This is a genomic window from Pseudomonas sp. SHLD1 (assembly GCF_028640935.1).
Classification (GTDB): Bacteria; Pseudomonadota; Gammaproteobacteria; order Pseudomonadales; family Pseudomonadaceae; genus Chryseomonas; species Chryseomonas aestiva.
In genome coordinates this window covers 1-57,671 of sequence record NZ_JAQZAD010000018.1, presented here as the reverse complement: position 1 = coordinate 57,671, position 57,671 = coordinate 1, and the positions used below count along the sequence as shown (strand labels likewise).

Annotated in this window: 52 protein-coding genes, 2 tRNA genes and 1 other RNA gene (1 of these 55 running past the window's edge); 15 read left to right on the top strand and 40 right to left on the bottom strand. The window is 64.7% G+C overall.

All coding sequences use genetic code 11. The annotated features are described in order from the left end of the window. Positions 1-567, bottom strand: the 5' portion of a protein-coding gene (gene pcaQ / locus PVZ77_RS14020) for a pca operon transcription factor PcaQ (protein ID WP_273806673.1). The gene continues 357 nt to the left of window position 1, outside the view; 567 of the gene's 924 nt are visible here — the first part of the coding sequence; it begins with the start codon at positions 565-567; its stop codon lies off the left edge, out of view. 117 nt (positions 568-684) lie between these two features. Here pcaQ and PVZ77_RS14015 point away from each other — a divergent pair, with 117 nt between their 5' ends. From PVZ77_RS14015 to PVZ77_RS13995, 5 genes are all read left to right on the top strand, one after another. Beyond that, positions 685-1,377, top strand: a complete 693-nt coding sequence (locus PVZ77_RS14015; protein ID WP_273806674.1) for a TetR family transcriptional regulator — start codon at positions 685-687, stop codon at positions 1,375-1,377. Between the two features lie 97 nt (positions 1,378-1,474). Continuing rightward, positions 1,475-1,975 carry an urease accessory protein UreE gene (gene ureE / locus PVZ77_RS14010; protein WP_273806675.1) on the top strand — a complete coding sequence of 167 codons (501 nt, stop codon included), beginning with the start codon at positions 1,475-1,477 and terminating at the stop codon, positions 1,973-1,975. Next, positions 1,972-2,643 carry an urease accessory protein UreF gene (locus tag PVZ77_RS14005; RefSeq protein ID WP_273806676.1) on the top strand — a complete coding sequence of 224 codons (672 nt, stop codon included), beginning with the start codon at positions 1,972-1,974 and terminating at the stop codon, positions 2,641-2,643. Before ureE ends, PVZ77_RS14005 begins: the two co-directional genes overlap by 4 nt. 11 nt (positions 2,644-2,654) lie before the next feature. Next, on the top strand, positions 2,655-3,269 hold the full coding sequence (ureG, locus tag PVZ77_RS14000; protein WP_273806677.1) for an urease accessory protein UreG: 615 nt from the start codon (positions 2,655-2,657) through the stop codon (positions 3,267-3,269). Positions 3,270-3,443: 174 nt separating this feature from the next. Beyond that, positions 3,444-4,016, top strand: a complete 573-nt coding sequence (locus tag PVZ77_RS13995; protein WP_273806678.1) for a HupE/UreJ family protein — start codon at positions 3,444-3,446, stop codon at positions 4,014-4,016. A gap of 4 nt (positions 4,017-4,020) precedes the next feature. Here the strand turns inward: PVZ77_RS13995 and PVZ77_RS13990 are convergent, their stop codons facing one another. Further along, the gene (locus PVZ77_RS13990; RefSeq protein ID WP_273806679.1) at positions 4,021-5,286 is read right to left on the bottom strand and encodes a metallophosphoesterase; all 1,266 of its coding nucleotides are present in this window, start codon (positions 5,284-5,286) and stop codon (positions 4,021-4,023) included. A gap of 10 nt (positions 5,287-5,296) precedes the next feature. Then, positions 5,297-6,925 carry an ArnT family glycosyltransferase gene (locus tag PVZ77_RS13985; protein ID WP_273806680.1) on the bottom strand — a complete coding sequence of 543 codons (1,629 nt, stop codon included), beginning with the start codon at positions 6,923-6,925 and terminating at the stop codon, positions 5,297-5,299. Between the two features lie 258 nt (positions 6,926-7,183). Here PVZ77_RS13985 and PVZ77_RS13980 point away from each other — a divergent pair, with 258 nt between their 5' ends. From PVZ77_RS13980 to PVZ77_RS13970, 3 genes are all read left to right on the top strand, one after another. Continuing rightward, positions 7,184-7,711 carry a DUF3455 domain-containing protein gene (locus PVZ77_RS13980; protein ID WP_273806681.1) on the top strand — a complete coding sequence of 176 codons (528 nt, stop codon included), beginning with the start codon at positions 7,184-7,186 and terminating at the stop codon, positions 7,709-7,711. A gap of 272 nt (positions 7,712-7,983) precedes the next feature. Further along, complete coding sequence (locus PVZ77_RS13975; RefSeq protein WP_273806682.1) at positions 7,984-8,511, top strand: sigma-70 family RNA polymerase sigma factor; 528 nt, start codon at positions 7,984-7,986, stop codon at positions 8,509-8,511. Next, positions 8,508-9,218 (top strand): anti-sigma factor, encoded by a 711-nt coding sequence (locus tag PVZ77_RS13970; RefSeq protein ID WP_273806683.1) that lies wholly within the window; start codon positions 8,508-8,510, stop codon positions 9,216-9,218. The genes PVZ77_RS13975 and PVZ77_RS13970 overlap by 4 nt, the downstream gene beginning before the upstream one ends. 9 nt (positions 9,219-9,227) lie before the next feature. Here the strand turns inward: PVZ77_RS13970 and PVZ77_RS13965 are convergent, their stop codons facing one another. The 9 genes from PVZ77_RS13965 to amaB form a co-directional block, all read right to left on the bottom strand. Continuing rightward, complete coding sequence (locus PVZ77_RS13965; RefSeq protein WP_273806684.1) at positions 9,228-9,986, bottom strand: SDR family oxidoreductase; 759 nt, start codon at positions 9,984-9,986, stop codon at positions 9,228-9,230. 250 nt (positions 9,987-10,236) lie between these two features. Next, complete coding sequence (gene lhpI / locus PVZ77_RS13960) at positions 10,237-11,958, bottom strand: cis-3-hydroxy-L-proline dehydratase (protein ID WP_273806685.1); 1,722 nt, start codon at positions 11,956-11,958, stop codon at positions 10,237-10,239. 2 nt (positions 11,959-11,960) lie between these two features. Continuing rightward, positions 11,961-12,677: an ABC transporter ATP-binding protein gene (locus PVZ77_RS13955; RefSeq protein ID WP_273806686.1), complete on the bottom strand. Its 717-nt coding sequence runs from the start codon at positions 12,675-12,677 to the stop codon at positions 11,961-11,963. Further along, a complete protein-coding gene (locus PVZ77_RS13950) occupies positions 12,674-13,549 on the bottom strand; it encodes an ABC transporter ATP-binding protein (RefSeq protein WP_273806687.1) in 876 nt (291 codons plus the stop codon). Before PVZ77_RS13950 ends, PVZ77_RS13955 begins: the two co-directional genes overlap by 4 nt. After that, positions 13,546-14,826, bottom strand: a complete 1,281-nt coding sequence (gene livM / locus PVZ77_RS13945) for a high-affinity branched-chain amino acid ABC transporter permease LivM (RefSeq protein WP_273806688.1) — start codon at positions 14,824-14,826, stop codon at positions 13,546-13,548. The genes PVZ77_RS13950 and livM overlap by 4 nt, the downstream gene beginning before the upstream one ends. A 4-nt stretch (positions 14,827-14,830) precedes the next feature. Continuing rightward, positions 14,831-15,745, bottom strand: a complete 915-nt coding sequence (locus tag PVZ77_RS13940; RefSeq protein ID WP_017640614.1) for an ABC transporter permease subunit — start codon at positions 15,743-15,745, stop codon at positions 14,831-14,833. Positions 15,746-15,841: 96 nt separating this feature from the next. Further along, complete coding sequence (locus PVZ77_RS13935) at positions 15,842-16,963, bottom strand: branched-chain amino acid ABC transporter substrate-binding protein (protein ID WP_273806689.1); 1,122 nt, start codon at positions 16,961-16,963, stop codon at positions 15,842-15,844. 494 nt (positions 16,964-17,457) lie between these two features. Then, positions 17,458-18,735 (bottom strand): L-pipecolate oxidase, encoded by a 1,278-nt coding sequence (gene amaA, locus PVZ77_RS13930; protein WP_273806690.1) that lies wholly within the window; start codon positions 18,733-18,735, stop codon positions 17,458-17,460. Positions 18,736-18,759: 24 nt separating this feature from the next. After that, complete coding sequence (gene amaB / locus PVZ77_RS13925) at positions 18,760-20,250, bottom strand: L-piperidine-6-carboxylate dehydrogenase (RefSeq protein WP_273806691.1); 1,491 nt, start codon at positions 20,248-20,250, stop codon at positions 18,760-18,762. A 113-nt stretch (positions 20,251-20,363) separates the two neighbouring features. On the opposite strand from amaB, the gene PVZ77_RS13920 reads away from it, so the two are divergent. Then, positions 20,364-21,248, top strand: a complete 885-nt coding sequence (locus PVZ77_RS13920) for a LysR substrate-binding domain-containing protein (RefSeq protein WP_273806692.1) — start codon at positions 20,364-20,366, stop codon at positions 21,246-21,248. Between the two features lie 183 nt (positions 21,249-21,431). Here PVZ77_RS13920 and pnp read toward each other — a convergent pair whose 3' ends face one another. From pnp to ftsH, 14 genes are all read right to left on the bottom strand, one after another. Next, positions 21,432-23,534: a polyribonucleotide nucleotidyltransferase gene (gene pnp / locus PVZ77_RS13915; protein WP_133863050.1), complete on the bottom strand. Its 2,103-nt coding sequence runs from the start codon at positions 23,532-23,534 to the stop codon at positions 21,432-21,434. Positions 23,535-23,709: 175 nt separating this feature from the next. Further along, positions 23,710-23,979, bottom strand: coding sequence for a 30S ribosomal protein S15 (rpsO, locus tag PVZ77_RS13910; RefSeq protein ID WP_133863049.1), 270 nt, complete (start codon positions 23,977-23,979; stop codon positions 23,710-23,712). 92 nt (positions 23,980-24,071) lie between these two features. Further along, a complete protein-coding gene (gene truB, locus PVZ77_RS13905; RefSeq protein ID WP_158893775.1) occupies positions 24,072-24,986 on the bottom strand; it encodes a tRNA pseudouridine(55) synthase TruB in 915 nt (304 codons plus the stop codon). 1 nt (position 24,987) lies between these two features. After that, the gene (rbfA, locus tag PVZ77_RS13900; protein ID WP_273806693.1) at positions 24,988-25,371 is read right to left on the bottom strand and encodes a 30S ribosome-binding factor RbfA; all 384 of its coding nucleotides are present in this window, start codon (positions 25,369-25,371) and stop codon (positions 24,988-24,990) included. Between the two features lie 132 nt (positions 25,372-25,503). Further along, positions 25,504-28,059 (bottom strand): translation initiation factor IF-2, encoded by a 2,556-nt coding sequence (infB, locus tag PVZ77_RS13895; RefSeq protein WP_273806694.1) that lies wholly within the window; start codon positions 28,057-28,059, stop codon positions 25,504-25,506. Positions 28,060-28,085: 26 nt separating this feature from the next. Then, positions 28,086-29,558 (bottom strand): transcription termination factor NusA, encoded by a 1,473-nt coding sequence (nusA, locus tag PVZ77_RS13890; protein ID WP_017640621.1) that lies wholly within the window; start codon positions 29,556-29,558, stop codon positions 28,086-28,088. Between the two features lie 49 nt (positions 29,559-29,607). Next, positions 29,608-30,066, bottom strand: coding sequence for a ribosome maturation factor RimP (rimP, locus tag PVZ77_RS13885; protein WP_007162650.1), 459 nt, complete (start codon positions 30,064-30,066; stop codon positions 29,608-29,610). A gap of 127 nt (positions 30,067-30,193) precedes the next feature. Further along, positions 30,194-30,270: transfer RNA gene (locus PVZ77_RS13880), tRNA-Met, on the bottom strand. Between the two features lie 85 nt (positions 30,271-30,355). Further along, positions 30,356-30,441, bottom strand: a tRNA-Leu gene (locus PVZ77_RS13875). 15 nt (positions 30,442-30,456) lie between these two features. Next, on the bottom strand, positions 30,457-30,837 hold the full coding sequence (gene secG, locus PVZ77_RS13870) for a preprotein translocase subunit SecG (RefSeq protein WP_273806695.1): 381 nt from the start codon (positions 30,835-30,837) through the stop codon (positions 30,457-30,459). Continuing rightward, the gene (gene tpiA / locus PVZ77_RS13865; protein WP_273806696.1) at positions 30,837-31,595 is read right to left on the bottom strand and encodes a triose-phosphate isomerase; all 759 of its coding nucleotides are present in this window, start codon (positions 31,593-31,595) and stop codon (positions 30,837-30,839) included. Before tpiA ends, secG begins: the two co-directional genes overlap by 1 nt. Before the next feature lie 66 nt (positions 31,596-31,661). Further along, positions 31,662-32,999, bottom strand: coding sequence for a phosphoglucosamine mutase (gene glmM, locus PVZ77_RS13860; protein WP_158893783.1), 1,338 nt, complete (start codon positions 32,997-32,999; stop codon positions 31,662-31,664). Continuing rightward, positions 32,999-33,862, bottom strand: a complete 864-nt coding sequence (gene folP / locus PVZ77_RS13855; RefSeq protein ID WP_273806697.1) for a dihydropteroate synthase — start codon at positions 33,860-33,862, stop codon at positions 32,999-33,001. Before folP ends, glmM begins: the two co-directional genes overlap by 1 nt. A gap of 7 nt (positions 33,863-33,869) precedes the next feature. Further along, positions 33,870-35,786, bottom strand: coding sequence for an ATP-dependent zinc metalloprotease FtsH (gene ftsH / locus PVZ77_RS13850; protein WP_273806698.1), 1,917 nt, complete (start codon positions 35,784-35,786; stop codon positions 33,870-33,872). 552 nt (positions 35,787-36,338) lie between these two features. Between ftsH and PVZ77_RS13845 the strand changes: the two genes are divergently transcribed. Then, a complete protein-coding gene (locus tag PVZ77_RS13845) occupies positions 36,339-36,650 on the top strand; it encodes a YhbY family RNA-binding protein (protein WP_133863039.1) in 312 nt (103 codons plus the stop codon). Here PVZ77_RS13845 and PVZ77_RS13840 read toward each other — a convergent pair. The 9 genes from PVZ77_RS13840 to grpE all read right to left on the bottom strand — a co-directional run bounded on the left by PVZ77_RS13840 (position 36,638) and on the right by grpE (position 47,466). Beyond that, a complete protein-coding gene (locus PVZ77_RS13840) occupies positions 36,638-37,090 on the bottom strand; it encodes a hypothetical protein (protein ID WP_273806699.1) in 453 nt (150 codons plus the stop codon). The genes PVZ77_RS13845 and PVZ77_RS13840 overlap by 13 nt on opposite strands. Continuing rightward, the gene (greA, locus tag PVZ77_RS13835; RefSeq protein ID WP_183634022.1) at positions 37,068-37,544 is read right to left on the bottom strand and encodes a transcription elongation factor GreA; all 477 of its coding nucleotides are present in this window, start codon (positions 37,542-37,544) and stop codon (positions 37,068-37,070) included. Before greA ends, PVZ77_RS13840 begins: the two co-directional genes overlap by 23 nt. Then, a complete protein-coding gene (gene carB, locus PVZ77_RS13830) occupies positions 37,541-40,762 on the bottom strand; it encodes a carbamoyl-phosphate synthase large subunit (RefSeq protein ID WP_133863036.1) in 3,222 nt (1,073 codons plus the stop codon). Before carB ends, greA begins: the two co-directional genes overlap by 4 nt. A 21-nt stretch (positions 40,763-40,783) precedes the next feature. Beyond that, a complete protein-coding gene (gene leuE, locus PVZ77_RS13825; protein ID WP_405046268.1) occupies positions 40,784-41,440 on the bottom strand; it encodes a leucine efflux protein LeuE in 657 nt (218 codons plus the stop codon). A gap of 20 nt (positions 41,441-41,460) precedes the next feature. Beyond that, entirely contained in the window at positions 41,461-42,597 is a 1,137-nt protein-coding gene (gene carA / locus PVZ77_RS13820) for a glutamine-hydrolyzing carbamoyl-phosphate synthase small subunit (protein WP_273806700.1), read from the bottom strand. Between the two features lie 176 nt (positions 42,598-42,773). Further along, positions 42,774-43,580 carry a 4-hydroxy-tetrahydrodipicolinate reductase gene (gene dapB / locus PVZ77_RS13815; protein WP_273806701.1) on the bottom strand — a complete coding sequence of 269 codons (807 nt, stop codon included), beginning with the start codon at positions 43,578-43,580 and terminating at the stop codon, positions 42,774-42,776. Between the two features lie 54 nt (positions 43,581-43,634). Next, on the bottom strand, positions 43,635-44,768 hold the full coding sequence (dnaJ, locus tag PVZ77_RS13810) for a molecular chaperone DnaJ (RefSeq protein WP_007162663.1): 1,134 nt from the start codon (positions 44,766-44,768) through the stop codon (positions 43,635-43,637). A gap of 112 nt (positions 44,769-44,880) precedes the next feature. After that, on the bottom strand, positions 44,881-46,809 hold the full coding sequence (dnaK, locus tag PVZ77_RS13805; RefSeq protein WP_133863033.1) for a molecular chaperone DnaK: 1,929 nt from the start codon (positions 46,807-46,809) through the stop codon (positions 44,881-44,883). A 93-nt stretch (positions 46,810-46,902) separates the two neighbouring features. Then, complete coding sequence (gene grpE, locus PVZ77_RS13800) at positions 46,903-47,466, bottom strand: nucleotide exchange factor GrpE (protein WP_183634014.1); 564 nt, start codon at positions 47,464-47,466, stop codon at positions 46,903-46,905. Between the two features lie 166 nt (positions 47,467-47,632). Here grpE and recN point away from each other — a divergent pair, with 166 nt between their 5' ends. Further along, positions 47,633-49,300: a DNA repair protein RecN gene (recN, locus tag PVZ77_RS13795; protein ID WP_273806702.1), complete on the top strand. Its 1,668-nt coding sequence runs from the start codon at positions 47,633-47,635 to the stop codon at positions 49,298-49,300. Positions 49,301-49,362: 62 nt separating this feature from the next. Here the strand turns inward: recN and fur are convergent, their stop codons facing one another. Then, positions 49,363-49,767, bottom strand: a complete 405-nt coding sequence (fur, locus tag PVZ77_RS13790; protein ID WP_007162667.1) for a ferric iron uptake transcriptional regulator — start codon at positions 49,765-49,767, stop codon at positions 49,363-49,365. A 94-nt stretch (positions 49,768-49,861) separates the two neighbouring features. Here fur and PVZ77_RS13785 point away from each other — a divergent pair, with 94 nt between their 5' ends. Beyond that, the gene (locus PVZ77_RS13785) at positions 49,862-50,401 is read left to right on the top strand and encodes an outer membrane protein assembly factor BamE (protein WP_273806703.1); all 540 of its coding nucleotides are present in this window, start codon (positions 49,862-49,864) and stop codon (positions 50,399-50,401) included. Positions 50,402-50,408: 7 nt separating this feature from the next. Here PVZ77_RS13785 and PVZ77_RS13780 read toward each other — a convergent pair whose 3' ends face one another. After that, the gene (locus PVZ77_RS13780) at positions 50,409-50,714 is read right to left on the bottom strand and encodes an RnfH family protein (RefSeq protein WP_273806705.1); all 306 of its coding nucleotides are present in this window, start codon (positions 50,712-50,714) and stop codon (positions 50,409-50,411) included. Further along, positions 50,707-51,141, bottom strand: a complete 435-nt coding sequence (locus PVZ77_RS13775) for a type II toxin-antitoxin system RatA family toxin (RefSeq protein WP_273806706.1) — start codon at positions 51,139-51,141, stop codon at positions 50,707-50,709. Before PVZ77_RS13775 ends, PVZ77_RS13780 begins: the two co-directional genes overlap by 8 nt. A 172-nt stretch (positions 51,142-51,313) precedes the next feature. Between PVZ77_RS13775 and smpB the strand changes: the two genes are divergently transcribed. Together smpB and ssrA are read left to right on the top strand one after the other, a co-directional pair. Further along, a complete protein-coding gene (smpB, locus tag PVZ77_RS13770) occupies positions 51,314-51,790 on the top strand; it encodes an SsrA-binding protein SmpB (protein ID WP_007162671.1) in 477 nt (158 codons plus the stop codon). An 81-nt stretch (positions 51,791-51,871) separates the two neighbouring features. Then, positions 51,872-52,224, top strand: a transfer-messenger RNA (tmRNA) gene (gene ssrA, locus PVZ77_RS13765). A gap of 53 nt (positions 52,225-52,277) precedes the next feature. Here the strand turns inward: ssrA and ssb are convergent. Together ssb and PVZ77_RS13755 are read right to left on the bottom strand one after the other, a co-directional pair. Beyond that, the gene (gene ssb / locus PVZ77_RS13760; protein WP_093257079.1) at positions 52,278-52,832 is read right to left on the bottom strand and encodes a single-stranded DNA-binding protein; all 555 of its coding nucleotides are present in this window, start codon (positions 52,830-52,832) and stop codon (positions 52,278-52,280) included. Positions 52,833-52,857: 25 nt separating this feature from the next. Next, entirely contained in the window at positions 52,858-54,246 is a 1,389-nt protein-coding gene (locus tag PVZ77_RS13755) for an MFS transporter (RefSeq protein WP_273806708.1), read from the bottom strand. A gap of 269 nt (positions 54,247-54,515) precedes the next feature. Here PVZ77_RS13755 and uvrA point away from each other — a divergent pair, with 269 nt between their 5' ends. Next, positions 54,516-57,350: an excinuclease ABC subunit UvrA gene (gene uvrA, locus PVZ77_RS13750; protein WP_273806709.1), complete on the top strand. Its 2,835-nt coding sequence runs from the start codon at positions 54,516-54,518 to the stop codon at positions 57,348-57,350. Positions 57,351-57,671 lie beyond the last annotated feature (321 nt).

The following is a 57,671-nucleotide window of genomic DNA, read 5'->3' as shown; positions in this document are numbered from 1 at the left end:
CAGGTCCGCCGGCAGCGCCTGGCTCAGCGGATGCCCCGGGCGCACCACCAGGGTCAGGGCCTCGGTATAGAGATGTTCGAAATCCAGGCCGTGGATGTCGGGGCTGTCGGTCATGCGGCCGACCACCAGATCCAGATCGCCGACACGCAGCTGACCCAGCAGGTAGGCGCTGGGGCCGGTGGCGACGTTGACGATCAATTGCCGGTGCCGCTCGTGCAGCCGCGCCAGGACCTCGGGCAGTACCTGGCTTTCCACCGTCGACAGCACCCCTACCCGTACCAGGCCACCGGCCTCGCCACCGCGCACCAGCTCCATCCCTTCGCGCAGGGCCTGGACGCAGGGACCGGCATGGCGCAGGAACAGCAGGCCGGCCTCGGTGAGGGTCACCTCGCCCTTGCCGCGCTCGAACAGGCGCACTTCGAGAATCTCCTCGAGTTCGCGGATGGTCTTGGAAATGGCCGGCTGGGATACAGCGATGGCATCGGCCGCCTTGGCGAAGCTGCGCTGCTGGGCGATCTCCAGAAAGCACAGCAGATGCCGGAATTTGATGCGGTTGTCGAGATTCATGACGCTCTACAGACGAGACCCAGGCGCAGAGACTACCACCCGGCGGTCATGGAAAACCCTTGGAGTCAGCAGGGGCATCCTTTGCTACAGTGCCGCCTTGTCTTTCGGAATCTCTCCATGTCGATCCGTGCCCAGCAGAAGCTGCAAACGCGCCGGGCGCTGCTGGAATCGGCGCGCCTGCTGATGAACAGCGGCCGCGGCTTCGGCAGTCTCAGCCTGCGCGAGGTGAGTCGCCAGGCCGGTATCGTGCCGGCGGGCTTCTATCGCCATTTCAGCGACATGGAAACCTTCGGCCTGGCCCTGGTGGCCGAGGTGGGCGACACCTTTCGCGACGCCCTGCGCCAGGTGCGTCATCACGAATTGCAGCAGCGCGGCATGATCGAGGCCTCGGTGGAGATCTTTCTCGGCGCCGTGAGCGACAACCGCGATCAGTTCCTCTTTCTCGCCCGCGAGCAATACGGCGGCTCCCAGGCCGTGCGCCAGGCCATCGCCGAGTTGCGTCAGCGCATCACCCAGGACCTGGCCCGCGACCTGCTCGCCCTGGGTCGGCTGCCCCATCTGAGTCCGTCGCAGATCGATGTCCTGGCCGACCTGGTGGTGAAGACGGTGTTCGCCACCCTGCCGGAGCTGATCGATCCACCGCCGCTGACCACACCGCCGCCACTCTGGCCGGCGGCGAAGATGGTGCAGCAGCTCAAGCTGATCCTGATCGGTAGCAAGCACTGGCGGCGTGGCGAACGCACCAATGCCCCAAAGGAGGGCATCGCCATGCTAGCTGATGCAATGGCGCACCAAATAAGAGCAACCTGAACGCCAGGTCAACTTATAGTGCCCCAGAACCAGGCGACTTGCGCGCTTTGGCAGGCCCCTTGCTGTAGAGCTGGGCAAAACTGCCAAGAGTCCTGCCATGCTGGTCGTCCAAAGCCGCTGCGCGCCCCGGGAAACCTGGGACGCCGAACTCCACCTCACCTACGACGCCCGCAGCAAGAGTCGCCTGAGAGCCACCACCAGCACTGGCGAAGACGTCGGCCTGTTTCTCGAACGCGGACAACCGCCGCTGGCCGATGGCGACTGCCTGGAAGCCCGCGATGGCCGCATCGTGCGGGTCGTCGCCCGACCGGAAAAACTGCTGCATGTGACCTGCGCCAGCGCCTTCGAACTGACCCGCGCCGCCTACCACCTGGGCAATCGCCACGTCGCCCTGCAGATCGGCGACGGCTGGCTGCGACTGCTGGACGACTATGTGCTCAAGGCCATGCTGGAGCAGCTCGGCGCCCGGGTCAGCGAGATAGAGGCCGGCTTCCAGCCCGAGCACGGCGCCTACGGCGGCGGTCACCATCACTCGCGCCATGGCGAGGAAGGCTTCAACTACGCGCCCAAGCTGCACCACTTCGGCGTGCGCACGTGAATTCGCCTTTCGCCCTGCTGCGCCTGGCCAGTCCCCAGCTGCCGATTGGCGGCTACAGCTATTCCCAGGGGCTGGAACTGGCCATCGACAGCGGCCTGATCCGCAGCGCTGTGGAGGCCGAGACCTGGCTGCGCGACAATCTCGAACTCAATCTGGCGCGCTTCGAGGCGCCGCTGCTGCTGGCCCATTGCGAAGCCGCCGCGGCCGGCGACTGGACGCGCCTGGGCGCACTGGCCGAGCGTCACCGTGCCAGTCGCGAGACCACGGAATTCCAGCTGGAAAGTCGCCAGACCGGTTATTCCCTGGCGCAACTGCTGCTCGGTCTGCCGGAGCTGGATGATGCCAGCCGCCGCCTGCTCGCCGAGCTGGCCCCGACCTTCGCCCTGGGCTGGGCGCTGGCCGCCCGGACCTGGGCCATCGCCCCCCGGGCCGCCCTGGACGCCTGGCTATGGGCCTGGCTGGAGAACCAGCTGGCGGTGCTGATGAAAACCCTGCCGCTGGGCCAGCAAGCCGCCCAGCGCCTCACCTCCCTTCTGCTGCCGACCCTGACCGCCGTGGCCGAGCAGGCCGCGGTCCTGCCCGAAGCGACCTGGGGCGGCGCCCCCTTCGGCCTGGCCCTCAGCAGCATGGCCCACGAGCGGCAGTACAGCCGCCTGTTCCGTTCCTAGGAGATCTCCTGATGACTACCCAACCCCTGCGCATCGGTATCGGCGGACCGGTCGGCTCCGGCAAGACCGCCCTCACCCTGGCCCTCTGCCGCGCCCTGCGCGAGCGCTACAACCTGGCGGTGGTGACCAACGACATCTACACCCGCGAGGACGCCGATTTCCTGGTGCGCAACGAGGCCCTGGCGCCCGAGCGCATCCTGGGCGTGGAAACCGGCGGCTGTCCGCACACCGCCATCCGCGAAGACGCCTCCATCAACCTGGAAGCGGTGGACCAGCTCAACCGCCGTTTTCCCGGGCTGGATCTGATCCTGGTGGAATCCGGCGGCGACAACCTGTCCGCCACCTTCAGCCCGGAGCTGTCCGACCTGACCCTCTACGTCATCGACGTCTCGGCCGGCGACAAGCTGCCGCGCAAGGGCGGCCCCGGCATCTGCAAGTCGGATCTGCTGGTGATCAACAAGATCGACCTGGCCGAGCAGGTCGGTGCCTCCCTGGAGGTGATGGATCGCGATACCCGCAAGATGCGCGGCGACAAGCCCTTCGTCTTCAGCAACCAGAAGACCGGCCTGGGCCTGGAAGAGATCATCGCCTTCATCGAGAAGCAGGGTCTGCTGACCGCCGCCTAGGAACCTGCTCACGACCTCGCGAGCTAGAGACAAACAAGGCGAAACGGCCTGAGGAAGTGGAATTTACAAGTGGTAAATGAGCATTCCGAAGGACTTTTCAACGCCGTTTGGCCGACGCGCAGCAGGTCGTGAGCAGGTTCTGAGTCCAGGATTTCATCACTCAAGGAGCCCCCCATGAAACACGCCAAGATCCTCGCCACCGCCGCCCTGCTGCTCGCCCCGGCCCTGGCTTTCGCCCATCCGGGTCATGCCGAGAATGGCCTGGCCGCTGGGGTGCTGCACCCCCTGACCGGTCTCGACCACCTGCTGGCCATGCTCGCCGTGGGCCTCTGGGCCGCCCAGCAGCAGGGCAAGGCGCGCCTGGCGCTGCCCTGCACCTTTGTCGGCACCATGCTGATCGGCGGCCTGCTGGGCTTCACCGGGCTGGAGCTGCCCTTGCTGGAGACCGGCATCGCCGCCTCGGTGCTGGCGCTGGGCCTGCTGGTGGCCCTGGCCGCCCGTCCGCCGGTGGCCGCCGCCGTCAGCCTGACCGCCGCCTTCGCGCTGTTCCACGGCGTGGCCCACGGTCTGGAATTGCCGGAGATGGGCAATCCCTGGGCCTATGCCCTGGGCTTCGTCGCCGCCACCGCCACCCTGCATGGCCTGGGCTATGCCGTGGTGCGCTACCTGCCCCAGGCGGCCACGCCGCTGGTGCGACTCGCCGGCGTCGCCACCGCGGTGGCCGGGGGCTGGCTGCTCGCCGCCTGATCCGTCAGGCGATCCCCAGCTGCTGGCGCAATCGCGCCAGCACGCCCTCTTCCGCCACCGCCGGCAACTGCGCGGTATAGCCGCCAAAGCCGGCGAAGCGTGTGGCGAAATCCACCTCGAGCACGAATCTGTTGTCGAACTGCGGCGAGGCCAGGGGTGCCAGCACCTCGGCTGAATAGGTGTCGCGCGGATCGCTGCCCAGCCGCACGGGCAGGTCGCCGCTCTGCTGCCGATAGGCGACCCAGGGCGAATAGGTGAAGGCTTCCAGCCGGCCCCGCGCCAGGTCCAGTTCCAGCAGGCGCAGCAGGCCGTTGCCGCCGGCGTATTCGGTCTGGTAGTTGATCAGCAGCAGATCCACCGGATGGCCGAGGTCGTTGGTCAGCCGCAGGTGGCCGCTGCCGTGGTTGTGGCCGTTGAGGGTCAGGAAGATCTGGTCGTTGCGGCGGATCAGCCTATTCCATAGCCGCACCCCGGTGTCGTTGCGCCGGGTGGAGAGCACGGCCTGGCCGTTCACCAGGTCGACGATGTTGTGCGAGGCCAGGATGGTCGGCAGGTGCGGATAGCGATCCAGCATCCCCTGGGCCCAGTCCAGACTCTGGTCCGAGGGGCACCAGTCCAGGGTCAGTAGCAGGAAGCCCTGTCCCAGGGCAGAGAAACGATGGGCCTCGTTGAGGCCGGTGACATCGCGTTCGATGAAGGTGGCCTGGCGCGCCGCTCGCTCGCGGCCGAAGTACTGGGTGAAGAGTTCGCGACCGTCGCGCAGGCGATCCTCGGTGTAGAGCTCGACGACGTCATGGTCGCCGGTCATGACGCTGTAGGGCACGCCAGCCTGCTCCAGGCGTGCCATGGCATGACTGGCCAGGGCCCATTCGCCACGCTGCTCGGCGTTTTCCACCAGATCGCCCAGGTGCACCACAAAGGGCAGGTTCAGCGCCGCGGCGTTGTGCGCCAGCCAATGGGTCTGGGCATGAAAGGCCAGCGCCGGCGAATAGCCCAGGTGACCATAGCGCTCCACCCGCCGGCCATTGGGCAGCATCTCGTGGTTGTTCTCGCTGTAGTACTGGGTATCGGGCAGCACGCCGAGCAGGAAGCTGCTGCGCGACGGCAGCGGCGCCAGCGGCGCCAGCGGCGCGAAGGCATGCCGTTCGAACCAGAGTGCGCGGTGTTCCGGCAGGCCGTAGCGCTGGGTTGGCTTGCAGGCGGCCAGCAGCGGCAGACCGGCCAGCGCCAGGCACAGCCGGCGACGTTTGAAATCGGGCGAATCGGTCATCACAGCGGCCTCAGGGCAGGTAGTAGGCCTGCCAGCGGTTGTCGTTGAAGCGGCCTTCCAGCACCGGTCGGCGACCGGCCAGCGGGGTGCCGGCCAGGGCCGGCTGGCTGTCGGCGTCGAGCAGCACATAGGCGGGTCGGGTGACCTGGGCGAGCTGCCCTGCCTGGCCGATATCGATGAAGGTCGGCAGGGGCACGTCGTAGTCGAGGTTCATCAGGTAGCGAAAGGCCTTGGTGTCCTGGCCCAGGCCAAGGAACACCAGTTGCCCGGGCTCCCCCTGGCGCAGGCTTTCCAGGCGGGTGACGAAGGCCCGGGTGTCGTAGCGCAGCGCCTGCATCGGATCCAGCGCCAGCACCACCAGCAGCCATTGCGCCAGGGCTGCCGCGGCCAGGGGCATGCCCAGGCGGAAGGTCCCATGCTCGCGCCAGGCGGCCACCAGGGCGAACAGCGTCAGGATGGCGAAGGCGCCCAGCAGGAAGCGCAGGTCCAGCTCGGGCCACCAGCCCGCGGCCTGCAGCTTGGGCTGCTGCAGCTTGACCAGCACCCCGAGCACCAGCGGGAAGATCACCAGCAGCGGCAGAAACAGCCGCCGTACCCAGGCCAGGGCACCCTGCCCCTGCAGCAGCACCCAGCCGCCGAGGGCGGCGCAGGCGGGCATGGCCGGCAGGATGTAATAGGGTTTCTTGAAGGTGGGTATCGACAGGGCCACCACGATCAGCAGGGCGAAGCCGGCCAGCTGGAGCAGCAGGCGGCTGTCCGCCTGGGCGTGGCGCAGCCGCCAGTGGTGCCTCAGCGTCGGCAGGGCCAGCAGCGCCAGGGGAAAGGCCGGCGCATAGCGATAGAGACCCAGTTGCAGGAAGTACCACCAGGGATAGCCGGCGCCGTCGGTGTCGTCCAGCCGCCCGGAGACCTGCATGCGCAGCACGTCTTCGACAAAGACCGGGCCGCCGGTACGCCAGGCCAGGCCGAACAGCAGGGCGCAGCACAGCGCCAGCACCACGGCGCCCACCAGTCCGTAGCCGAAGCTGCGCCGCCAGTCGCCCTGCAGCAGCCAGTAGACGCAGACCACGCCACAGGGCTCGATCAGCCCCAGCGGCCCGCGCACGGCGAAGCCGGCGGCCAGGCACAGGAACACCAGCGCGCGGCGCCGGGGCAGGCCACGCTGGTCGGCGCTCCACAGCAGATAGAAACAGCCCAGCGCCGCCAGGGTGACGAACTGATCGAGGCAGATGGAGCGGGCCTTGGCGAGGAAGCCATTGGTGAGCAGCAGCACCAGTACCGCCAGCAGGCCCCAGGCGCGGGACCGCTCGGCCAGCAGGCGATAGAGCAGACCGACGATGGCCGCGGAGGCCAGCGCGGTGGGAATCACCGTGGCCAGGCGATTGACCTCGCCGAACAGTTGGGCGAAGACGTCTATCAGCAGCGTCGAGGTGGCAGGATAGTCCGGATAGGGCTGTCCGTAGCTGGTCGGGAAGGCACTGGGCCCGTGGCGAAACATCTCCTGGGCGAACAGCGCGAAGCGGCCGTCGAAGCCGATGAAGGGCTGCTCCCACAGCCCCAGGGTGAACAGGGGCACCGCCAGCAGACACAGCGCCAGGCTTTCGAGGCGCAGGCGCGCCAGACTCGGGATGGACGACACGCGGCAGGACTCCGGCAGGCGGGGAAGGACGGGCTCGCGACCCGGCGCCACTATCGCCGAACAACCTTAGGGATCGCTGAAACCAGGCTGACGGCAGGCTGACAGGAACCCCAGGACAGAGCGGTTCGGCGGCGAGGCGGTCGCGACTATGCCGCCGAACTGAATATTTTTCATGACAGCTGCATCCAGAACGCCGGCTGCCGGGTATAGCCCCTACAGTCCAGCCGACTGTGCCCCTTCTCAATCCGGAGCAAGCGCATGAACAACACCTCTAGCCGTTGCAGCATCCTGGCCCTGACCGCCCTGCTGAGCACCCCGCTGCTGGCCCAGGGCGAGTTGCCCGAGGCCGTCCGCGTCCCCGCCGGCAACAGCCTGATGCTGGAAACCGTGGGCAAGGGCATCATCGTCTACGAGTGCCGCGACAAGAAGGACATGCCTGGCCAGACCGAGTGGTTCTTTGTCGGCCCCAAGGCCGACTTGCATGATCGCCAGGGCAAGCCGGTGGGACGCTACTACGGTCCGCCGGCCACCTGGGAAGCCGCCGATGGCTCCAAGGTGGTCGGCAAGCAACTGGCCGTCGCTCCCGCCGGCGCCGGCAACCTGCCCTATCAGCTGGTGGAAGCCGCGCCATCCGAGGGCAAGGGCGCCTTCCAGGGCACCACCTACATCCAGCGCACCGCGCTCAAGGGTGGCGTCGCGCCGACCAAGGCCTGCACCTCGGCCAACAAGGGCGAACAGCAGACCGTGAACTACCAGGCCGACTATCTGTTCTGGAAGAAGGGCTGAGTACCTGCTCATGATCTGCTGCGCGTCGGCCAAACGGCGTTGAAAAGGCCCTGGGTCGCCAGCCCGGTCGGAATGCTCATTTACCACCTGTAAACTCGCCCGCGAGTCCGATCCGCTTCCTCAGGCCTTTTCGCGGGGCCGCCCAGGCCTTGTTTGGCTCTAGCTCGCGAGATCATCAGCAGGTTCTAAGGTCCGGGGGACAGCCAGGAGCGGATCGGCTAGGCTCGGCTGATCCGGTCGCCACCCTGGCGTCCCCAGCCTGGCGCGCCCTCGTGACCGACCGCTCCCCTGATCCAGCCGCCCTGCTCGCCGCCTGTGCCCGGGGCGAGCGCGCCGCCCTGCAGCGCCTCTACCAGAGCGAGGCGCCGCTGTTGCTGGGCATCGTCCTGCGCCTGGTGCGCGATCGCGGGCTGGCCGAGGACATCCTCCACGATGCCTTTCTGCGCATCTGGCGCGGCGCCGCCGGGTTCGCCCCGGAGCGCGGTTCGGCGCGTGGCTGGATGTGCAGCGTGGCACGCAACCTCGCGCTCAACGCCTTGCGCGATCGCCAGCGCCTGGTGCCCCTGGCGGACGGCTGGGAACCCCTGGCCGAGCCTGCCGATCCGGCGCGAGAGGCCAGCGGCCGCCGCCTGGAGAGCTGCCTGCAGAACCTGGAAGCGCCACGGCGGGAGGCCATCCTGGCCGCCTACCTGGACGGCTGCTCCCATGGCGAGATCGCCCAGCGCCTGCAGGCGCCGCTGGGCACGGTGAAGAGCTGGATCACGCGGGGCCTCAAGGCGCTCAGGGAGTGCATGACATGAACAGCGAGACCACCCTGCCCCCGGACGAAGAACGCGAACGCCTGGCCGGCGAATACGTGCTGGGCACCCTGGACGCCGAGGAGCGTCGTCGGGTGGCAGGTGCGCTGGCGACGGACGCCCTGCTGGCCGCCGCCGTGGCGCGCTGGGAGGTGCGTCTGCAGCCGCTGGCCGAGCGGGTGCCACCCGTCGAGCCCGGCGCGAATCTGTGGCCTCGCATCGAGCGCAGTCTGGGAGAGGCCGACACGCGGGTCATCAGCCGGCGCGAGTCGCTGTGGCAACGGTTGGCGCTCTGGCAGGCCCTGAGTGCGGCCGGACTGGCCGCCAGTCTGGTGCTCGCGATGCTACTACTGCTGCGCCCGGTACCCACGCCAAGCTACCTGGTGGTGCTGGCGACGCCCAGCGATCGGACACCCGGCTGGGTGATCCAGACCGCCAGCGCCCATGACCTGCAGCTGATTCCGCTGGGGCGCGATGCCGTGCCGAGCGGCAAGACCCTGCAATTCTGGACCAAGGCCGATGCCTGGCAGGGCCCGGTATCTCTGGGTCTGGTCCAGCCCGGACGTACCCTGCAGGTGCCGCTGGACCGGCTGCCGCCGCTGGAAGCCAACCAGCTGTTCGAACTCACCCTGGAAGACCAGGGTGGCTCGCCCACCGGTCGACCCAGCGGGCCGATCCAGTTCATCGGCCGGGCGGTGAAGGTGCTCTAGGCGAACGTCTCAGCTCTTGCGGTGGATGTTGAAATTGCTGAACGCCTGGCAGGTCGCCATCAGCTGGATGCGATTGATGTTGACGTGCTTGGGCTGGTTCAGCGTCCAGTGGATGGATTCGGCGATGTCGTCCGGGGTCAGGGGCTCGGTGCCGGCATAGACGGCATCGGCTTTGGTCTTGTCGCCGCCGAAGCGCACCACCGAGAACTCGCTCTCGGAAAGACCCGGCTCGATGTTGGTCACCCGCACACCGGTGCCCAGCAGGTCGGATCTCAGGCTCAGGCTGAATTGCTTGAGGAAGGCCTTGGTGGCGCCATAGACGTGGCTGCCCGGATAGGGATAGTCGCCCGCCACCGAGCCCAGGTTGACGATGCCGGCACCGGCGCCATGGGCGATCAGCCGCGGCAACAGTAGACGGGTGCAATAGAGCATACCCTTGATGTTGGTATCGACCATGGTGTCCCAGTCGTCCAGGTCGCAGCTCTGCGCCGGCGTGTTGCCCAGCGCCAGACCGGCATTGTTGACCAGGGCGCGCAACTGGTTGAATTCCTCCGGCAGGCCGGCGACCGCGGCTTCCACGGCCGCGCGATCCTGGACGTCCAGCACCAGCGGCAGCACCTTGGCCTGCCCGGACAATTCCTCGGCCAGGGCGTGCAGGCGATCCTCGCGGCGGCCGGTGATGACGATCGACCAGCCGTCCTTGGCGAAGCGGCGAGCGGTGGCGGCGCCGAAACCGGAGGTGGCGCCGGTGATGAAGATCGAAGACATGAAAGATTCCTTCTGCGAGGGAGTTGGGCCGAGGCCCACGATAGCTCAGGGTCATTGGTCAGGCGAATACTCAGATCGCCGGGAATCCAGCGGATCAGTTATAACGCCTTGGTATTGCAAGGTTTTCCGCATACTGGCGAATTTTTGAACAGTTTCCGCCAGGCCAGGCGCCCTGGGCCTCACGTCCGGCTATGCCAAGCTTATCCACAGGACGATCCACGGAATTCCTGTACAGAACCCGGACCGGGCTTCAGGTGGATAAGTCTGCCGCTGTGAGCCAGGCGGGCGGCTCGGCCGGCGCCAGGCCGGTGCAGGCCGCCTCGACACAGGCGGCGAGGCCGGCAAAGCGCAACTCGCGACCGGTGAGGCCCGGGCCGTAGTGGGCGAACTTGCCGGAATTGGTCAGCAGGGTGCGGGCCGCGGGTGGCACCAGGGGCTCGCCGAGCATGCACCAGCAGGTGTCCCCTACCAGCTGGGCGCCGAAGGCTTCCAGCTCGGCCAGGCTACCGGCTCGTTCGGCCGCTGCGCGTACGTCTCGCCCCAGGGTGATCACCAGGGCCACCTCGGGATGCCGCTGCCGGCCGCGACAGAGCTCGGCCAGGCGCTGGCATTCCTCGGCGGAAAAATGTGGATTGCCCAGGGCTACCAGTTGCACCTCGCGCGCAGTGGCGCTGTCCAGTTCCGCCCAGGCCTGGTGCAGGTCGGCCAGGTCCAGGTCCTCGACCTCCAGCTCGGGCGGCGCGACCGCAGCCAGGATCGGCGCCTCGGGGGTCACCCCGACCAGATGGAACAGCGGTGCCGCCGAGGTGGTGGCGAAGGCGGCACCAAAGGCCTTGAGATCGTCGCGGCTGGGCCGACTGTTTTCCAGCCCCAGCACTGCCGGAATCCGCATGGGCGAACGCAGGCCGATCCAGTAGCCGAGCAGCGGATAGAAGGCGTCGTCATGACCCTCGGGTACGCTGACCCGGAAGACCTTGCCCGCGCGGCGACCGCTGTCCAGATGACAGCCGGCCAGGGGTGCCCGACCGGTCAGGGCGGTGCAGATGTCGAGGAAGTCGGCGTACTTCTGGGTGCGCGCCCCCAGCACGCTGTTGGCGAAGACCACGGCATTGGACTCGGCCCAAACCACCTGTTCGCCCAGGGTCGGGGCGCTGTCCAGCAGATAGGGGGCGCAGGTGAAGGTAGGGCGACAGCCCAGGGCCACATAGGCCTCGGCCAGGGCACTGGCCGGTTCGCCCAACGCTGGCGCCACGCCCTGCGCGCGCCAGCGGCGCTGATCCACCGACACCGCATTGAGGCTGGTGGGCACCCGCACCCGACCGCCCCACTCCACCAGTCGCTGGGCGAAGGCCAGGCTGGCGGGACCGGTGTAGATGCAGCCGTCGATATGGGCCTGGGTGATGTCGAGCAATTCGCGAGCGCCCTGCAGCTGCGCCATGCGCACCAGGATCTTCATCGCCGCCTGCACGGCCTGGCCCTCGGCCCCCGCCAGCTTGGCCTGGTCGGTCGCGCTGAGCTGCACGTCGGCAGGGGGCTCGGTAGCGCTGCCGGGAAAGAGCGCTCCGGGCGCGCCGACCCAGCCATCGCTTACCGCGATCTCGTCCTGCCCGGCGAGGGCCGCGAAGGCCTCGGCGCCTAGGCTGATGACCGGCAGGGAGCGACCGAAGAGTTCTTCCGCGACGATGGCGCCCAGGCTGAGGATCTCGTCCGGCTCGGCCAGCAGCAAGGCCGTCGGCCCGCGGCCCGCCAGCAACAGCTCCAGCAGCACGGCGCTGCCGGTGCAGGAACCACGACCGCTGGGAATGGCCAGGATGCGTCCGGCCAGTTCCAGGCCGTGCAGGGGATGGTGGCGATCGATCACCCGGCCGCTGGCCGGATCGACGCCACCCCAGAAACTCAGGCCCAGGGGCGCCCAGGCCAGGCGTCCCCGGGCCTGGCCAGCGACCAGGCAGCGACCGCGGACCGCCGCCACCGCTAGTGGCCGCCCAGGTAGGCTTCGCGCACCTGGGGATTGGCCAGCAACTCCTGACCGCTGCCGGTCATGCGGATCTCGCCGGTGACCATCACATAGGCGCGGTCGGACAGGCGCAGGGCATGGTTGGCGTTCTGCTCCACCAGGAAGATGGTCATGCCGCTCTTCGCCAGTTCGCGCAGGATCTGGAAGATCTGCTTCACCACGATGGGCGCCAGGCCCAGGCTGGGTTCGTCGAGCAGCAGCAGCTTGGGTCGCGCCATCAGCGCCCGGGCGATGGCCAGCATCTGCTGCTCGCCGCCGGACATGGTCATGGCGCGCTGGTTGCGACGCTCCTTGAGCCGCGGAAAGAGGTCGAACATGCGCTGCATGTCCTCGTCCACCCAGCGGGTGCCGATGGGGATGGTACCCATCAGCAGATTCTCCTCGACCGTCATGTCGGGGAACACATGGCGCCCCTCCGGCGACTGGGCGATGCCGTTGGAGGCCACGTAGTGGGCGTTCTTGCGGGTGATGTCCTCGCCCCGGTAGAGGATCTGCCCGTTGCGCGCCTGGGGTTGGCTGAAGATGGACATCAGCAGGGTGGACTTGCCGGCGCCATTGGAGCCGATCAGGCTCACCGTCTCGCCCTCGTTGATGGACAGGGAGACGCTCTTCAAGGCCTGGATCGGCCCGTAGAAGACGTCGACGTTGCGGAATTCCAGGATCGGCGTGGTCATGCCACCTCCTCTTCTTCGGCGCCGAGGTAGGCGGCGATGACCTTGGGATCGTTGCGGATGTCGGCCGGCAGGCCACGGGCGATGACCTGGCCATGATCCAGCACCACGATGTGGTCGGAGATGTTCATCACCATGCCCATGTCGTGCTCGATCAGCACCACGGTGATGCGGTGCTGGTCGCGCAACAGGCGGATCATCCCGGCCAGGGCCTCGGTCTCGGCCGGGTTGAGGCCGGCGGCGGGTTCGTCCAGGCAGACGATCTCCGGACGAGTGCACATGGCGCGGGCGATTTCCAGGCGGCGCTGCTGGCCGTAGGAGAGTTCGCCGGCCAGGCGATTGGCGTGATCCACCAGGTCCACCACTTCCAGCCAGTAGAAGGCCGTATCCAGCGCCCTTTCCTCGGCGCGGCGATAGCCGGGGGTGTTGAGGATGCCGGTGATGAGGTTGCGGTTGCACTGCATGTGCTGCGCCACCAGCAGGTTCTCCACCACCGACATCTCCTTGAACAGGCGGATGTTCTGGAAGGTGCGGGCGAGACCGGCGCGGTTCACCAGGTGGGTGCCGCCGAACATCTTGTACCAGAGCCGACTGCCGAACTGCACCGGATTGACGAAGTCGGCCGCCTGGAAGCGCTCGCCCATGATCTTGCCGACGCGGGTCGAGCGACCGTCGGCGGTGTCCAGGCGGATCTCGCCATCGGTGGCCTTGTAGAAGCCGGTCAGGCAGTTGAACACCGTGGTCTTGCCGGCCCCGTTGGGGCCGATCAGTGCGGTGATGGACTGGCGCTGGATCTCGAAGCTCACGTCCGAGAGGGCCTTGATGCCGCCGAATCTCATGCCCAGATTCTTTACGGTCAGAATGTTGTCGCTCACGGCGCCACTCCCTTGCGAATCGCGAAGCCACTGCGGGCGATACGGATCAGGCCTCGCGGCCGCCACATCATCATCACCACCATGAGCACGCCGAACACCAGCATGCGGATGTCGCCGAATTCACGCAGCAGTTCGAACAGCAGGGTCATGACGAAGGCCGAGATCACCACCCCGACGGTGGAGCCCAGACCGCCCAGCACCACGATGGCCAGCACCAGCACCGACTCGAAGAAGTTGAACGAGGCCGGGTTGATGAAACCCTGGTAGGTGGCGAAGAACACCCCGGCCAGGCCGGCGGTGGAGGCACCGATCATGAAGGCCGAGAGCTTGACCAGCACGTGGTTGAGGCCCATGGCGCGACAGGCGATCTCGTCTTCGCGCAGGGCTTCCCAGGCGCGACCGACCGGCATGCGGGTCAGGCGGTGCTTGATGTAGAGCACCAGCAGCACCACCAGGAACAGCACGGTGTAGATGAAGATCATCGTCGCGTTGGGGTTATAGCTGATGCCCAGCAGTTCATGGATGGGCACCCCGCCCTCCTTCGCCCGGCGGCCGAATTCGATGCCGAAGAAGGTCGGCGAAGGCGCGGCGATGCCGTTGGGGCCCTTGGTCACTTCCAGCCAGTTGTTGAGCACCAGGCGGATGATCTCGCCGAAGCCGAGGGTGACGATGGCCAGGTAGTCCCCGTGCATGCGCAACACCGGGAACCCCAGTATCGCCCCCGCTACCGCGGCCAGTACCGCCGCGAGTGGCAGCATGGTCCAGAAGCCCAGCCCCAGGTACTGGTAACCCAGCGCCAGGCCATAGGCGCCGATGGCATAGAAACCGACGTAGCCGAGATCGAGCAGGCCGGCCAGGCCCACCACGATGTTCAGGCCCAGACCCAGCAGCACGTAGATCAGGCAGAGGATGATCACCGTCAGCCAGTACTTGGTGGCCAGGAAGGGAAAGGCGATGGCCACCAGGATGATGATGGGCAGGATGAATCTGAGGTTGGACTTGTGTCCCGGCGGCAGCACGTGGACACCGCCGTCGTTGCGCTTGAAGGACTCGATCCAGTCGCGGCCCCTGGCGGTCTGGCCGAACAGGCTGAGCAGGAAGCGGCCGGCCATGACCACCGCGACCATGATGCCGACGCGGCCGGGCTGGACGTTGTAGCCATAGCCGTCGAGCACGATGCCGACGATGGGGCCGAACAGGATCAGCGAGACCAGGCCGACCATGAGGGTGTCGCGCAGCACGACCTTGAGATCGAAGGAGGAAGACGTCTGACTCATGGATTCACACCTTCGTGACCTGGGGTTTGCCGAGCAGCCCCTGGGGCCTAAAGATCAGGATCGCCACCAGCAGCGAGAAGCTGAAGACGTCCTTGTAGTCCGAGTTCACCAGGCTGGCGAACTGGGCTTCGGAGATGCCGAGGATGATCCCGCCGAGCATGGCGCCGGGCAGCGAACCGATGCCGCCGAGTACCGCCGCGGTAAAGGCCTTGATGCCGATGATGAAGCCGGCATAGAAGTCGAAGGTGCCGTAGTTGAGGGTGATCAGCACCCCGGCCAGCGCCGCCATGGCCGCGCCGATGATGAAGACGTAGGAGATCACCCGGTCGGTGTTGATACCGAGGATCTGCGCCATCTTGCGGTCCTGCTGGGTGGCCCGGCACATGCGACCGAGGGTGGTCTTCTGGATCACGTAGGTGAGCAGGCCCATGCCGATGATGGAGGCCACGATGATGAAGATCTTGGTGTAGGTGATGATCACGAAGCCTTCGCCGATGTGCAGGCGCAGGGCGCCGTCGAGCAGCGTCGGTACGCCCTGCTGGCGCGCGCCCTGGGCGAGCTGCACGTAGTTCTGCAGGATCAGCGACATGCCGATGGCCGAGATCAGCGGGGCCAGGCGCGTGGAGTTGCGCAGCGGCTTGTAGGCGATGCGCTCGATGGCCCAGCCGTACACGGAGGTGACCACCACGGTGAAGATCAGGGTGCCGAGGATCAGCACCGGGAAGGAATGCAGGCCGAACACGCTCAGCAGGGCGATGCCGATGGCGGCGAGATAGGCCGACACCATGTACACGTCGCCGTGGGCGAAGTTGATCATGCCGATGATGCCATAGACCATGGTGTAGCCGATGGCGATGAGTCCGTAGACCGAGCCCAGGGTCAGGCCGTTGACCAGTTGTTGCAGGAAGATACCGTCCACGTTTGCAGTCTCGCGCTGGATGGATGACGAGGGCCGCCGGCCGCCGCCTCGTCCTGGGGCGGAGACGAGGCGACGGCTGGCGGATTCACGCGAGGATCAGGGCAGCTGGTGGTACTTGCCCTTGTCGTCCCATTCGTACATCACGTAGTCGGAGACCTTGAGGTCGCCCTTGCTGTCCCAGCTCTTCTCACCCAGTACGGTGTTGACGCTGTGGGACTTCAGCCACTCGGCGGCCTTGGCGCCGTCGGTGCCCTTGATGCCGTTGAAGGCAGCGGCCACGGCCTGCAGCGAGGCGTAGGAGTAGAGGGTGTAGCCCTCGGGCTCGTAGCCGGACTTGCGCAGGGTTTCCACCACGGTCTTGCCGGCGGGGTTCTGCAGCGGGTCGGCGCCGAAGGTCATCAGCACGCCCTTGGTGTACTGGGCGCCACCAGCGGTGGTGACCAGGTCGGCGGAGACGATGCCGTCGCCGGAGACGAACTTGGCGGTCACGCCCTGCTCGCGCATCTGACGAACCAGCGGACCGGCTTCGGGGTGCAGGCCGCCGAAGTAGACCACGTCGGCGCCGGAGGCACGGATCTTGGTGACCAGGGAGTTGAAGTCCTTCTCGCCGCGGGTCAGGCCCTCGTAGAGCACCTCTTTCACGCCGCGCTTGTTGAGCTGCGCCTTGGTGGCGTCGGCCAGGCCCTGACCGTAGGTGTCCTTGTCGTGGATGATGGCGACCTTCTTGGCCTTGAGGGTATCGACGATGTAGTCGCCGGCCACGATGCCCTGCTGGTCGTCACGTCCGCACATGCGGAACACGCCGGTCAGGCCACGCTCGGTGATCTTCGGGTTGGTGGACGCCGGGGTGATGGAGATGATGCCGGCCTCGTCGTAGATCTCCGAGGCAGGCATGGTGTTGGAGGAGCAGAAATGGCCGATCACGGCCTTGACCTTCTCCGAGTCCACCAGGCGGTTGGCCACGGCCACGGCCTGCTTGGGCTCGCAGGCGTCGTCACCCTGCACCAGCTTGATCTTCTCGCCATTGATGCCACCGGCGGCGTTGATGTCCGTCGCGGCCTGGGTAGCCCCCTTCCAGAACTGCTCGCCGTAGGCGGCACTGGCCCCGGTGTAGGGACCGGCGACACCGATCACAATGTCGGCATGCGCCAGGGTGGAGAGAGTGAACGCAGAACCGATAGCGAGAGCCAGAATGCCTTTTCTGTAAATCTTCGACATGGGAGGTGTGCTCCAGAGGGTGGTTGGCCTGTTCGCCGGAGCAAAGCCTGTGCCATCAGCCAGTTGTGTACCGGGCGCAAAGGCCATTTGCCGCCACCGCGACGAGCCAAAACCTCGGATTGCCGGCGGCGAGGGCCGCTGCCAGCGGACTCGACCCTCCTTTAGACCTTTGTCTTAACTGCCTCATTAGTCTGGATAATTCGCCGAAGCGGTAGCAGCGGAACAGGCAAAACGCAGCGGTTTGTTACCAGATAGCAACCCGGTTGCACCTGTTTCGCACCAAAACGTAACACCGCCCCCACACAGTGCCACCAAAGTAACCATGACCCTGCGGCCCCGGGCCCCTGGGGGATTCGCCGTTCTCGCGGCCTGCTGGCAGTTGCGGACAGCCATGAAAAAGCGGCCGACTTGCACAGGTCGAGATGCGCAAATCGGCCGCTTCGGCGCCTTGTCGCCCGGCCCGAGGGCCGGTGACAGCGGGTATGGCGGGGTCGCTAGAGCACCACGCGCAGGCACTGCCCGGCGTGATAGAGGGTGAAGCCGGCTTCGTACATCAGACTGCGCCACTGGCCGACCGGATTGGCATCCAGCGACGCCAGGGGCAGCGGCAGGTCATGGCGATCGCCGCTGCACAGATAGCGGGCAAAGGCCTGCCCCACCACCGTGCCCGTGGTCACCCCGCGACCGTTGTAACCGGACACCGCCAGCAAGCCCGGCGCCGGCTCGAACAGTCGCATCAGATGATCGGGCGTGAAGCCGATACGGCCCGTCCAGCTGCACTCCCACTCGACCTGTCCGAGCGCCGGGAAATAGTGCCGCTGAATGCGATCGGCCCAGGCGCGGATGAAGCCGGCCGGCCGCCCCGCCATGTTGCCGAGACTGCCCAACAGCAGACGGCCATCGGCATCGCGGCGGATGCTGCTGAGCACCGTCCGGGTATCCCAGGAGCCCCGGCCCTGCGGCAAGATGAAATCCGCTTCTGGACCGAGCGGCTGCGAGGCCACCTGGTAGTAGTAGCCCGGGAAGAACTGCGTCCGCAGCGTGGTCCACTCGCCTTCGGTATAGGCGTTGGAGGCGATCACCACCTGGTCGGCGGTGACTCGCCCCTGTGCGGTTTCCACCTGCCAGCGCTCACCGATCCGCTGCAGACGCTGTACCGCGCTCCGCTCGAACAGCTCGCCGCCTTCCTGACGCAGCGCCCTGGCCAGGCCCAGGGCATAACCCATGGGCACCAGGGTGCCGGCGCGATGATCGAGCAACGCGCCACTGATGTCGCGCGTGCCACAGGCGCTGTAACAGGCTTCCCCTTCCAGCAGCTCGACCCGAGCGCCACGCCGCTGCCATTGCTCGGCGCGCTGCCCCAGATCGGCCAGGCCCTTGGCGCTGTGCGCCATGTGCAGGGTACCGGCGCGGCGCGGCTGGCAATCGATGCCATAGCGCTCGATGAGACCGAACACCTGACTCGGCGCATCTCCCATTACCCCCAGCAGGCGCTCTCCGACCTCCGGCCCCAGGGTCGCCACGGCTTCGTCCGGCGGGATCCACATGCCGGCATTGACCAGCCCGACATTGCGTCCGGAGCCGCCATGGCCGACGCCATGGGCTTCCAGCACCACCACCCGCCGCCCGGCCTGTGCCAGGTGCAGACCGGTGGACAGGCCGGTATAGCCACCGCCGATAACGCAGACTTCGGTGTCACGCTCGCCCTGCAACGGCGCCCCCGGCACCGCCGGATACAGCCGCTCCCACAGGCACTCTTCACGCAACTGCATGCTCTGCGCTCCTGGCGGACCCACTCAGTCGAAGACGATGCCCTGGGCCAGCGGCAGTTCGCGGGAATAGTTGACGGTGTTGGTCTGGCGGCGCATGTAGGCCTTCCAGGCGTCGGATCCGGATTCGCGACCGCCACCGGTTTCCTTCTCGCCACCGAAGGCACCGCCGATCTCGGCACCGCTCGGTCCGATGTTGACGTTGGCGATGCCGCAGTCGCTGCCGGTCGCCGACATGAAGGCCTCGGCCTCGCGCACATCGGTGGTGAAGATGCAGGACGACAGGCCCTGGGGCACGGCGTTGTTCAGCGCCACCGCCTCGTCGAAGTCGTCATAGGCCAGCACATAGAGGATGGGTGCGAAGGTCTCGTGGCGTACCGCCTCGCTCTGCTCAGGCATCTCGACGATGGCCGGCGCCACGTAGTAGGCCTCGGGATACCGCTCAGCCAGCTGACGCTCGCCGCCGTAGACCACGCCGCCCTCGCCACGCGCCTGCTCCAGCGCACCCTGCATGGCCTGGAAGCTGGCCGCATCGATCAGCGGACCGATCAGATTGCCTTCCAGCGGATGGCCGATGCGGACTTTGGCATAGGCGGTCTTCAGCCGGGCGACGATCTCGTCCTTCACCGATCGGTGGGCGATGAGCCGGCGCAGGGTAGTGCAGCGCTGCCCGGCGGTGCCGACGGCGCTGAACAGGATGGCGCGTACCGCCATGTCCAGATCGGCGCTCGGCGCAAGGATCATGGCATTGTTGCCACCCAGTTCGAGGATGCTGCGGCCGAAGCGCGCCGCAACCCGCGGTCCTACCTCGCGACCCATGCGGGTGCTACCCGTGGCGCTCACCAGCGCCACCCGCGGATCGTCCACCAGGGCCTCACCGGCGGCGCGATCGCCGACGATGACCTGACTCAGATCGGCCGGGGCATCGCCGAAGCGCGCCAGGGCCTTCTCGAACAGCGCCTGGCAGGCCAGGGCGGTCAGCGGGGTCTTTTCCGAGGGCTTCCAGATCACCGGATTGCCGCAGACCAGGGCCAGGGCGGCGTTCCACGACCAGACCGCCACCGGGAAGTTGAAGGCACTGATGATGCCTACCACGCCCAGTGGCTGCCAGGATTCGCGCATGTGGTGACCGGGGCGCTCGGAGGCGATGGTCAGACCATAGAGCTGGCGCGACAGGCCAACCGCGAAGTCGCAGATGTCGATCATCTCCTGGACTTCACCCAGGCCTTCCTGGGTGATCTTGCCGGCTTCCCAGGACACCAGCTCGCCGAGATCGGCCTTGTGCGCGCGCAATTCTTCACCCAGCAGCCGCACCAGTTCGCCCCGGCGCGGCGCCGGCACCGCGCGCCAGGCCTGGAAGGCGCGCTCGGCACGGGAGATCTTCTGCTCCACCTCGGCGGCGCTTTCCAGGGCGACGCTGCCCAGTTGGCTGCCATCGATGGGGGAATGCACCCGGTGCTCGCCTTGGGTGTAGTGCTGGGCAGAAACGCCGAGGCGTTCCAACAGGGCCTTGCTCATGCTGAGGTCTCCGCGGAAAGGGAATCGTCCCAGAGTATGGTCAGCCCAGCGGCGCCGGACAACCGACCTTTGCTCGGCATATCATTCCCTTTTTTCATGCCGCGAGTCCGCTCATGCAACGCCGCCACCTGCCGTCCATCACCGCCATGCAGTGCTTCGAGGCGGTCGCGCGTCATCTGAGCTTCACCCGCGCGGCCGACGAACTGGCGCTGACCCAGAGCGCCGTCAGCAAACAGGTCGCCCAGCTCGAGGACCTGCTGCAGCACAGCCTGTTTCGCCGGGTCCGCCGCCGCCTGCAGCTCACGCCCGCGGGTGCCCTCTATCTGGCCGAGGTGGACAAGATCCTCAACCAGCTGGAGATGTCGGCACGCTACCTGAGGTCCTATGGTGGCGAGACCGAGGTGCTGCGCGTGGCCACGCCGCCGACCTTTGGCGAGCGCTGGCTGGTGCCGCGGCTCAAGGGATGGCGCCTGCGCTTTCCCAACATCCACCTGGATGTCTCCAGCGCGCTGGAACCGGTAGACTTCCGCGACCCCCGCCATGACGTGGCGCTGTTCTACGGCCACGGCAGCTGGCCGGGCGCCGAGTGCGAATTGCTGCTGCACGAGCACATGGTCGCGGTCTGCGCGCCGGACCTGCTGCCCGCCGAGGGTATCGCCGGACCGGAGCAACTGGTGGACTTCGTCTTGCTGCAGAACACTACTCGCCCGGAATCCTGGCACGACTGGTACGCCAGCCTCGGGCGGGATGAAGTGCACAGCCACCACGGCCCGCGCTTCGACACCTTCACCCTCTGCGCCCGCGCGGCCCAGGAAGGCTGCGGGGTGGCCCTGCTCCCGGAATTCCTGGTCGCCGAAGAACTGGCTTCCGGTCGCCTGGTGCTGGCCTGGCCCCATCGCCTGGCCAGCACCCATGCCTACTGGCTGGCCTATCCGGAACAGATGGCCGAGGTGCCCAAGGTGCGCAGCTTTATCGAGTGGATCCGCGAGAAGGCCTAGCGCCCGCAGGTTGCGGCCGAGCACAGTTAAGCCCGACAGTCCCCGGCTCCACGCCGCCTTCAGGCCGGTGGACACCGGCGTGCGTTGTGTTGGGCTTCGCTGCGCCCAACCCAACCGGCCACCTGTGTTCACCAGCCATAAAAAAACCCGGCCGAGGCCGGGTTTTTTCTAGCAGGGGTCGTCTCAGACGCCGGAGGCTTCCGCCGCCGCCACGTCCTTGATCGACAGCTTGATGCGGCCGCGGTTGTCCACGTCCAGCACCAGCACCTTCACTTCCTGACCTTCCTTGAGGACATCGGTGACCTTCTCGATGCGCTGATCGCTCAGCTGCGAGATGTGCACCAGGCCGTCCTTGCCGGGCAGGATGCTGACGAAGGCGCCGAAGTCGACGATGCGCTCCACCTTGCCAACGTAGATCTTGCCGATCTCGGCCTCGGCAGTGATGCCCAGGACGCGTTGCTTGGCCGCTTCAGCGGCTTCGCGAGTCTCGCCGTAGATCTTGATGGTGCCGTCGTCTTCGATGTCGATCGACGCCTTGGTCTCTTCGCAGATACCACGGATGGTGGCGCCACCCTTGCCGATCACGTCGCGGATCTTGTCCTGGTCGATCTTCATCGCCAGCATGGTCGGGGCGTTTTCGGAAAGCTCGGCACGCGACTCGGAGATCACCTGGTTCATCTGACCCAGGATGTTCAGGCGCGCTTCCAGCGCCTGTTCCAGGGCGATCTCCATGATCTCTTCGGTGATGCCGTTGATCTTGATGTCCATCTGCAGGGCGGTGACGCCCTTGGCAGTACCGGCCACCTTGAAGTCCATGTCGCCCAGGTGATCTTCGTCACCCAGGATGTCGGTCAGGACCGCGAACTTCTCGCCTTCCTTGACCAGACCCATGGCGATACCGGCAACCGGGGCCTTGACCGGCACACCGGCGTCCATCAGCGCCAGAGAGGCACCGCAGACCGAGGCCATGGAGCTGGAGCCGTTGGACTCGGTGATCTCGGAGACCACGCGGATGCTGTAGGGGAAGGCGTCCTGGGTCGGCAGCATGGCCTGGATGCCACGACGGGCCAGACGACCGTGACCGATCTCGCGACGGCCCGGGCTGCCCATGCGGCCGCACTCGCCGACCGAGAAGGGCGGGAAGTTGTAGTGCAGCATGAAGCTGTCACGACGCTCGCCTTCCAAGGTGTCCAGCAGCTGCGAGTCACGGGCGGTACCCAGGGTCGCGGTGACCAGGGCCTGGGTTTCGCCACGGGTGAACAGTGCCGAACCGTGGGTCTTCTTCAGCGGACCGACTTCGATCTGCAGCGGGCGCACGGTGCGGGTGTCGCGACCGTCGATACGCGGCTTGCCGTCGACGATGTTCTGGCGCACGGTGCGGTATTCCAGCAGACCGAAGGTCTCCTTGACCTCGGCTTCGCTGTACTGGCCGTTTTCACCGGCCAGCTTGGCGATGGCCTGGTCACGCAGGGCGCCCAGGGCCGCATAGCGATCCTGCTTGATGGTGATGGTGTAGGCACGGGACACGGCATCGCCGACTTCGGCCTTGACGGCTTCGATCAGGGCGGTGTTCTCGGCAGGCGCCTGCCAGTTCCAGGTCGGCTTGCCGGCTTCGGCAGCGAACTGGCTGATGGCCTCGATGGCCACCTGGAATTCTTCGTGGGCGAACAGCACGCCGCCCAGCATCTGGTCTTCGGTCAGCTCGTCGGCTTCGGATTCCACCATCAGCACGGCGTCACGGGTACCGGCCACGACCATGTCCAGGCTGGAGCTCTGCAGCTGCTCGTAGCTGGGGTTCAGCAGGTAGCCCAGTTCGCTGTGGTAGCCCACGCGGGCGGCGGCGATCGGACCGGCGAAGGGAATGCCGGAAATGGCCAGGGCGGCGGAGGTGCCGATCATGGCGGCGATGTCCGGATCGGACTTCTTGTTGGTGCTGACCACGGTGCAGACCACCTGGACTTCGTTGAGGAAGCCTTCGGGGAACAGCGGACGGATCGGACGATCGATCAGGCGCGAGGTCAGGGTTTCCTTCTCGGAAGGACGGCCTTCACGCTTGAAGTAACCACCGGGGATGCGGCCAGCGGCGTAGGTCTTCTCCTGGTAGTGCACGGACAGCGGGAAGAAGTCCTTGCCGACGGCGGGCTGCTTGGCACCGACCACGGTGACCAGCACGCTGACGTCATCGGTGGAGACCAGCACGGCACCGGTCGCCTGGCGCGCGATGCGGCCGGTTTCCAGGGTGAAGTTCTGCTCACCGAACTTGAATTGCTTGATTACTGGATTCACAGTCTTTCCTTCTCTTTATTGCCTTGGGGGAAACAGGGGCGACCAGAGGGATTCGGACCCTCGCTGATCTCCGGGGTGACGCAGGCCGATTCTGCCGGCCTTTCAAGCAAAAAAGCCGGAGGCCGGCGCGAGCCGACCTCCAGCTTCAGACTGCTTGCAGCAGGTCTGCATCGTATTAACGACGCAGGCCCAGGCGAGCGATCAGTGCGCTGTAACGAGAGGTGTCTTTGGACTTCAGGTAGTCCAGCAGCTTACGACGCTGGTTGACCATGCGGATCAGACCACGACGGCTGTGGTGATCCTTGCCGTTGATCTTGAAGTGACCTTGCAGCTTGTCGATGTTGGCGGACAGCAGGGCAACCTGCACTTCCGGCGAACCGGTGTCGCCTTCGGCGCGCTTGAACTCGTTTACGATCTGGGCTTTGTCTTCAACGCTCAGTGCCATGATAGGGCTCCTCTGAGGAACAGGCCGGGATAGGTCCCGTGCTTAGGAAAGAGGTGTGACCGTGCCTGCTGACAGCCACCCTCGGTATCGGTCTAGGACCGAATCAGTCTACGGGGGGCAACCTGCCCCTCGTCATCAATCTCGCCGATGCCGATGAAACGACCCTGGTCGTCCTGCACCCGCATCAAGCCGAATTTCGGTGCATTGGCCGCCCGGACGGGCTGACCGTGCAACCAGTAGTAGGCGCTGTGCTGAGTCAACTGCACCAGCGGCCAGTGCTCCAGGCCACTGTCGACCGGCAGCAGGAAGCGATCCAGCGCTGCGGAACCGCCTTCGGCGTGCACGGCCTCCAGCTCTTCCAGGCTGATGGCCTGCGCCAGACCGAAGGGACCGGCCTGCGTACGGCGCAACTCGGCCACATGGGCACCGCAGCCGAGCAGGGCGCCGAGGTCTTCGACCAGGGTGCGCACATAGGTACCTTTGCTGCAGGCCACTTCCAGCGTCGCGCGATCTTCCTGCAACGCCAGCAGTTCCAGCCGGGCAATAGTAACAGAACGCGGCTCGCGCTCCACTACTTCGCCCGCACGCGCCAGCTTGTAGAGCGGCTGACCATCGCGCTTCAGCGCCGAATACATCGGCGGAATCTGCTCTATCTGGCCACGGAAGGCCGGTAGCGCCGCCTGGATGGCCGCTTCGTCGACCGCGACCGCCCGTCGCTCCAGCACCTCACCCTCGGCATCGCCGGTGGTGGTGGTGACGCCAAGTTGCGCCACGGTGCTGTAGCCCTTGTCGGCATCCAGCAGGTACTGGGAAAACTTGGTCGCCTCGCCAAAGCACAGCGGCAGTACGCCGGTGGCCAGGGGATCCAGGCTACCGGTGTGCCCGGCCTTCTCGGCATTGAGCAGCCAGCGGACCTTTTGCAGGGCGGCGTTGGAGGAGAAGCCGCGCGGCTTGTCCAGCACCAGCACGCCATGCACCTGCCGGCGAATACGCTTGACCTGGGCCACCCTACTCCTCCCCTTCCTGCCGACGGTCTTCGGCGACCGCCCGCTCGATCAGCGCCGACAGCTGGGCGCCGCGACGGATGCTCTCGTCATACTGGAAACCCAGTTGCGGAACGGTCCGCAGCTTCATCGCCCGACCCAACTGCTGCCGCAGGAAGCCGGAGGCATCCTTGAGGATAGCGATGTTCTGCTTGATCGCCTCTGGGTCATCGTCCTTGCCCAGCACGGTGATGTGCACCTTGGCATGGGACAGATCCCGGGCTACGTCCACGCCGGTGATGGTCACCATACCCAGCCGTGGATCTTTGATTTCGCGATGGATCAACAGCGCCAGTTCGCGCTGTATCTGATCACCGATACGCTGGGTACGGCTGAATTCTTTGGCCATGTCGAAACTCTCGTACAAAAGGCCGCAGACGTCAGGCCTGCCAGCCATGAACCTTGGAAACGCGAACGGCAAGTCCGGACCTGGCAGGGTTCTGCCAGGTCCGCGACCTGCCGTCCTGGTGCAGAGTCGTCGTTACAGCGAACGGGCGACCTGAACCTTCTCGAACACTTCGATCTTGTCGCCGACGCGGACGTCGTTGTAGCTCTTCACGCCGATACCGCATTCCATGCCGGCACGCACTTCGGCCACGTCATCCTTGAAGCGACGCAGGGATTCCAGCTCGCCTTCGAAGATGACCACGTCTTCGCGCAGGACGCGGATCGGACGGTTGCGGTGCACCATGCCCTCGGTGACCATGCAGCCGGCGACGGCGCCGAACTTGGGCGAACGGAAGACGTCACGCACCTCGGCGATACCCAGGATGTTCTCCCGGACGTCACTGCCCAGCATGCCGGTCAGCGCCTTCTTCACATCTTCGATGATGTCGTAGATGACGTTGTAGTAGCGCATGTCGAGGCCTTCCTGCTCGACGATCTTCCGCGCCCCGGCATCGGCCCGGACGTTGAAGCCGAACAGCACGGCATTGGAGGCCAGCGCCAGGTTGGCATCGCTCTCGGTGATACCACCGACGCCACCGCCGACCACACGCACCTGGACTTCGTCGTTGCCCAGACCGGACAGCGAACCCTGCAGCGCCTCGAGGGAGCCACGCACATCGGACTTGAGCACGATGTTGAGGGTCTTCTTCTCGTCCTGGCCCATGTTCTCGAAGATGTTCTCGAGCTTGCCGGCGTGAGCACGGGCCAGCTTGATCTCGCGGAACTTGCCCTGACGGAACAGCGCCACTTCGCGGGCCTTCTTCTCGTCGGTCAGCACGGTGAGTTCGTCACCGGCATCCGGGGTGCCGTCCAGGCCGAGAATCTCGACCGGGATGGACGGGCCGGCTTCCTTGATCGGCTTGCCGTTCTCGTCGAGCATGGCACGGATGCGGCCGAAGTTGACGCCGACCAGCGCCATGTCGCCCTGGCGCAGGGTACCGTTCTGTACCAGCACGGTAGCGACCGGACCACGACCCTTGTCCAGGCGCGATTCGATGACCACACCGCGACCGGGTGCTTCCGGCGTAGCGGTCAGCTCCAGGACTTCGGCCTGCAGCAGGATGGCTTCGAGCAGCTCGTCCACGCCGGTACCGGCCTTGGCCGAGACGTGCACGAACTGGGTATCGCCGCCCCACTCTTCCGGGATGACCTGGCGACCGGCAAGATCGTGCTTGACGCGATCCGGATCGGCATCGGGCTTGTCGATCTTGTTGACCGCCACGACGATGGGGACACCCGCCGCCTTGGCGTGCTGGATGGCTTCCTCGGTCTGCGGCATGACGCCGTCATCGGCCGCGACGACCAGGATGACGATGTCGGTGGCCTTGGCACCCCGGGCACGCATCGCGGTGAACGCGGCGTGACCAGGGGTATCCAGGAAGGTCACCATGCCACGCTCGGTTTCCACGTGGTAGGCACCGATGTGCTGGGTGATGCCACCGGCTTCGCCCGACGCGACCTTGGCGCGACGGATGTAGTCCAGCAGCGAGGTCTTGCCGTGGTCGACGTGACCCATGACGGTCACCACCGGCGCACGGTGCAGGGCCTTGCCACCCTCGAACTTGAGGGACTCGGCCAGCTGGTCTTCCAGGGCGTTCTCGTTGACCAGCTTGACCTTGTGGCCCAGCTCTTCGGCCACCAGCTGCGCCGTCTCGCGGTCGAGCACCTGGTTGATGGTGGCGGGAGACCCCATCTTGAACATGAACTTGATGACTTCGGCGGCCTTCACCGACATCTGCTGAGCAAGCTCAGAGACGGTGATGGTCTCACCTAGATTGACTTCGCGCACTACAGGTCCTGTCGGGCTCTGGAACCCGTGTTGGTTTCGCTTCTTGAGTCGCGATTTGCCACCGCGACCGCCACGCCGGCCAAAGCCCTCTTCCTCGTCGTCGCCACTGCGCACGGTACGAGGAGCTGCGACCTTGTCCTTGATCGACGGGCGATGCTGGGCATTCTTGCGCTCACGACGCTCGTCTTCTTCGCGCTTGCTGCTCGGGGCAGGATGCACGGGACGACGCGGTTCTTCGCGCTTGCGCTCACCAGCCGGATCGGCCTTCTTGACCTCGGCGGCAGGCGCGGCAGCGGGTTGCTGCTCGGCCACCACGGCCGGGGCTTCCGGCGCGGCAGGGGCTGCAGCCTCGGCGGGGACCGCCTGCTGCGCGGCCTGAGCCGCGGCTTCGGCCTGCTGCTGGGCAGCGGCCTCGGCAGCGCGCTGGGCTTCTTCCTCGGCACGTGCCTGGATAGCGGCCTCTTCGGCGGCACGCTGGGCTTCCTGCTCGCGGCGCTGTTCGGCCTCGAGTTCAGCGGTGCTGCGCTTGACGAAGGTCTTCTTCTTGCGCACTTCGACGCTGACTGTCTTGCTGCCGGCCACTTTCAGCGTGGTCTGGGTCTTGCGCTGCAGGGTGATCTTGCTTGGCTCGTCGAGCTGCGCCGTCCCCTTCAGGTGCGTCAGCAGGGCCTGCTTTTCCGCATCGCTCACCAACTGCTCAGCACTGCTGTGCGTCAGACCTGCCTCGCGCATCTGCTGTAGCAGACGTTCCACCGGCGTATTGACCGTTTGGGCCAGTTCTTTCACCGTGACTTGCGTCATGCACTTCTCTCCTCAGACTGCGCCGCTTACTCGAACCAATGGGCACGGGCAGCCATGATCAGCTTGCCGGCACGCTCTTCGGTCATGCCGTTGATGTCGAGCAGGTCGTCGATCGACTGCTCGGCGAGCTCTTCGCGATTGACCACACCACGCTGGGCCAGCGCGCTGGCGAGCTGGGGATCCATGCCGTCGAGGGTCAGCAGATCTTCGCTGGGGCTCTTCTGTTCTTCGGTCGCGATGGCCCGGGTAAGCAGGCGATCCTTGGCCCGGGTACGCAGCTCGTTGACGATGTCTTCGTCGAAGCCATCAATGTTGAGCATCTCTTCCATGGGCACATAGGCCACTTCCTCGAGGGAGGTGAAGCCTTCTTCCACCAGCACCTGAGCCAGCTCCTCGTCGACATCCAGCTCGTCGATGAAGCGCTGGATGATGTCGCCGGTCTCCGCCTGCTGCTTGGCGTTGATGTCCGCCTCGGTCATCACGTTAAGCGTCCAGCCGGTCAGCTGACTGGCCAGGCGCACGTTCTGACCGCCACGACCGATGGCCTGGGCCAGGTTGTCCTCGGCGACGGCGATATCCATGGTACGGCTGTCTTCGTCGACGATGATCGAAGCGACTTCGGCCGGGGCCATGGCGTTGATGACGAACTGCGCAGGGTTGTCGTCCCAGAGGACGATGTCGACCCGCTCGCCACCCAGTTCACCGGACACCGCCTGGACGCGCGAACCGCGCATGCCGATGCAGGCACCCTGGGGATCGATGCGCTTGTCCTTGGAACGGACGGCGATCTTGGCCCGCGAGCCCGGATCCCGGGCAGCCGCCATGACATCGATCAGTTGTTCGGAAATTTCCGGTACTTCGATGCGGAACAGCTCGATCAGCATCTGCGGATCGGTACGCGACAGCATCAGCTGCGGACCGCGGTTTTCCGTACGGATTTCCTTGAGCAGGGCACGCAGACGCACGCCCATGCGGAAGGTCTCGCGGGGAATGATGTGCTCGCGCGGCAGCAGCGCCTCGGCATTGTTGCCCAGGTCGACAATCACGCTGTCACGGGTGACCTTCTTGACGGTACCCGAGATGATCTCGCCGACCTTCTCGCGATAGGCGTCCACCACCTGAGCCCGCTCGGCCTCGCGCACCTTCTGCACGATCACCTGCTTGGCGGTCTGGGCGGCGATCCGACCGAACTCGATGGACTCGATCTTCTCTTCGATCACTTCACCGGCCTTGACGCCGGGATGCTCTTCCTGGGCGTCTTCCACCGTCAGATGCGAATCGGGCAACTGATAGTCTTGGTCTTCCACCACGGTCCAGCGGCGGAAGGTTTCGTAGCTGCCGTTGTGTCTGTTGATCGACACCCGCAGATCCACATCTTCTTCGTAGCGTTTCTTGGTAGCCGTGGCGAGAGCCAACTCCAGTGCCTCGAAGATGACGCCGGGTGGAACACCCTTCTCGTTCGAAACAGATTCCACTACCAGCAGAACTTCTTTGCTCATCTTACGCCTCGTATTCGCAATCCTTGGGATCCGCGGTCTCGCGCTCAAATCACTCGAAACGGGGAACGACGTTGGCCTTGTCGATCATCTCGATGGGCAGCAGATACTCATGCTCGTCCACCTGCACCACGACGTCCTGGTCTTCCACACCGCGCAGCAAACCCTGGAAATTACGCCGCCCTTCGAAGGGCGACCGAAGTTTGACCTTGACCTGTTCACCGGCATGGGCAGCGAATTGCTCCAGGGTGAACAGCGGTCTATCCATACCGGGGGAAGACACCTCAAGGGTGTATTCATTGGTGATCGGATCTTCCACATCGAGTACGCCACTTACCTGGCGACTGACAGCCTCGCAATCTTCGACGAGAATGCCGTTGGGATGATCGATGTAGACACGCAGTAGCGAATGCCGCCCTTGGGAGATGTACTCGACACCCCAGCAGACATAGCCAAGCGCCTCGACGACGGGGGCCAGCAAGGCCTGCAACTGTTCTAGCTTGCTCGACACCTGGTTGCCTCGCGTTTTTTGAGAATAAAAAATGGGCATTACGCCCATCCCTAAGAGGTCTGCGCAAGAAAGCGCGACCCGAACTGTCCAGCCAACAAAAAGCCCCTAAAAAGGGGCTTTAAATAACTGGTTGCGGGGGCTGGATTTGAACCAACGACCTTCGGGTTATGAGCCCGACGAGCTACCAGACTGCTCCACCCCGCGTCAAAGCTGGAGCGAGATTATATTCAACTCCACTACAGGAGTCAACCTACTCTCTCGCCGCGTCCTGCTGGACGTCTTTGCTATTTGGTGCCGAAGATGGGACTCGAACCCATACAGCCTATGGCCACTACCCCCTCAAGATAGCGTGTCTACCAATTCCACCACTTCGGCATGAAACCTTTAAACCTACTTGGAATCCTGGGGTACGTCCCCAGAAGTACCACCCTGGGCAGCGCGCGGCTGGCTCAGAGGAACATCGTTACCATCCTGCTTCGGCTGAGGAGCCTGCTGGACTGGCTGAGTGGGCAAGCCCACCTCACGCAGACCCAGCGCACGGTCTTTGGCGTAATACCCCAGACCCAGGCTAGTCGCGAAAAAAACCGCGGCTAGTATAGCAGTAAAACGACTCAGAAAGGTAGCGGAACCTTGACTACCAAACACGGTACCCGAGGCGCCCGCACCAAAGGATGCACCGGCTTCGGCACCCTTGCCCTGCTGCATCAATACCAGCACGATCAGGCCAAGCGCCATCAGCAAGTGGATCACAACTACTGCAGTTTCCAACATTATCCACGTCCTGCAGCGCGGCAAATCGCACTGAACTCTTCAGCATTCAGGGAGGCTCCACCCACCAGCCCCCCATCAATATCCGGCATGCCGAACAACTCGGCAGCACTGGCGGCCTTGACACTACCGCCATACAACAGCTGAAGGCCTTCAGCGACCCCAGCATCGGCTTCGCGCACCAGGGCGCGAATCGCCGCATGAACCTCTTGCGCCTGCTCCGGCGTTGCCGTGAGCCCCGTACCTATCGCCCAGACCGGCTCGTAGGCCACGACGGCATTGGCAAAAGCTGCCACTCCAACCGCCTCGATGACCGCCTTCAGCTGGCCACCTACCACGTCCAAAGTGCGCTCAGCCTCCCGCTCTTCACGGGTTTCGCCGACGCAGAGCACGGGAATCATCCCGCCCTCCTGAATGGCCGCGAATTTCTTCGCCACCACCGCATCATCCTCGCCCAGCAGCGCACGCCGCTCGGAGTGCCCCACCAGTACGTAACGGCAACCGAATTCTGCCAGCTGGGTCGAGGACACCTCGCCAGTCAGAGCCTTCTCGCCTGCGACGGAGGCGCAAGTCTGAGCCCCTACCATCAGCGACGTTGCCGCCAACGCTTCAGCCACCCCCGGCAGATGCACCAATGTCGGGATCACCACGACATCGACATCCGCTGCGCCATCCAACCCTTTCAAGCCTGCGACCAGCGCCGACACGCTTTGCAGCGAGCCATGCATTTTCCAGTTACCGGCAACCAGGGAACGACGCATGCGTTTTACCTCAGGGAGCGAAGTGGGCGCAGATGTTACTCAATCGAAAACAGGCATGCAAGCAAATCAAGCACATACCTCGCTTATCAGCTCAGCGAGGGCCTCGGCATGGGCGCGCACCTCGCGCTCGTTCTCGCCTTCGACCATGACGCGCAGCAGCGGCTCGGTACCGGATTTGCGCAGCAGCACCCGTCCCTTGCCGGCCATCTTCTCGGTGACCTCGGCACTGGCCTGCTTGACCCGCGGGTTCTCCAAGGGATCCTGGCCACCACCGAACCTCACGTTTATCAGCACCTGCGGGCACTTGCGCAGCGCCATGCGCGCCTGGGCCAGGGTCTGGCCGGCATTGCGCAGGGCGATGAGTACCTGCAGCGCGGCGATGGTGGCGTCGCCGGTGGTGGTGTACTGGCAGCAGACCACATGCCCTGAATTCTCGCCGCCCAGCACCCAGTTGCGCTCCAGCAGCTCGGCCATCACATAGCGATCGCCTACCTTGGCGCGCACGAAGGGAATATCCAGTTCGGCCAGCCCCAGTTCGAGACCGAGATTGCTCATCAGGGTACCGACCACCCCACCCTCGAGGCGACCACGACGCTTGAGATCGCGGGCGATCAGATAGAGCAGCTCATCGCCATCCACTGCCGCTCCGGTGTGATCCACCATCAGCACCCGATCACCGTCGCCATCGAAGGCGATGCCGATGTCGGCGTGCTGGTCGAGCACCGCCTGCTGCAGCCCCTCCAAATGGGTGGAACCGCAATCCTTGTTGATATTGAGGCCGTCCGGCTGCACCCCGAGCACGCTGACGTCCGCTCCAAGTTCACGGAAGACGCTGGGTGCGATCTTGTAGGTGGCGCCATTGGCGCAGTCCAGCACGATCTTCATACCGGCGAAACTGGTCCCGGTCGGCACGCTGCTCTTGCAGAACTCGATGTAACGACCCGCGGCATCGTTGATGCGCGAGACCTTGCCGATACGCGCCGAATCGACCACGGTCATGGGCGTGTCGAGCAGCTCCTCGATCATGGTTTCCAGCTCATCGGGCAGCTTGGTGCCGGCGCCGGAAAAGAACTTGATGCCATTGTCGTAGTAGGGATTGTGCGAAGCACTGATGACGATGCCGGCGCTGGCCTGGAAGGTCCGCGTCAGATAGGCGATACCCGGCGTCGGCATGGGACCCAGCAGCATGACGTCGGCACCGGCAGCGGAAAGTCCGGCTTCCAGTGCCGACTCGAACATGTAGCCGGAGTTGCGCGTGTCCTTGCCCACCAGCACCCGGCAACCGCCGCGACTGCGAAAGGCGATACCCGCCGCCCAGCCCAGCTTGAGCATGAACTCGGGGGTGATGGGATACGTCCCGACCTTGCCGCGAATACCATCGGTTCCAAAATACTTTCTTGCCATCAGTTCTGTTCCTGCCTGAAGCCTTCGACCGCGGTGATCATCTTCACCGCGTCCACCGTTTCCGCCACATCATGGACCCTGAGGATCTGCGCGCCCTTGGCCAGCGCCAGCGCCGCCAGGGCCAGGCCGCCTGCCAGGCGCCCCTCTACAGGTCGCCCGGTGACAGCGCCGATCATGCTCTTGCGAGAAACGCCCACCAGCAAGGGTAGCCCAAAGGCGAGCAACTCGGTTTGTCGTCTGAACAGCTCGAGGTTGTGTTCCAGGGTCTTGGCAAAGCCGTAGCCCGGATCCAGCACCAACCGTCCGCGGGAGATGCCGGCCGCTTCGCAACGGGCAATCTGCTCTGCGAGAAAGGCGCCGACCTCGCCGGCAACGTCAGCATAGACGGGCGCCTGCTGCATGGTGCCGGGCTCGCCCCGCATGTGCATCAGGCAGACCGCCAGATCGGTCGCGGCGGCAGCTTCGAGGGCGCCAGGCCGGCGCAGCGAACGGACGTCATTGATCAGACCGGCCCCTGCCTGAGCGCCCTCCCGCATGACTACCGGTGAGGAGGTATCCATGGAAATGACGACATCCAGCTCTCGGGCGATCGCCTCGACCACCGGCACGACACGCTCGAGTTCCTCCAGTTCGGACACCGGGGGCGCCCCTGGTCGCGTGGACTCTCCACCCACATCGATGATGGCAGCACCGGCCGCCATCATCGCCTCGGCATGGCGCAACGCGCTGTCAACAGCCGTATAGCGACCGCCGTCGGAGAAGGAATCGGGCGTCACGTTGAGGATGCCCATGACTTTGGGCGCGTCAAAAACAAGAACCCGATTGCCGCAAGGCAATCGGGTCGAAGGAAACGGATTGAACATGGGTGTTTCAGTGTTCTCCGGCCGGACCACCGATGGGCGCTTCAGGACGATCGCTACCGCTTTGCGGTGCCGGCGAATCACCGGTAGGACCGCCCCGGTCATGCCAGTCGCGCGGTTCACGCGGCACCTTGCCCGCCATGATGTCGTCGATCTGGTCCGAATCGATGGTCTCGTACTTCATCAGGGCATCGGACATGAGTTCGAGCTTGTCGCGATTCTCGTCCAGCAGCCGCTTGGCAGTGTTATAGCAGTCGTCGATGATCCGGCGAATCTCCAGATCGATCAGCTTGGCGGTCTCGCCCGACATGTTGCCGGCGCCACCACCACCCGAACGACCCAGGTAGCCTTCGTTCTCTTCCTCGCCATACAGCAGCGGACCGAGCTTCTCGGACAGGCCCCACTTGGTCACCATGTTTCGCGCCAGGGAGGTCGCTCGCATGATGTCGTTGGAGGCACCCGTGGTGACGCCTTCGAAGCCCAGGGTCATCTCTTCGGCGATACGGCCGCCGAACAGCGAACAGATCTGGCTTTCCAGGGCCCGCTTGGACAGGCTGTAGCGATCTTCCTCGGGCAGGAACATGGTCACGCCCAAAGCGCGACCACGGGGAATGATGGAAACCTTGTAGACCGGATCGTGCTCGGGCACCAGGCGGCCAACGATGGCATGACCCGCCTCGTGGTAAGCCGTGTTGCGCTTCTCCTTCTCGGACATGACCATGGTCTTGCGCTCGGCGCCCATCATGATCTTGTCCTTGGCCAGCTCGAACTCGCGCATGTCGACGGTACGCTTGTTGGAGCGAGCGGCGAACAGGGAGGCCTCGTTGACCAGGTTGGCGAGGTCGGCACCGGAGAAACCCGGGGTACCACGGGCGATGACGCCCGCATCAACGCGCTCGCCGATCGGCACCTTGCGCATGTGCACCTTGAGGATCTGCTCACGACCTCGGATATCCGGCAGACCGACCACGACCTGGCGATCAAAACGACCGGGGCGCAGCAGCGCGGGGTCCAGCACGTCAGGACGGTTGGTAGCGGCGATCACGATGATGCCATCGTTCATTTCGAAGCCGTCCATCTCGACCAGCAACTGGTTCAGGGTCTGTTCGCGCTCGTCGTGACCACCCCCCATGCCGTTTCCACGATGGCGACCGACCGCATCGATCTCGTCGATGAAGATGATGCAGGGCGCGTGCTTCTTGGCCTGGTCGAACATGTCACGGACACGGCTGGCGCCGACGCCGACGAACATCTCGACGAAGTCCGAACCGGAAATGGTGAAGAACGGCACCTTGGCCTCACCCGCCACGGCCTTGGCCAGCAGCGTCTTGCCGGTACCGGGCGAGCCGACCATCAGCACGCCACGGGGAATGCGTCCGCCGAGGCGCTGGAACTTGCCCGGATCACGCAGGAATTCGACCAGTTCAGTGACCTCTTCCTTGGCCTCGTCGCAACCGGCGACGTCGGCGAAGGTGGTCTTGACCTGATCTTCCGACAACAGCCGTGCCTTGCTCTTGCCAAAGCTCATGGGGCCGCCACGACCGCCGGCGCCTCCCTGCATCTGGCGCATGAAGAACATGAAGACCGCGATGATCACCAGGATCGGGAAGCTGGCCACCAGCAGTTGAGTCCAGATGCTCTGCTGCTCGGGCTGCTTGCCGGTGATGGTGACACTGTTGTTGACCAGATCGCCGATCAGGCCATTGTCCTGGATCGCCGGACGTATGGTCTTGAAGGGGTCGCCGTCACGATGCTTGCCGGTAATGACATAGCCATCCACGGTCACGCTCTCGATCTGCCCGTCCTTCACCTGCTGGATGAAGTCGGAGTAGTTGAGCGTCTGGGGTTCGTTGGGGCTGGAGAAATTGTTCATCACGGTGACGAGCACCGCGGCGATGATCAGCCACAGGATCAGATTCTTTGCCATGTCGTTCAATTGACTACCCTCTGCGCCGGTTTCGTGGGTAAACCGTTCGAAGCGAAACCGGCAGTGACCGGTAAGTTACTACACAAAGCCTGGCCCACGGCAGACATCGTCTGTAACGCTATATGAGTCTTCTGCCTTTGACTCTAGGGCAAGGCAGACGTTGCGGCCATCAATTCTCTCAATTGCCCCAAAAACCGCGACCCAATAGCTATTGCTGGCGCGATCTGGTCCTGCGACACGGAGAGTCCTGGATCAGCCCGCCGTACTCCGCTCGCTCATATGGGGGCCAGGAGGAAAATAACAAGGCCTCCCGGCGGGCACCTGGTATCCGGCCCTACGAACCGCCCAGACAGGTCACCCTGGTGGCTTGCTTGCAGCCGCAAGCCCATCCGCCACGGTCATGCCTCACCATGACCTGACGCCTGCACTCGTGGCGGTGCCCCTTGAGCCGGCGATGCCGGTTCTGTCGGGGGTCGCCGTCACATCGTCGCGTATCGCTGGGCGGCACCGGGCAGCTGGGATAAACTGTTCGGCTTTTATTCGGGGTGAATTATGGCGCTCAACAACGAGCTCAAAAAGCGGTTCAAGGCGATCGGTCATCAACTCAAGCCGGTGGTCACCATCAGCGAGAACGGCCTGAGCGAAGGCGTGCTGGGTGAACTCGACCGCGCGCTGAACGATCACGAACTGATCAAGATCAAGCTGGCCGTCACCGAGCGCGATGACCGCCGGGCCCTGATCGACGAGCTGTGCGCGTCGAGCAAGGCGGAGCTGGTGCAAGTCATCGGCAAGATGGCGCTGATCTATCGCAAGGCCCGCGAGCAGAATCGCAACCTGTCCAACGTGGTGCGCTACACCGCCTGATTGCCCGGCGCGCGCCCGGGAACGGGCTGCAGCACCAGGATCAGTCCGCAGAGCAGCAGGACCAGGTAGCCGGCCAGGGCGGTCGGCCCGGTCCAGAAGCGCGCAAGTTCGTTCTGCAACAGCACCGCCAGTGCACTGGCCAGCAGCAGCTGGCCGCGCAGGTCACGCCACAAGGCGCCCACCCCTGCCCACCACACCAGCACGACGATCTGGGTAAAGACCCCACCGCCTGCGGCACTGAGCATCATGCGCAGCAATTCCTCGCGTCCGGACTGGATCAGCAGCGGCGCCCAGCCCGCCTGGGCCAGCGCCACGGGGATGCACAGGTGCAGGGCGACCAGCGGGCCGACCCAGAACACCTGGGCCAGCTGCCAGGCGGCGGCGAGCAGCCTGGCGAGCCAACCGCCGGGGCGATGGTCAGACGTGACGGACGGCGACAATTTCGTATTCGACATTGCCACCCGGGGTCTTCACCAGCACCACGTCCCCTTCTTCCTTGCCGATCAGCGCACGCGCGATGGGCGAACCCACCGACAGCTTGCTCTGCTTGATATCCGCTTCGTCGTCACCGACGATCTGGTAGGTCACCGTCTCGTCGGTCTCGGTGTTGGCGATCTCCACGGTCGTGCCGAAGATCACCTTGCCGGTGTGCGGCAAGGCGGCCACATCGATCACCTGAGCGTTCTGCAGGCGCCCTTCGATATCGCGGATACGCGCCTCGACCATGCCCTGCTGCTCGCGGGCAGCGTGGTATTCGGCGTTCTCCTTGAGGTCACCCAGTTCACGCGCTTCGGCGATGGCCTGGGTGATCTGCGGACGCAGCTCAGTCTTGAGATGCTTGAGTTCGTCTTCTAGGGCGCGAGCGCCCTGGACGGTCATCGGGTACTTGGTCATGCCTTCACTCCTGCATGCAGATCTTGCAGACGGCGCACGGTCTTCTCGGCGCCGAATTTCAAAGCTTCGCAAATGGCCTGGCCGCCGGCAATGGTGGTGGTGCAGCAGAGCTTGTGCTGCAGCGCGTTGCGGCGGATCGAATAGGAATCGGCGATGGACTGCCGGCCTTCGGTGGTGTTGATGATCAGGGTGACCTCGTCGTTCTTGATCATGTCGACCACATGGGGACGGCCTTCGGTCACCTTGTTCACGCGACGCACCGGCAGACCGGCGGCCTCGATCACCCGCGCGGTACCGGCGGTGGCCACGACCTCGAAGCCCAGGCCGACCAGATCGCGGGCGACCTGCACGGCTTCGGGCTTGTCATCGTCACGCACGCTGATGAAGGCGCAACCGGAATTCGGCAGGATCTCGTTGGCACCCAGCTGGGCCTTGGCGAAGGCTTCGCCAAAGCTGTCGCCGACCCCCATGACCTCGCCGGTGGACTTCATCTCCGGGCCGAGGATGGGGTCGACGCCGGGGAACTTGTTGAAGGGGAACACCGCTTCCTTGACGCTGAAGAACGGCGGGATGATCTCCTGGGTGAAGCCCACCTCGGCCAGGGTCTTGCCGGCCATGACCCGGGCGGCCACCTTGGCCAGGGACTCGCCGATGCACTTGGAGACGAAGGGCACGGTACGGGAAGCGCGCGGATTGACCTCGATGACGTAGATGTCCTCGCCCTGCACGGCCATCTGCACGTTCATCAGACCGATCACGCCGAGCTCCAGGGCCATCTTCTTGACCTGCTCGCGGATCTCGTCCTGGATGTGCTTGGGCAGCGAATAGGGCGGCAGCGAACAGGCGGAGTCACCGGAGTGCACGCCGGCCTGTTCGATGTGCTGCATGATGGCGCCGATCACCACGGTCTTGCCGTCGCACACCGCATCCACGTCCACCTCGATGGCGCAGTTGAGGAAGTGGTCGAGCAGCACGGGGCTGTCGTTGGACACCTTCACCGCTTCGCGCATGTAGCGCTTGAGCTCTTCTTCCTGGTAGACGATTTCCATCGCCCGGCCGCCCAGCACGTAGGAGGGGCGCACCACCATCGGATAGCCGATGTTCTTGGACAGGGCCAGGGCCTCGTCTTCGCTGCGCGCGGTGGCGTTGGCCGGCTGACGCAGGTTCAGACGCTGCACCATCTGCTGGAAGCGCTCGCGGTCTTCGGCACGGTCGATGGCGTCTGGGCTGGTGCCGATGATGGGCACGCCGGCCTCTTCCAGGGCCCGGCAGAGCTTGAGCGGAGTCTGGCCGCCGTACTGGACGATGACGCCCTTGGGCTGCTCGACGCGGACGATCTCCAGCACGTCCTCCAGGGTCACCGGCTCGAAGAACAGGCGGTCGGAGGTGTCGTAGTCGGTGGAGACGGTTTCCGGGTTGCAGTTGACCATGATGGTCTCGTAGCCGTCTTCACGCATGGCCAGGGCCGCGTGCACGCAGCAGTAGTCGAACTCGATGCCCTGACCGATGCGGTTGGGACCACCGCCGAGGATCATGATCTTGTCGCGACCGCTGGGCTTGGCCTCGCACTCTTCCTCGTAGGTGGAATAGAGGTAGGCGGTGTCGGTGGCGAATTCGGCGGCGCAGGTGTCCACCCGCTTGTACACCGGCAGCACCTTGAGCTTGTGGCGATGGGCACGCAGGTTCTTCTCGGTGACGCCGAGCAGCTTGGCCAGGCGCGCATCGGAGAAGCCCTTGCGCTTGAGCTTGCGCATCAGGTCGTAGTCGAGGTCGGCCAGGCCCAGGGTCTTGATGCGCTCCTCGTCCTTGATCAGGTCTTCGATCTGCACCAGGAACCAGGGATCGATGCGCGTCAGCTCGAAGACCTTGTCCAGGCTGTAGCCCTGGCGGAAAGCATCGCCGATGTACCAGATGCGATCGGCACCGGGCACGGTCAGCTCGCGCTTGAGGGTGCTGTCGGCCTCGGGATCGGTCGGGTCCAGCTTGGGATCGAAGCCGACCACGCCCACTTCCAGACCACGCAGGGCTTTCTGCAGGGATTCCTGGAAGGTACGGCCGATGGACATGACCTCGCCCACGGACTTCATCTGGGTGGTCAGACGGGCGTCGGCCTTGGGGAATTTCTCGAAGGCGAAGCGCGGGATCTTGGTGACCACGTAGTCGATGGCCGGTTCGAAGGACGCCGGGGTACGACCGCCGGTAATGTCGTTCTGCAGCTCGTCCAGGGTGTAGCCGACCGCCAGCTTGGCGGCGATCTTGGCGATGGGGAAGCCGGTGGCCTTGGAGGCCAGCGCCGAGGAACGCGACACCCGCGGATTCATCTCGATCACCACCATGCGCCCGGTGTCCGGGCAGATGCCGAACTGGACGTTGGAGCCGCCGGTCTCAACACCGATCTCGCGCAGCACCGCCAGGGAGGCGTTGCGCAGGATCTGGTATTCCTTGTCGGTCAGCGTCTGGGCCGGCGCCACGGTGATGGAGTCGCCGGTGTGCACGCCCATGGGATCGAAGTTCTCGATGGAGCAGACGATGATGCAGTTGTCCTTCTTGTCACGGACCACCTCCATCTCGTATTCCTTCCAGCCGATCAGGGATTCGTCGATCAGCAGTTCGTTGGTCGGCGACAGGTCCAGACCGCGATTGCAGATCTCTTCGAATTCCTCCCGGTTGTAGGCGATGCCGCCACCGGTGCCGCCCATGGTGAAGGACGGGCGAATGATGCAGGGGAAGCCGACCTTCTCCAGCACGCCATAGGCTTCTTCCATGCTGTGGGCGATGCCCGAGACCGGGCAGGCCAGACCGATGTCCTTCATGGCCTTGTCGAAGCGCGAGCGATCCTCGGCCTTGTCGATGGTGTCGGCGTTGGCGCCGATCATCTCGACGCCAAACTTCGCCAGTACGCCATGCCGCTCCAGATCCAGGGCGCAGTTCAGCGCGGTCTGGCCACCCATGGTCGGCAGCAGGGCGTCGGGGCGCTCCTTCTCGATGATCTTGGCCACGGTGGCCCACTTGATCGGCTCGATGTAGGTGGCGTCGGCCATCGACGGGTCGGTCATGATGGTGGCCGGGTTGGAATTCACCAGGATGACGCGGAAGCCTTCCTCGCGCAGGGCCTTGCAGGCCTGGGCGCCGGAATAGTCGAATTCGCAGGCCTGGCCGATGACGATGGGGCCGGCCCCGAGGATCAGGATGCTCTTGATGTCTGTACGCTTAGGCATGGGCTTCTCGAATGCAGGTAATCAGGTCAGGGTCGCGGTGGCCAACTTCACACCGAACCCCACGAACAGGGCGCCGACGCCACCGGTGGCGCCCGCGCTGAGGCGACGCCGCTGACGGAACCAGGCCGCCAGGCGAACGCCGCAGAAAATCAGGAACGACAGGTAGCAGAAGCTGATGGCTTCCAGGACCGCGCCCAGCACCAGGAAGGACAGCGCCGGATGGGCATAACCGGGGTCCACGAACTGGATGAAGAAGGAGACGAAGAACAGGATCGCCTTCGGGTTCGACAGACTCAGCAGCAGGGCCTTGCGGAACGGCTGGTGGACGTCTTCGCGCAGGGTCGTCTCGACCTGGCCCTGGGCCGGGCTGCGCCAGGACTTGAGTCCGCCGCGCAACATGCCCCAGCCGAGGTAGAACAGGTAGGCCGCACCCAGATACTTGAGGATCTGGAAGAACAGTGGCTCGGCCTTGAGCAGCGAGGCGACGCCCAGGGCGGAGAGCAGCATCAGCACGGCGTCCCCGAGGAACACCGCGGAAGCCGCCTGGTAACCACTGCGGATACCGCGCTGGGCACTAGTGGCGAGCACGAAGAAGGAGTTGGGGCCGGGCAACAGGATGACGAACAGGGTCCCGACCACGTAGGTCCAGAAGTCGATGACACCCAGATTCGCCAGCATGAGCCTTACCCTCCCCCGTCTTAGCGGCGTGCCGCCATGGCCTGGATGAACTTGTCGAACAGCGGTGCCACGTCGTGCGGGCCAGGGCTCGCCTCGGGGTGGCCCTGGAAGCTGAAGGCGACCTTGTCGGTACGTTCGATGCCCTGCAGGGTGCCGTCGAACAGCGACTTGTGGGTGGCCCGCACGTTGGCCGGCAGACTGGCCTCGTCCACGGCGAAACCGTGGTTCTGGCTGGTGATCATCACCACGCCGCTGTCGAGATCCTGCACCGGATGGTTGGCGCCGTGGTGACCGTTGGGCATCTTCACCGTCTTGGCGCCGGAAGCCAGGGCCAGCAACTGGTGACCCAGGCAGATGCCGAACACCGGGGTCTCGGTCTCCAGGACGCCCTGGATCGCCTTGATGGCGTAGTCGCAGGGCTCGGGATCGCCTGGACCATTGGCCAGGAAGATGCCGTCGGGCTGCAGCGCCAGGGCTTCGCTGGCCGGGGTCTGGGCCGGCAGCACGGTGATGCGGCAGCCGCGGGCCACCAGCATGCGCAGGATGTTCAGCTTGACGCCGTAGTCGAAGGCCACCACGTGATAGGGCAGCTGCTCGGCCGGGATCTCGGCGTGGCTGTCGGTTTCCAGCGACCAGACGCTGGAACGCCACTCGTAGCGCTCCTTGACGCTGACTTCCTTGGCCAGGTCCATGCCCTTGAGGCCGGGGAAGGCGCGGGCCAGTTCCAGGGCGCGCTCTTCGGTGGCGTCTTCGCCGGTGAGGATGCAGCCATTCTGGGCGCCCTTCTCGCGGAGGATGCGGGTCAGTCGACGGGTGTCGATGCCGGCGATGGCGATGGTGCCGTTTTCCTTGAGATAGTCCGGCAGCGACTGCTTGTTGCGCCAGTTGCTGGCCAGCAGCGGCAGGTCACGGATGATCAGCCCGGCAGCCCAGACCTGGGCCGCCTCGCCATCCTGCGGCGTGGTGCCGGTATTGCCGATGTGCGGATAGGTCAGGGTGACGATCTGCTTCGCATAGGAAGGATCGGTCAGGATTTCCTGGTAGCCGGTCATGGCGGTGTTGAACACCACTTCGCCGACCGTGTGGCCGTCGGCACCGATGGATTCACCGCGAAAGATGCTGCCATCGGCAAGTGCGAGTATGGCTGGCTTAGTCAAGAAGACCTCCGAAAATCAAGCCTTGGCGGGCAAACGCAGGGTGCAAAAAAACGGGATGACATCTCGAAGAGTCATCCCGTTTTAATGTTGTGATTTCATTCTGCGCTAGCTTTTAGTGGATACACTAAAGCTGCATTGTACAGGAATTGATCACGCCTGGCACCCCCGCGAACGAGTCAGCGCAACTCCAGCACGTCCTGCATGTCATATAGCGCCGGCTGTTTGTCCTTGAGCCAGAGGGCTGCGCGCACGGCGCCCTTGGCAAAGGTCATGCGGCTGGACGCCTTGTGGGTGATCTCGACCCGCTCGCCTTCGCTGGCGAACAGCACCGTGTGATCGCCCACCACGTCGCCGGCACGCACGGTAGCGAAGCCGATGGTCTGGCGATCGCGGGCACCGGTCTGGCCTTCGCGGCCATAGACGGCCACCTCTTCCAGGTCGCGACCCAGCGCCTGGGCAACCACCTCGCCCATGCGCAGGGCGGTACCCGAGGGTGCATCGACCTTGTGCCTGTGGTGTGCCTCGATGATCTCGATATCCACCTCGTCACCCAGCACCCGGGCAGCGGTATCCAGCAATTTGAGGCAGAGATTGACGCCGACGCTGAAGTTGGCCGCGAAGACGATGGGAATTTCCTTGCTCGCCTCCAGCAGGGTCAGCTTCTGCTCGGCGGTGAAGCCGGTGGTGCCGATCACCATGGCCTTCTTCGCCTTGCGGCAGAGCGCTAGATTCTGCAGGGTCACGTTGGGGTGGGTGAAGTCGATGACGACATCGAAATCATCCAGCACCCGAGCCAGGTCCCCCGACAGCATCACCCCGGCACGGCCGATGCCGGCGAGTTCGCCCGCGTCGGCACCCACCAGGCTGCTCTCGGGACGATCCACCGCGGCAGTCAGGCCGGCAGCGCCCTGGGTCTGCTGGACCGCCTCGATCAGGGTCTTGCCCATGCGCCCCGCGGCGCCCATTACAGCTATACGTCGCATCATCAGCTCCAGGCTGCTGGCCGGGCGCCGCCTCGCGACGACGCCCCTGCCGGTTTAGAGGTCGTCGAAGAAGCGCTTCATGCCATCGAACCAGCCACTGGCCCGGGGCGAATGGGAGCTGTCGCTCTGCAGGGTGTTGCGAAATTCCTCGAGCAGCTCGCGCTGCCGCCGGCTCAGGTTGACCGGAGTCTCCACCACCACCTTGCACATCAGGTCGCCGGCGCCACCGCCACGCACGGGCGTCACGCCCTTGCCACGCAGGCGGAACATCTTGCCGGTCTGGGTGCCCTCGGGGATCTTCAGCTTGACGCGGCCATCCAGGGTCGGCACTTCCAGCTCGCCACCCAGGGCGGCGTCGGTGAAGTTGATCGGCACCTCGCAATAGAGGTGCTTGCCGTCGCGCTGGAAGATCGAGTGCTCGCGCACATTGACCACGACATAGAGATCGCCGCTCGGACCACCCAGGGTCCCGGCCTCGCCTTCGCCGGTCAGGCGGATGCGGTCGCCGGTGTCGACGCCCGCCGGAACCTTGACCGACAGGGTCTTCTGCTCTTCCACGCGACCCTGGCCATGACAGGCATTACAGGGCTCGGGAATGATCTTGCCGCTGCCGTGGCAACGCGGGCAGGTCTGCTGGACCGAGAAGAAGCCCTGCTGCATGCGTACCTGACCGATGCCCCCACAGGTGGGACAGGTGGAAGCGGAGGTACCCGGCTTGGCGCCATTGCCGTCGCAGACCTTGCACTCGACCAGGGTGGGCACGCGAATGGTAACCGTGGTCCCGCGCACCGCCTCTTCCAGATCCAGGTCCAGGGTGTAGCGCAGGTCGGCGCCGCGCTGCGGACCGCCGCGACCACCGGCACCACCGCGCCCACCGAAGAAATCACTGAAGACGTCGCCGAAGATGTCGGAGAAGCTCGCGCCACCCGCTGCACCGCCGAAACCACCGCCGCCCATGCTCGGATCGACGCCAGCATGGCCGTACTGGTCGTAGGCCGAGCGCTTGCCCGCATCGGACAGCACTTCGTAGGCCTCGGCGGCCTCCTTGAACTGCTCCTCGGCAGCCGCGTCACCCGGATTGCGATCCGGGTGGTATTTCATCGCCAGGCGTCGGTAGGCCTTCTTGAGCTCGGCTTCGCTGGCGCCGCGCTCGACCCCGAGCACCTCATAGTAATCACGTTTGGCCATAGACTTTCTGCACCTTAAATTTTCTCACCCTCCAGACACGCCAACGCGGGAGCAGGCTCCCGCGTGGCGGATCCGACGGGCCGAAGCCCGTCAGGTGCGGTAAGCACGCGGCTTACTTGTTGTCCTTCACTTCCTCGAACTCGGCATCGACCACGTCGTCGCCGGGCTTCTTGGCATCACCGTCCGCCTTGGCCGAGGCGCCCTCGGCACCGGCGGCAGCACCCTGCTCGGAATAGAGCTTCTGGGCCAGCGGCGCGGAGGCCTGGGACAGGGCATTCATCTTGGCTTCGATGGCATCCTTGTCGTCGCCGCGTACCGCGGTTTCCAGTTCGCCAATGGCCTTCTCGATGGTGCTCTTCTCTTCCGCGGTGGCCTTGTCGCCGGCCTCGGTCAGCATTTTGCGGGTGCCGTGCACCAGGGCATCACCCTGGTTGCGGGCCGCAGCCAGCTCTTCGAACTTGCGATCCTCGTCGGCATTGGCCTCGGCGTCACGCACCATCTGCTGAATCTCGTCCTCGGACAGACCGGAGGACGCCTTGATGACGATGGACTGCTGCTTGCCGGTGGCCTTGTCCTTGGCGGACACGTTGAGGATGCCGTTGGCGTCGATGTCGAAGGTCACCTCGATCTGCGGCACGCCACGCGGCGCCGGCGGGATCTCGGCCAGGTCGAACTTGCCCAGCGACTTGTTCTGCGCGGCCTGCTTGCGCTCGCCCTGCAGCACATGGATGGTCACGGCGCCCTGGTTGTCGTCGGCGGTGGAGAACACCTGCGACTTCTTGGTCGGGATGGTGGTGTTCTTCTCGATCAGCGCGGTCATCACGCCACCCATGGTCTCGATGCCCAGGGTCAGCGGGGTGACGTCCAGCAGCAGCACGTCCTTGACGTCACCGGCCAGCACGGCCCCCTGGATGGCGGCACCGATGGCAACGGCTTCGTCCGGGTTGACGTCCTTGCGCGCTTCCTTGCCGAAGAAGTCGGCCACGCGCTTCTGCACCAGCGGCATGCGGGTCTGACCGCCGACCAGGATGACCTCGTGGATGTCGGAGACGTCCAGGCCGGAGTCCTTCAGCGCGGTGCGGCACGGCTCGATGGTGCGCTCGACCAGCTCTTCCACCAGGGACTCCAGCTTGGCGCGGGAGACCTTGACGTTCAGGTGCTTGGGACCGCTGGCATCGGCGGTGATGTACGGCAGGTTGACGTCCGTCTGGGTAGCCGAGGACAACTCGATCTTGGCCTTCTCGGCAGCTTCCTTCAGGCGCTGCATGGCCAGCGGGTCGCCCTTGAGGTTCATGCCGCTTTCTTTCTTGAACTCTTCGACGAGATAGTCGATCAGGCGGATGTCGAAGTCTTCGCCACCCAGGAAGGTGTCGCCATTGGTGGCCAGCACCTCGAACTGATGCTCACCGTCGACCTCGGCGATCTCGATGACCGAGACGTCGAAGGTGCCGCCGCCCAGGTCATAGACGATCACGGTGTGGTCGCCCTTGGCCTTGTCCAGGCCATAGGCCAGGGCAGCCGCGGTGGGCTCGTTGATGATGCGCTTGACGTCCAGACCGGCGATGCGACCGGCATCCTTGGTGGCCTGGCGCTGGCTGTCGTTGAAGTAGGCCGGCACGGTGATGACCGCCTCGGTCACGGCTTCGCCCAGGTAGTCCTCGGCGGTCTTCTTCATCTTTTTCAGGACTTCGGCAGACACCTGGGGCGGCGCCATCTTCTGGCCCTTGGCCTCGACCCAGGCGTCACCGTTGTCGGCCTTGACGATCTTGTAGGGGACCATCTCGATGTCTTTCTGCACGACGTTTTCTTCATAACGCCGACCGATCAGACGCTTGACCGCGTACAGGGTGTTCTGCGGATTGGTCACCGCCTGGCGCTTGGCCGGCTGGCCGACCAGGGTCTCGCCATCGTTGGTGTAGGCGATGATGGACGGCGTGGTACGGGTGCCTTCGGCGTTTTCCAGTACCTTGACGTTACCGTTTTCGAGGATCGCGACGCAGGAGTTGGTCGTCCCCAGGTCGATACCGATGATCTTGCCCATGTAGTCTTCTCCAGAAATCTCAGATTCCGCGCGGCCCGCTCAGGGGGCCTTTGATGTTCGCTTGCCTACCAGATGGGGCCGAGCGAAAGAATTTCAAGCCTTTTCGTCGATGCTCGGCTGCTGCGCCGCAGGCGCCTTGCTGACTACCACCATCGCCGGCCGTAGCAGGCGACCATTGAGCAGATAGCCCTTTTGAAACACCTTGAGCACGCTGCCCGGCTCGGCGGTAGCGCTCTCCTCCATGGCCATCGCCTGGTGGTGCTCCGGATTGAAGGGCGCGCCGTGGGGATCGACGGCTTCGACCTGATAGCGCTTGAGGGTGTCCTGCAGCATCTTCAGGGTCAGCTCCATGCCTTCACGCATGGGCTTGAGGGTCTCGTCGGTGGCGTTGGACAACTCCAGGCCACGCTCCAGGCTGTCGAGCACCGGCAAGAGATCGCCGGCGAATTTTTCCAGCGCGAACTTGTGCGCCTTCTCCACATCCTGCTCGGCGCGGCGACGCACGTTCTGCAGCTCGGCAACGCTGCGTAGGGACTGGTCCTGGGCGGCGGCCAGCTGCTCTTCGAGCGTGGCGACGCGGGCGGCGAGATCCTCGTGCTGGACGTCGCCCTGGGTGGCTTCGTGCTCGGGGGTCTGGGAGTTCTGTTCGTCGGCCATGGAGTCCTCCTGTGATAATGCCGGTAGGCGCGCCCGCCAATGGACGGCGCCTTGATCGATGGCGCCTATATGGGGCCGCCGGCCGGCGCTTCAAGAGCTGTATGGATTGCCAGTGCCCGAGAGGAACTGTATAAACAACCAGAAAACCGCTTTCGGAGATCGTCGCATGCTGGTGCATCTGTCCGTCCGCAACTACGCCATCGTCGAACACCTCGACCTCGACCTCGAGCGCGGCATGACCGTGATCACCGGCGAAACCGGCGCCGGCAAGTCCATCATGCTCGACGCCCTCGGCCTCACCCTGGGCGACCGCGCCGACAGCGATGCCGTAAGGCCTGGTGCCGACAAGGCCGATGTCCTGGCCAGCTTCGACACCACCGACATCCCCGAGGCGCGCCAGTGGCTCTCCGAGCGCGACCTGGAGCAGGACGGCCCCTGCCTGCTGCGCCGCGTCATTACCCGCGAAGGACGCTCGCGCGGCTATATCAATGGCTCGCCCTGTCCACTGGCCGACCTCAAGACCCTCGGCGGCCTGCTGATCGACATCCACAACCAGCACGAACACCAGTCGCTGCTCGGTCTCGATACCCACCGCCGCCTGCTGGACGAATACGCCGGCGCGGGCGAGCTGGTCCGCCAGGTGCAACTCGCCGCCCAGCGCTGGCGCCAGGTGCGCCAGACCCTGGAGCGCCTGACCCGCAACGGTGACGAGCAACGCGCCCGCCATCAGCTGCTTAGCTATCAGCTGGAAGAACTCGACAACCTCGCCCTGGTCGAGGGCGAGCTGCAGGCCCTGGAGCAGGAGCAGAGCGACCTGGCGAGTGCCGAGCACATCCTGCTGGCCTGTCGTCAGGCCATGGACCTCTGTACCGAAAGCGAGCAGGGCAATGCACTGTCGGCACTCAATGCCAGCGTGGCACGCCTGACCGCCTTCGATCGCCCCCCGGCGCAGATCCAGGAAGCCAGCAACCTGCTCGCCTCCGCGCAGATCCAGATCGAGGAGGCGATGAATGAACTCAATCGCTTCGTCGATCATTTCGAAGCCGACCCGGAGCGCCAGCAGGCGGTACAGGAGCGTCTCGACAGCGTCTACAGCCTCGCCCGCAAGCATCGCGTGCAGCCCGAAGCCCTGCTGGAGCTGCACGAACAGCTGCGCAACGAACTGCAATCGCTGGATGCCGACGACGTCGCCCTGGAGCGCCTGCAGGAAGAGCTGGCCGCCTTCGAGCGCCACTACCAGGAGAAGGCCGGCGAATTGAGCCGTCTGCGCGAGCAACGGGCGCCGGAGCTGGCCGCAGCGGTCGAAACCGAGATGCAGCGCCTGGGCATGCCAGGTGGCCGCTTCAGCATCACCCTCACGCCAGGCAGCACCGGTGAACCCCAGCCGGTGGGCAACGAGGGGGTCGAGTTCCGCGTCAGCGCCAACCCGGGCCAGCCCCTGCGCCCGCTGGCCAAGGTCGCTTCCGGTGGCGAACTGTCACGGATCAGCCTGGCCATCCAGGTCATCACTGCCCAGACCTCGCGCACGCCCACTCTGGTGTTCGACGAAGTGGACGTCGGCATCGGCGGCCCGACCGCCGAGGTGGTCGGCCAACTGCTGCGGCAGCTGGGCGAGCGGGGCCAGGTACTGACGGTCACCCACCTGCCCCAGGTAGCGGCCCAGGGGCATCAGCATCTGTTCGTGCACAAGGAACGCGGCACCGACGAGACCCGCACGGCGGTTGCAAAACTAGACCGGGCGCGCCGTGTGGAAGAGGTGGCGCGCATGCTCGGCGGCGTCGACCTTACCCGCGAATCCCTCGCCCATGCCCGCAAGCTGGTGGTCAGCCGCTAGAGGCAGGCCGGCAACAGACATGAAAAAGGCGACTCAGAGTCGCCTTTTTCATGTCTGGATCTTCACTTGCGCTGACGGATGTACAGCACAAGGTTGTGATCGACCAGCTCGAAACCATGCTCTTCGACGATCTCGCGCTGACGCTTTTCGATCGAGGCATCGGTGAACTCGATGACTTCGCCGGTATCCACATCCACCATGTGATCGTGGTGTCCGGTGTCGGCCAACTCGAACACGGCGTGACCGCCATCGAAATTGTGGCGCACCACAAGGCCGGCCGCTTCGAACTGGGTAAGGACCCGATAGACCGTTGCCAGCCCCACGTCCTCGCCCGCTTCCATCAGCGCCTTGTAAACGTCTTCGGCGCTCATGTGGCGCTGCTCGGTGGTGTCCAGCATCTGCAATATCTTGACGCGCGGCAGGGTCACTTTCAGACCCGCTTTGCGGAGTTCGTTGTTCTCTACCATGCTCTTTCTCGGTGCCGAGTGCTTTCGCAGCCCTCGGGAATACGGGTATGATCGGTGCTTCGTTGCCCAGCAAGATAGTGGAAGTCTCCCACCGATGCAAAACCTCAAGCAAACGCTGACCGGGCTCTCTCTGATGGGCCTAGCCATGCTCGCCGGCTGCTCTCTGCCGGGGGTTTACAAGATCGACATCCAGCAGGGCAACGTCGTCACCCAGGACATGATAGACCAGTTGCGCCCCGGAATGACCCGACAACAGGTCCGGTTTATCATGGGCTCGCCGCTGATTCAGGACACCTTCCACCCCAATCGCTGGGACTATCTGTACAGCCTGCAGGCCGCCGGTGGTCAGCGGAAACAGGAGCGTGTCAGCCTGGTGTTCAATGGCGACAATCAGTTGAGCGGCCTGGCTGGCGATTTCATGCCAGGCACCAGCCGCGAACAGCAGATCATGGGTACCGACAGTGGCACCAGCGTGGATCCCACCGCGCCGGCGCAACCTGCCACTGCGCCTGCGGCAGCACCGGAAACGCCCGTCGTGCCCGGCTCGACCGAAGACACCATCCAGAAAGAGATCGACAGCGCTCGCCCGGCTGCCATCCCGACCCCCGACCGCATCCGTACCGACGGCCAGTGATCTCTACCTAGAGGCCAGCCTTGGCTCTGGCCTTTTCGGCCCGCCGCTTGCGACTTTCCTTGGGATCCGCGAGCAGCGGGCGGTAGATCTCGACCCGCTCGCCTTCCAGCAGCGTCCTCTCTTCCGGTTTGGCAACCTGCTTGCCAAAGATGCCGACCCGATAGCCTTCGCGCTGCTCTGGCGTCAGCTGGTCGAGCAGACCCGAAGCCAGCACGGCCTGCGCGACCGTGGCGCCCTCCTCCAGCTCCAGGCTCAATAGCCATTGCCGCTCCGGCAGCGCCAGCGCCACCTCGATGGCGAGATGCTCAGCCATAGAGGGCTCTGGCACGCTGGCAGAAGGCATCCACCATGGTATTGGCCGCCTGATTGAACAGCGGCCCCAGGGTCGCGCGCACGATGGCACTGTCGTATTCGAAGGACAGATCCAGCGAGATCTTGCAGGCCTTGTCGCCCAGCGCCTTGAACGTCCAGATACCATGCAGCTGCTTGAAGGGCCCCTTCTCCAGATCCATGGTGATGGACTCGTCCGGCACCAGGGTATTGCGGGTGGTGAACTGCTGACTGAGCCCACCCTTGGCCACGGTGAGGCCGGCGCGCATCAGCCCTTCGTTCTGCTCCAGAATCTGGGCGGACGAGCACCACGGCAGGAACTCCGGATAACGGTCCACGTCATTAACCAGCGCATAGAGCGCTGAAGCAGGATAGGGCAGCAACGCCGAACGTTGGATGTGCGAGCTCATCGGAACCTCGTAGAATAGCGATATCGGTGTCGGACCTTGAATTTGAGGGCGGCGCTCGCATTTTACTCCCGCACCAGCCTGCCGCAGTCCAGAACCGCGGTATTGTCCGTGTTTGCTCATACCCGCTCAAGCGCGTGGCGACATTTCCCCCGACTCGCTGTACCCTGGAATCATGGCCAAGCAAAAGAAAGTCTCCCCCGGTAGCATCGCGCAGAACAAGAAAGCGCTACACGAATACTTCGTCGACACCCGCTTCGAGGCGGGTGTTTCCCTGGCAGGTTGGGAGGTCAAGAGCCTGAGAGCCGGCAAGGCGCAGCTGACCGACAGCTATGTGCTGCTCAAGGACGGCGAAGCCTGGCTGCTCGGCAGCCACATCACCCCGCTACAGACTGCCAGTACCCACGTCATCGCCGACCCTACCCGCACCCGCAAGCTGTTGCTGAACAAGCGCGAGCTGGGCAAGCTGTTCGGCGCGGTGCAGCAGAAGGGCTACGCCTGCGTTGCGCTGTCGCTCTATTGGAAAAAGCACCTGGTCAAGTGCGAGATCGCCCTGGCCAAGGGCAAGAAGGAATTCGACAAGCGTGCCACTGAACGCGAGCGTGATTCCGACCGCGAGATCCAGCGCGCCATCCGCAAGGACGCCAAGTAGCCAAGCGGCAAAAAAACGTTTCGTCAGCAATGACTTGCGCAGGACGCCTGGAATTCCTATAGTGAACGACCAGCAAGTTTTGGGGGCGATTAGGATTCGACGCCGGTAACGAAACTTGAGGGGCATGCCGAGCTGGTAGCAGAACTCGTAAATTCGCTGCTGCAAACTTATAGTTGCCAACGACGACAACTACGCTCTAGCTGCTTAACGCGGCTAGCAGTCGCTAGGGGATGCCTGTAAACCCGAAACGACTGTCAGATAGAACAGGATCGCCGCCAAGTTCGCTGTAGACGTAACGGCTAAAACTTATACAGCTCGCCCAAAGCACCCTGCCCGTCGGGCCGCAATGGGTTAACTCAGTAGACAGGGCTAAGCATGTAGAACCGATAGCGGAGAGCTGGCGGACGGGGGTTCAAATCCCCCCGCCTCCACCAAAAAGAAAGGGCAGCCACTGGCTGCCCTTTTTCTTTGCCTGATCAACGAGGCCCTAGAAGGGAATGTCGTCGTCGAAGCTGTCGTAGTCCTGCTGCGCCGGCTGCTGCTGGGGCTTGGGCTGCTGCTGGGGACGACTGTTGCCAGAGCCGCCATTGCCACCGTTGTCGTACTGCGGAGCCGACTGCTGGGGACGAGGGGCACGCTGCTGCTGGGGCGCAGGGGCGCTCTGGTTGTATTCGTCGTTGCCACCGGCATTGCCACCGCGGCCACCCAGCAACTGCATGTTGCCGTTGATATCGACCACGATTTCGGTGGTGTAGCGATCCTGACCGTCCTGCCCCTGCCACTTGCGGGTACGCAGGCTGCCTTCGACATAGACCTGGGAGCCCTTGCGGATGTACTCGCCAGCGATCTCTGCCAGACGACCAAAGAACACCACGCGGTGCCATTCGGTACGATCCTGCTGCTGGCCGGTCTGCTTGTCCTTCCAGCTTTCGCTGGTGGCCAGGGTGACATTGGTCACCGCATTGCCATTGGGCATGTAACGGGTTTCGGGATCGGCGCCGGCGTTGCCGACGAGGATGACTTTGTTGACGCCACGGGCCATATGAATCTCCTGATAAGGCTGTCGATCAAGCGGCGACTGGCGTTTGGCTTACCAGTCGCTCCAATTGCGCCCGATCGACGATTTTAGTATCGATCTTGATGTAGACGGCTTGTTCTTCCGCCACCATTACCGCGTCGGTCACTCCGGCCAGGGCCAACAGGCGTCCGACCAATCCCTGGTCGTTGACTAGCGCGGGCGTAACCGGCAAACGCAGACTGGTGACATAGGGCGGTTCTCGCATCGTACCAGCTACCACCGCCCATCCCAGGCAAAGCGCCGCACAACCCAGGAAGACGGTGGACAGGCCACCATGCTGGAACAGCCAGCCACCGAGGATACCGCCCAACGCGGAACCAAGGAACTGACTGGTGGAATAGATCCCCATGGCGGTGCCCTTGCCGCCTGCAGGCGCCACCTTGCTCACCAGTGACGGCAGCGAGGCCTCCAGCAGGTTGAAGGCGGTAAAGAACACCACGATGCCGATGACCAGGGCCACCAGGCTGTCGCTGAAAAAGAAGAAGTACAGCTCGCACAGCACCAGCACACTGATGGCGCCCACCAGCACGCGCTTCATGCGCCGCTTCTTTTCACCATAGATGATGAAGGGAACCATGGCGAAGAAGCCGACCACCAGTGCGGTCAGGTAAACCCACCAGTGCTCTTCCTTGGGCAGGCCGGCGTGTTCGGCAAGAGCCAGCGGCAGGACGACGAAACTGGCCATCAGCACGGCGTGCAGCGCCAGGATACCGAAGTCCAGCCGCAGCAGATCGCGATTGCGCAGGGTCGCGCCCAGCGCCTGGCGCGCCAGATTCGACTCCCGATGGGCGAAGGGCGAAGCCTGGTGAGGAACCAGGAACAGCACGATCAGCAGGCCGACCAGTGCCAGTCCGCAGGTCGCCCAGAACAGACCGGCCAGACCATAGGCACGGGTCAGCAGCGGTCCGGCCACCATCGCCACGGCAAAGGACACGCCGATGCTCATGCCGATGGTAGCCATGGCCTTGGTGCGATGCTGCTCGCGGGTCTGATCCGACAGCAGCGCCATGATGGCGGCCGAAATGGCGCCGCCGCCCTGCACGATACGACCGGCGATGACGCCCCAGATCGAGTGGGCATTGGCGGCAATGGCGGCACCAAGGGCGAACACCAGCAGTCCACCAATGATGATGGGGCGTCGACCGATGCGATCGGACAGCGTCCCCAGGGGAATTTGCAGGACCGCCTGGGTCAAACCATAGGCACCTATGGCCAGGCCAATCAGTGCCGGGGTGGCATCCGCCAACTCCTGACCATAGGTCGCCAGGACCGGGAGCACCATGAACATACCGAGCATACGAAAGGCGAAGACCAGAGCCAGCCCCAGGGCGGCACGGCGTTCGACGCCGTTCATGGCTTCACTGCGCTTGTCGAGCATTGATAATCCTCTCGTCGGCGACAGGCTTTTACGTCGCCACACAGCTTTAAAACAGTCGTGACAATGACCATTTAGGGAGGAAGCGGTGAAGATAGCCGAGCGCTCGTCCGAACGTTCCCGACCGCCAGGATCACGAACGCCCGATCACCGCTGTCGGGCCACCAATTTTACCAGCCTTACCCCCTCTCTCACAGGCGCGGCAGATAGCCGCAGCCCGGGACGAGACCTCTTTCCTATTGAAGCGCCGCCAAAACGAGGCAGAAGTCTACGTGGATAAAATCCTCATCCGTGGGGCCCGCACCCATAATCTGAAGAACATCGACCTTACCCTTCCCCGGGACAAGCTCATCGTCATCACCGGCCTGTCCGGGTCCGGCAAGTCTTCGCTGGCGTTCGACACCCTCTATGCCGAAGGCCAGCGCCGCTACGTGGAATCCCTGTCGGCCTATGCCCGGCAGTTCCTGTCGATGATGGAAAAGCCCGACGTGGACACCATCGAAGGCCTGTCCCCGGCGATCTCCATCGAGCAGAAATCCACTTCGCACAACCCGCGCTCCACCGTGGGCACCATCACCGAGATCTACGACTACCTGCGCCTGCTCTATGCGCGCGTCGGTACGCCCCGCTGCCCGGAGCACGACGTGCCCCTGGAAGCCCAGACCGTCAGCCAGATGGTCGATCAGGTGCTGGCCATGCCGGAAGGCGAGCGACTGATGCTGCTGGCCCCCATCGTGCGTGAGCGCAAGGGTGAGCACCTCTCGGTATTCGAGGAATTGCGCGCCCAGGGCTTCGTCCGCGTCCGCGTCAATGGCCGTCTGCACGAGATGGACGAACTGCCCAAGCTGGACAAGCAGAAGAAGCACACCATCGAGGTGGTGGTGGATCGCTTCAAGGTGCGCGAAGATCTCCAGCAACGCCTGGCGGAATCCTTCGAGACGGCGCTGAAGCTAGCCGACGACATCGCCATCATCGCGCCCATGGAAGGCGAGAATGGTGAGGAGATCGTCTTCTCCGCGCGCTTCGCTTGTCCGATCTGCGGCTTTTCCATCGGTGAGCTGGAGCCCAAGCTATTTTCCTTCAACAACCCTGCCGGTGCCTGTCCGACCTGCGACGGCCTGGGCGTGAAGCAGTTCTTCGATGCCCGCCGGGTGGTCAACGAGGAGCTCAGTCTCAGCGAAGGCGCCATCCGCGGCTGGGACAGGCGCAACGTCTACTACTTCCAGATGCTCGGCTCGTTGGCGAGCCACTATGGCTTCAGCCTGGACGAGCCCTTCAAGGGTCTCGATGACAAGCACCGCAAGGCGGTTCTCAGCGGCTCCGGACGCGAGAGCGTCAACTTCCGCTATCTCAATGACCGCGGCGACATCGTCAAGCGTGCCCACCCCTTCGAAGGCATCCTGCCGAATCTGGAGCGGCGTTATCGCGAGACCGAATCCCAGAGCGTGCGCGAAGAGCTGGCGAAGTATCTGAGCACCCAGCATTGCCCGGACTGCAATGGCACCCGCCTGCGGCGCGAAGCGCGGCATGTCTGGGTCGGCGACAAGACCCTGCCGGCGGTTACCCGCCTGCCCGTGGGCGATGCCACCCAGTACTTCCAGGACCTCACCCTTAAGGGCCAGCGGCAGCAGATCGCCGACAAGATCCTCAAGGAGATCCGCGAGCGCCTGCAGTTCCTGGTCAACGTCGGCCTGGACTACCTGACGCTGGATCGCAGCGCCGACACCCTGTCCGGCGGCGAGGCGCAGCGTATCCGCCTGGCCAGCCAGATCGGTGCAGGTCTGGTGGGCGTCATGTATATCCTCGACGAGCCTTCCATCGGCCTCCACCAGCGCGACAACGAACGCCTGCTGGGCACCCTGACCCACCTGCGCGACCTGGGCAATACGGTCATCGTCGTCGAGCACGACGAGGATGCCATCCGCCTGGCGGACTATGTCATCGACATAGGTCCGGGGGCCGGCGTGCACGGCGGCCAGATCATCGCGGAAGGTACGCCCGACCAGGTGATGCAGCATCCCGACTCGGTGACCGGGCAGTACCTGTCGGGCCGCAAGAAGATCGCAGTCCCCGCCAAGCGCACGCCGCGGGACAAGAAGAAGCTGCTGAAGCTCAAGGGTGCCCGCGGAAACAACCTGCAGAACGTCAATCTGGAGATTCCCGTCGGCCTGCTGACCTGCGTGACCGGGGTGTCCGGCTCCGGCAAGTCGACTCTGATCAACAACACCCTCTTCCCGCTGACCGCCACGGCGCTCAATGGCGCGACGACCCTGGAAGTCGCCGCCCATGACAGCTTCGAAGGCATGCAGCACCTGGACAAGGTGGTGGACATCGACCAGAGCCCCATCGGCCGTACGCCACGCTCCAACCCGGCGACCTACACCGGTCTTTTCACCCCGATTCGCGAATTGTTCTCCGGCGTCCCGGAATCCCGCTCCCGCGGCTACACCCCGGGGCGCTTCTCCTTCAACGTCAAGGGCGGCCGCTGCGAGGCCTGCCAGGGCGACGGCGTGATCAAGGTGGAGATGCACTTCCTGCCGGACGTCTACGTCGCCTGTGACGTCTGCAAGGGCAAGAGATACAACCGCGAGACCCTGGAGGTGAAGTACAAGGGCAAGACCATCACCGAGGTCCTGGACATGACCATCGAAGAGGCCCATGCCTTCTTCGAGTCCATCCCGGCCCTGGCGCGCAAGCTGCAGACGCTGATGGATGTCGGCCTGTCCTATATCCGTCTCGGCCAGAGCGCCACGACCCTGTCAGGCGGCGAGGCCCAGCGTGTGAAGCTGGCGCGGGAGCTGTCCAAGCGCGATACCGGCAAGACACTCTATATTCTCGACGAGCCCACTACCGGTCTGCACTTCGCCGATATCCAGCAGTTGCTGGACGTATTGCATCGCCTGCGGGATCACGGCAATACCGTGGTGGTGATCGAGCACAACCTCGATGTCATCAAGACCGCGGACTGGCTGGTGGACCTTGGACCTGAAGGCGGCTCCAAGGGTGGTCAGATCATTGCGACAGGTACCCCCGAGGAAGTCGCGGCGAACAAGAAGTCCTATACCGGCCACTTTCTCAAGCCCCTGCTGGAACGTGACCGGGAGTAATCCTCGGCACCCTCCAGAACGCAAAAAGCCCGGCAGATGCCGGGCTTTTTCTTGCTTGCGTAACGCTGGCGTAGGTTGGGCTGAGCCTAGCGAAGCCCAACCTACGGAAGCCACCCCCGGCCTTCCAGTGTCCTTCCGCAATTCTCTCGATACCTGTAGCGGCTCCCGCTCGTTGGGCTTCGCTGCGCTCAGCACCAACCTACGACAGTCCTGTGCCGCGCTTCACACACAACAGCCCGGCGCAGCCGGGCTGTTGGGGCTCTTGTGCCCTTGCAGGCTTAAAGCAGCACCTGCCCGACAGGCACTACTGCAACGTCTCCG

Coding starts and splice junctions, on each gene's coding strand:
- PVZ77_RS14015 (WP_273806674.1), top strand. CDS start 685: ATGTCGATCCGTGCCCAGCAGAAGCTGCAAACGCGCCGGGCGCTGCTG.
- ureE (WP_273806675.1), top strand. CDS start 1,475: ATGCTGGTCGTCCAAAGCCGCTGCGCGCCCCGGGAAACCTGGGACGCC.
- ureG (WP_273806677.1), top strand. CDS start 2,655: ATGACTACCCAACCCCTGCGCATCGGTATCGGCGGACCGGTCGGCTCC.
- PVZ77_RS13995 (WP_273806678.1), top strand. CDS start 3,444: ATGAAACACGCCAAGATCCTCGCCACCGCCGCCCTGCTGCTCGCCCCG.
- PVZ77_RS13990 (WP_273806679.1), bottom strand. CDS start 5,286: ATGACCGATTCGCCCGATTTCAAACGTCGCCGGCTGTGCCTGGCGCTG.
- PVZ77_RS13980 (WP_273806681.1), top strand. CDS start 7,184: ATGAACAACACCTCTAGCCGTTGCAGCATCCTGGCCCTGACCGCCCTG.
- PVZ77_RS13970 (WP_273806683.1), top strand. CDS start 8,508: ATGAACAGCGAGACCACCCTGCCCCCGGACGAAGAACGCGAACGCCTG.
- PVZ77_RS13965 (WP_273806684.1), bottom strand. CDS start 9,986: ATGTCTTCGATCTTCATCACCGGCGCCACCTCCGGTTTCGGCGCCGCC.
- PVZ77_RS13955 (WP_273806686.1), bottom strand. CDS start 12,677: ATGACCACGCCGATCCTGGAATTCCGCAACGTCGACGTCTTCTACGGG.
- livM (WP_273806688.1), bottom strand. CDS start 14,826: ATGAGTCAGACGTCTTCCTCCTTCGATCTCAAGGTCGTGCTGCGCGAC.
- PVZ77_RS13935 (WP_273806689.1), bottom strand. CDS start 16,963: ATGTCGAAGATTTACAGAAAAGGCATTCTGGCTCTCGCTATCGGTTCT.
- amaA (WP_273806690.1), bottom strand. CDS start 18,735: ATGCAGTTGCGTGAAGAGTGCCTGTGGGAGCGGCTGTATCCGGCGGTG.
- amaB (WP_273806691.1), bottom strand. CDS start 20,250: ATGAGCAAGGCCCTGTTGGAACGCCTCGGCGTTTCTGCCCAGCACTAC.
- PVZ77_RS13920 (WP_273806692.1), top strand. CDS start 20,364: ATGCAACGCCGCCACCTGCCGTCCATCACCGCCATGCAGTGCTTCGAG.
- rpsO (WP_133863049.1), bottom strand. CDS start 23,979: ATGGCACTGAGCGTTGAAGACAAAGCCCAGATCGTAAACGAGTTCAAG.
- rbfA (WP_273806693.1), bottom strand. CDS start 25,371: ATGGCCAAAGAATTCAGCCGTACCCAGCGTATCGGTGATCAGATACAG.
- infB (WP_273806694.1), bottom strand. CDS start 28,059: ATGACGCAAGTCACGGTGAAAGAACTGGCCCAAACGGTCAATACGCCG.
- nusA (WP_017640621.1), bottom strand. CDS start 29,558: ATGAGCAAAGAAGTTCTGCTGGTAGTGGAATCTGTTTCGAACGAGAAG.
- secG (WP_273806695.1), bottom strand. CDS start 30,837: ATGTTGGAAACTGCAGTAGTTGTGATCCACTTGCTGATGGCGCTTGGC.
- tpiA (WP_273806696.1), bottom strand. CDS start 31,595: ATGCGTCGTTCCCTGGTTGCCGGTAACTGGAAAATGCATGGCTCGCTG.
- glmM (WP_158893783.1), bottom strand. CDS start 32,999: ATGGCAAGAAAGTATTTTGGAACCGATGGTATTCGCGGCAAGGTCGGG.
- folP (WP_273806697.1), bottom strand. CDS start 33,862: ATGTTCAATCCGTTTCCTTCGACCCGATTGCCTTGCGGCAATCGGGTT.
- ftsH (WP_273806698.1), bottom strand. CDS start 35,786: ATGGCAAAGAATCTGATCCTGTGGCTGATCATCGCCGCGGTGCTCGTC.
- PVZ77_RS13845 (WP_133863039.1), top strand. CDS start 36,339: ATGGCGCTCAACAACGAGCTCAAAAAGCGGTTCAAGGCGATCGGTCAT.
- greA (WP_183634022.1), bottom strand. CDS start 37,544: ATGACCAAGTACCCGATGACCGTCCAGGGCGCTCGCGCCCTAGAAGAC.
- carB (WP_133863036.1), bottom strand. CDS start 40,762: ATGCCTAAGCGTACAGACATCAAGAGCATCCTGATCCTCGGGGCCGGC.
- leuE (WP_405046268.1), bottom strand. CDS start 41,440: ATGCTGGCGAATCTGGGTGTCATCGACTTCTGGACCTACGTGGTCGGG.
- dapB (WP_273806701.1), bottom strand. CDS start 43,580: ATGCGACGTATAGCTGTAATGGGCGCCGCGGGGCGCATGGGCAAGACC.
- dnaJ (WP_007162663.1), bottom strand. CDS start 44,768: ATGGCCAAACGTGATTACTATGAGGTGCTCGGGGTCGAGCGCGGCGCC.
- dnaK (WP_133863033.1), bottom strand. CDS start 46,809: ATGGGCAAGATCATCGGTATCGACCTGGGGACGACCAACTCCTGCGTC.
- grpE (WP_183634014.1), bottom strand. CDS start 47,466: ATGGCCGACGAACAGAACTCCCAGACCCCCGAGCACGAAGCCACCCAG.
- recN (WP_273806702.1), top strand. CDS start 47,633: ATGCTGGTGCATCTGTCCGTCCGCAACTACGCCATCGTCGAACACCTC.
- fur (WP_007162667.1), bottom strand. CDS start 49,767: ATGGTAGAGAACAACGAACTCCGCAAAGCGGGTCTGAAAGTGACCCTG.
- PVZ77_RS13785 (WP_273806703.1), top strand. CDS start 49,862: ATGCAAAACCTCAAGCAAACGCTGACCGGGCTCTCTCTGATGGGCCTA.
- PVZ77_RS13780 (WP_273806705.1), bottom strand. CDS start 50,714: ATGGCTGAGCATCTCGCCATCGAGGTGGCGCTGGCGCTGCCGGAGCGG.
- PVZ77_RS13775 (WP_273806706.1), bottom strand. CDS start 51,141: ATGAGCTCGCACATCCAACGTTCGGCGTTGCTGCCCTATCCTGCTTCA.
- smpB (WP_007162671.1), top strand. CDS start 51,314: ATGGCCAAGCAAAAGAAAGTCTCCCCCGGTAGCATCGCGCAGAACAAG.
- ssb (WP_093257079.1), bottom strand. CDS start 52,832: ATGGCCCGTGGCGTCAACAAAGTCATCCTCGTCGGCAACGCCGGCGCC.
- PVZ77_RS13755 (WP_273806708.1), bottom strand. CDS start 54,246: ATGCTCGACAAGCGCAGTGAAGCCATGAACGGCGTCGAACGCCGTGCC.